60 protein-coding genes and 1 pseudogene (1 of these 61 cut by a window edge) are annotated in these 55,659 nt (G+C 65.1%); 41 read left to right on the forward strand and 20 right to left on the reverse strand.

The annotated features are described in order from the left end of the window. Nucleotides 1-20 precede the first annotated feature (20 nt). The gene (locus M9955_16355; protein ID MCO5083216.1) at nt 21-284 is read right to left on the reverse strand and encodes a hypothetical protein; all 264 of its coding nucleotides are present in this window, start codon (nt 282-284) and stop codon (nt 21-23) included. A 3-nt stretch (nt 285-287) separates the two neighbouring features. Beyond that, entirely contained in the window at nt 288-572 is a 285-nt protein-coding gene (locus tag M9955_16360; GenBank protein ID MCO5083217.1) for a hypothetical protein, read from the reverse strand. A 315-nt stretch (nt 573-887) separates the two neighbouring features. Here M9955_16360 and M9955_16365 point away from each other — a divergent pair, with 315 nt between their 5' ends. The 4 genes from M9955_16365 (at nt 888) to M9955_16380 (ending at nt 4,059) form a co-directional block, all read left to right on the forward strand. After that, entirely contained in the window at nt 888-1,346 is a 459-nt protein-coding gene (locus tag M9955_16365; GenBank protein MCO5083218.1) for an RT0821/Lpp0805 family surface protein, read from the forward strand. Nucleotides 1,347-1,553: 207 nt separating this feature from the next. After that, nucleotides 1,554-2,480 (forward strand): J domain-containing protein, encoded by a 927-nt coding sequence (locus tag M9955_16370; GenBank protein MCO5083219.1) that lies wholly within the window; start codon nt 1,554-1,556, stop codon nt 2,478-2,480. A gap of 119 nt (nt 2,481-2,599) precedes the next feature. Continuing rightward, nucleotides 2,600-3,418, forward strand: coding sequence for an enoyl-ACP reductase FabI (fabI, locus tag M9955_16375; protein ID MCO5083220.1), 819 nt, complete (start codon nt 2,600-2,602; stop codon nt 3,416-3,418). A gap of 53 nt (nt 3,419-3,471) precedes the next feature. Next, a complete protein-coding gene (locus M9955_16380) occupies nt 3,472-4,059 on the forward strand; it encodes a histidine phosphatase family protein (GenBank protein ID MCO5083221.1) in 588 nt (195 codons plus the stop codon). A gap of 23 nt (nt 4,060-4,082) precedes the next feature. On the opposite strand, the gene M9955_16385 is transcribed toward M9955_16380, so the two are convergent. Then, on the reverse strand, nt 4,083-4,340 hold the full coding sequence (locus M9955_16385) for a DUF1344 domain-containing protein (GenBank protein ID MCO5083222.1): 258 nt from the start codon (nt 4,338-4,340) through the stop codon (nt 4,083-4,085). Nucleotides 4,341-4,551: 211 nt separating this feature from the next. On the opposite strand from M9955_16385, the gene aroC reads away from it, so the two are divergent. The 13 genes from aroC (at nt 4,552) to M9955_16450 (ending at nt 16,373) form a co-directional block, all read left to right on the forward strand. Then, nucleotides 4,552-5,646 carry a chorismate synthase gene (gene aroC / locus M9955_16390; GenBank protein MCO5083223.1) on the forward strand — a complete coding sequence of 365 codons (1,095 nt, stop codon included), beginning with the start codon at nt 4,552-4,554 and terminating at the stop codon, nt 5,644-5,646. 121 nt (nt 5,647-5,767) lie between these two features. Continuing rightward, nucleotides 5,768-6,862: a 3,4-dihydroxy-2-butanone-4-phosphate synthase gene (gene ribB, locus M9955_16395; protein ID MCO5083224.1), complete on the forward strand. Its 1,095-nt coding sequence runs from the start codon at nt 5,768-5,770 to the stop codon at nt 6,860-6,862. 98 nt (nt 6,863-6,960) lie between these two features. After that, nucleotides 6,961-7,941, forward strand: coding sequence for a hypothetical protein (locus M9955_16400; protein ID MCO5083225.1), 981 nt, complete (start codon nt 6,961-6,963; stop codon nt 7,939-7,941). A 91-nt stretch (nt 7,942-8,032) separates the two neighbouring features. Beyond that, entirely contained in the window at nt 8,033-8,959 is a 927-nt protein-coding gene (locus M9955_16405) for a histone deacetylase family protein (protein ID MCO5083226.1), read from the forward strand. A gap of 3 nt (nt 8,960-8,962) precedes the next feature. Further along, nucleotides 8,963-9,214 carry an exodeoxyribonuclease VII small subunit gene (locus tag M9955_16410; GenBank protein ID MCO5083227.1) on the forward strand — a complete coding sequence of 84 codons (252 nt, stop codon included), beginning with the start codon at nt 8,963-8,965 and terminating at the stop codon, nt 9,212-9,214. A gap of 86 nt (nt 9,215-9,300) precedes the next feature. Continuing rightward, nucleotides 9,301-9,546 carry a type II toxin-antitoxin system prevent-host-death family antitoxin gene (locus M9955_16415; protein MCO5083228.1) on the forward strand — a complete coding sequence of 82 codons (246 nt, stop codon included), beginning with the start codon at nt 9,301-9,303 and terminating at the stop codon, nt 9,544-9,546. Beyond that, nucleotides 9,543-9,935, forward strand: coding sequence for a type II toxin-antitoxin system VapC family toxin (locus tag M9955_16420; GenBank protein ID MCO5083229.1), 393 nt, complete (start codon nt 9,543-9,545; stop codon nt 9,933-9,935). The genes M9955_16415 and M9955_16420 overlap by 4 nt, the downstream gene beginning before the upstream one ends. 16 nt (nt 9,936-9,951) lie before the next feature. Further along, a complete protein-coding gene (locus M9955_16425) occupies nt 9,952-10,872 on the forward strand; it encodes a pirin family protein (GenBank protein MCO5083230.1) in 921 nt (306 codons plus the stop codon). Between the two features lie 145 nt (nt 10,873-11,017). Beyond that, complete coding sequence (dxs, locus tag M9955_16430) at nt 11,018-12,931, forward strand: 1-deoxy-D-xylulose-5-phosphate synthase (protein MCO5083231.1); 1,914 nt, start codon at nt 11,018-11,020, stop codon at nt 12,929-12,931. 218 nt (nt 12,932-13,149) lie between these two features. Beyond that, on the forward strand, nt 13,150-13,446 hold the full coding sequence (locus tag M9955_16435) for a hypothetical protein (GenBank protein MCO5083232.1): 297 nt from the start codon (nt 13,150-13,152) through the stop codon (nt 13,444-13,446). Nucleotides 13,447-13,630: 184 nt separating this feature from the next. Then, the gene (locus M9955_16440) at nt 13,631-14,392 is read left to right on the forward strand and encodes a TlyA family RNA methyltransferase (GenBank protein ID MCO5083233.1); all 762 of its coding nucleotides are present in this window, start codon (nt 13,631-13,633) and stop codon (nt 14,390-14,392) included. Continuing rightward, the gene (locus M9955_16445) at nt 14,389-15,630 is read left to right on the forward strand and encodes a class I SAM-dependent RNA methyltransferase (protein ID MCO5083234.1); all 1,242 of its coding nucleotides are present in this window, start codon (nt 14,389-14,391) and stop codon (nt 15,628-15,630) included. Before M9955_16440 ends, M9955_16445 begins: the two co-directional genes overlap by 4 nt. A 95-nt stretch (nt 15,631-15,725) precedes the next feature. After that, on the forward strand, nt 15,726-16,373 hold the full coding sequence (locus tag M9955_16450; GenBank protein MCO5083235.1) for a glutathione S-transferase family protein: 648 nt from the start codon (nt 15,726-15,728) through the stop codon (nt 16,371-16,373). Between the two features lie 6 nt (nt 16,374-16,379). Here M9955_16450 and M9955_16455 read toward each other — a convergent pair whose 3' ends face one another. Beyond that, entirely contained in the window at nt 16,380-17,018 is a 639-nt protein-coding gene (locus tag M9955_16455; GenBank protein MCO5083236.1) for a VOC family protein, read from the reverse strand. 138 nt (nt 17,019-17,156) lie between these two features. On the opposite strand from M9955_16455, the gene M9955_16460 reads away from it, so the two are divergent. The 3 genes from M9955_16460 (at nt 17,157) to M9955_16470 (ending at nt 18,556) form a co-directional block, all read left to right on the forward strand. Continuing rightward, entirely contained in the window at nt 17,157-17,528 is a 372-nt protein-coding gene (locus M9955_16460; protein ID MCO5083237.1) for an MbcA/ParS/Xre antitoxin family protein, read from the forward strand. Beyond that, entirely contained in the window at nt 17,521-18,033 is a 513-nt protein-coding gene (locus M9955_16465; GenBank protein ID MCO5083238.1) for an RES domain-containing protein, read from the forward strand. Before M9955_16460 ends, M9955_16465 begins: the two co-directional genes overlap by 8 nt. Before the next feature lie 94 nt (nt 18,034-18,127). Next, nucleotides 18,128-18,556: a VOC family protein gene (locus M9955_16470; GenBank protein MCO5083239.1), complete on the forward strand. Its 429-nt coding sequence runs from the start codon at nt 18,128-18,130 to the stop codon at nt 18,554-18,556. A gap of 6 nt (nt 18,557-18,562) precedes the next feature. Here M9955_16470 and tldD read toward each other — a convergent pair whose 3' ends face one another. Both tldD and M9955_16480 read right to left on the reverse strand, forming a co-directional pair. After that, entirely contained in the window at nt 18,563-19,975 is a 1,413-nt protein-coding gene (tldD, locus tag M9955_16475; protein MCO5083240.1) for a metalloprotease TldD, read from the reverse strand. 112 nt (nt 19,976-20,087) lie between these two features. Further along, complete coding sequence (locus M9955_16480; protein ID MCO5083241.1) at nt 20,088-20,603, reverse strand: invasion associated locus B family protein; 516 nt, start codon at nt 20,601-20,603, stop codon at nt 20,088-20,090. A 399-nt stretch (nt 20,604-21,002) separates the two neighbouring features. Here M9955_16480 and coxB point away from each other — a divergent pair, with 399 nt between their 5' ends. The 13 genes from coxB (at nt 21,003) to rnhA (ending at nt 30,729) form a co-directional block, all read left to right on the forward strand. Then, nucleotides 21,003-21,890: a cytochrome c oxidase subunit II gene (coxB, locus tag M9955_16485; protein ID MCO5083242.1), complete on the forward strand. Its 888-nt coding sequence runs from the start codon at nt 21,003-21,005 to the stop codon at nt 21,888-21,890. 15 nt (nt 21,891-21,905) lie between these two features. Next, nucleotides 21,906-23,573 (forward strand): cytochrome c oxidase subunit I, encoded by a 1,668-nt coding sequence (ctaD, locus tag M9955_16490; GenBank protein MCO5083243.1) that lies wholly within the window; start codon nt 21,906-21,908, stop codon nt 23,571-23,573. A gap of 71 nt (nt 23,574-23,644) precedes the next feature. Continuing rightward, nucleotides 23,645-24,589, forward strand: coding sequence for a heme o synthase (locus M9955_16495; GenBank protein MCO5083244.1), 945 nt, complete (start codon nt 23,645-23,647; stop codon nt 24,587-24,589). Next, the gene (locus M9955_16500) at nt 24,586-24,750 is read left to right on the forward strand and encodes a hypothetical protein (protein MCO5083245.1); all 165 of its coding nucleotides are present in this window, start codon (nt 24,586-24,588) and stop codon (nt 24,748-24,750) included. The genes M9955_16495 and M9955_16500 overlap by 4 nt, the downstream gene beginning before the upstream one ends. Nucleotides 24,751-24,756: 6 nt before the next feature. Further along, on the forward strand, nt 24,757-25,386 hold the full coding sequence (locus M9955_16505; GenBank protein ID MCO5083246.1) for a cytochrome c oxidase assembly protein: 630 nt from the start codon (nt 24,757-24,759) through the stop codon (nt 25,384-25,386). Between the two features lies 1 nt (nt 25,387). Continuing rightward, nucleotides 25,388-26,269, forward strand: coding sequence for a cytochrome c oxidase subunit 3 (locus M9955_16510; protein MCO5083247.1), 882 nt, complete (start codon nt 25,388-25,390; stop codon nt 26,267-26,269). Nucleotides 26,270-26,333: 64 nt separating this feature from the next. Then, complete coding sequence (locus M9955_16515) at nt 26,334-26,726, forward strand: DUF983 domain-containing protein (protein ID MCO5083248.1); 393 nt, start codon at nt 26,334-26,336, stop codon at nt 26,724-26,726. Continuing rightward, a complete protein-coding gene (locus M9955_16520) occupies nt 26,716-27,462 on the forward strand; it encodes an SURF1 family protein (protein ID MCO5083249.1) in 747 nt (248 codons plus the stop codon). Before M9955_16515 ends, M9955_16520 begins: the two co-directional genes overlap by 11 nt. Further along, nucleotides 27,389-27,811: a type II toxin-antitoxin system RelE/ParE family toxin gene (locus M9955_16525; protein ID MCO5083250.1), complete on the forward strand. Its 423-nt coding sequence runs from the start codon at nt 27,389-27,391 to the stop codon at nt 27,809-27,811. The genes M9955_16520 and M9955_16525 overlap by 74 nt, the downstream gene beginning before the upstream one ends. Before the next feature lie 4 nt (nt 27,812-27,815). After that, nucleotides 27,816-28,130 carry a transcriptional regulator gene (locus M9955_16530; protein MCO5083251.1) on the forward strand — a complete coding sequence of 105 codons (315 nt, stop codon included), beginning with the start codon at nt 27,816-27,818 and terminating at the stop codon, nt 28,128-28,130. 72 nt (nt 28,131-28,202) lie between these two features. Continuing rightward, the gene (gene ispH / locus M9955_16535; GenBank protein ID MCO5083252.1) at nt 28,203-29,213 is read left to right on the forward strand and encodes a 4-hydroxy-3-methylbut-2-enyl diphosphate reductase; all 1,011 of its coding nucleotides are present in this window, start codon (nt 28,203-28,205) and stop codon (nt 29,211-29,213) included. After that, a complete protein-coding gene (locus M9955_16540; protein ID MCO5083253.1) occupies nt 29,213-30,190 on the forward strand; it encodes a homoserine kinase in 978 nt (325 codons plus the stop codon). The genes ispH and M9955_16540 overlap by 1 nt, the downstream gene beginning before the upstream one ends. After that, complete coding sequence (gene rnhA / locus M9955_16545; protein ID MCO5083254.1) at nt 30,187-30,729, forward strand: ribonuclease HI; 543 nt, start codon at nt 30,187-30,189, stop codon at nt 30,727-30,729. Before M9955_16540 ends, rnhA begins: the two co-directional genes overlap by 4 nt. A 98-nt stretch (nt 30,730-30,827) precedes the next feature. On the opposite strand, the gene M9955_16550 is transcribed toward rnhA, so the two are convergent. The 3 genes from M9955_16550 to M9955_16560 all read right to left on the reverse strand — a co-directional run bounded on the left by M9955_16550 (nt 30,828) and on the right by M9955_16560 (nt 32,837). Then, on the reverse strand, nt 30,828-31,313 hold the full coding sequence (locus tag M9955_16550; protein MCO5083255.1) for a DUF2938 domain-containing protein: 486 nt from the start codon (nt 31,311-31,313) through the stop codon (nt 30,828-30,830). Between the two features lie 131 nt (nt 31,314-31,444). Next, nucleotides 31,445-31,927: a peroxiredoxin gene (locus tag M9955_16555; protein MCO5083256.1), complete on the reverse strand. Its 483-nt coding sequence runs from the start codon at nt 31,925-31,927 to the stop codon at nt 31,445-31,447. Nucleotides 31,928-32,033: 106 nt separating this feature from the next. After that, complete coding sequence (locus M9955_16560) at nt 32,034-32,837, reverse strand: hypothetical protein (GenBank protein MCO5083257.1); 804 nt, start codon at nt 32,835-32,837, stop codon at nt 32,034-32,036. Nucleotides 32,838-32,990: 153 nt separating this feature from the next. Here M9955_16560 and M9955_16565 point away from each other — a divergent pair, with 153 nt between their 5' ends. Further along, on the forward strand, nt 32,991-33,599 hold the full coding sequence (locus M9955_16565; protein ID MCO5083258.1) for a YqgE/AlgH family protein: 609 nt from the start codon (nt 32,991-32,993) through the stop codon (nt 33,597-33,599). Between the two features lie 21 nt (nt 33,600-33,620). Here the strand turns inward: M9955_16565 and M9955_16570 are convergent, their stop codons facing one another. The 4 genes from M9955_16570 to thrC are packed head-to-tail and all read right to left on the reverse strand — an operon-like array spanning nt 33,621 to nt 39,833. After that, nucleotides 33,621-36,470, reverse strand: a complete 2,850-nt coding sequence (locus M9955_16570) for an EAL domain-containing protein (GenBank protein MCO5083259.1) — start codon at nt 36,468-36,470, stop codon at nt 33,621-33,623. 52 nt (nt 36,471-36,522) lie between these two features. After that, nucleotides 36,523-37,110, reverse strand: coding sequence for a GNAT family N-acetyltransferase (locus tag M9955_16575; protein ID MCO5083260.1), 588 nt, complete (start codon nt 37,108-37,110; stop codon nt 36,523-36,525). 22 nt (nt 37,111-37,132) lie between these two features. After that, nucleotides 37,133-38,425, reverse strand: a complete 1,293-nt coding sequence (locus tag M9955_16580; GenBank protein ID MCO5083261.1) for an insulinase family protein — start codon at nt 38,423-38,425, stop codon at nt 37,133-37,135. 13 nt (nt 38,426-38,438) lie between these two features. After that, nucleotides 38,439-39,833 (reverse strand): threonine synthase, encoded by a 1,395-nt coding sequence (gene thrC, locus M9955_16585; GenBank protein MCO5083262.1) that lies wholly within the window; start codon nt 39,831-39,833, stop codon nt 38,439-38,441. Between the two features lie 137 nt (nt 39,834-39,970). Between thrC and M9955_16590 the strand changes: the two genes are divergently transcribed. Beyond that, nucleotides 39,971-40,546 (forward strand): hypothetical protein, encoded by a 576-nt coding sequence (locus M9955_16590; protein MCO5083263.1) that lies wholly within the window; start codon nt 39,971-39,973, stop codon nt 40,544-40,546. Between the two features lie 41 nt (nt 40,547-40,587). On the opposite strand, the gene M9955_16595 is transcribed toward M9955_16590, so the two are convergent. Continuing rightward, the gene (locus M9955_16595; GenBank protein MCO5083264.1) at nt 40,588-41,277 is read right to left on the reverse strand and encodes an HAD family phosphatase; all 690 of its coding nucleotides are present in this window, start codon (nt 41,275-41,277) and stop codon (nt 40,588-40,590) included. Between the two features lie 186 nt (nt 41,278-41,463). Here M9955_16595 and M9955_16600 point away from each other — a divergent pair, with 186 nt between their 5' ends. Further along, entirely contained in the window at nt 41,464-42,597 is a 1,134-nt protein-coding gene (locus tag M9955_16600; protein MCO5083265.1) for a site-specific DNA-methyltransferase, read from the forward strand. 145 nt (nt 42,598-42,742) lie between these two features. On the opposite strand, the gene M9955_16605 is transcribed toward M9955_16600, so the two are convergent. From M9955_16605 to M9955_16620, 4 genes are read right to left on the reverse strand one after another with little or no spacing between them, the layout of a single operon-like run. Then, nucleotides 42,743-43,144, reverse strand: coding sequence for a nuclear transport factor 2 family protein (locus M9955_16605; protein MCO5083266.1), 402 nt, complete (start codon nt 43,142-43,144; stop codon nt 42,743-42,745). Then, nucleotides 43,141-43,752: an HAD family phosphatase gene (locus M9955_16610; protein MCO5083267.1), complete on the reverse strand. Its 612-nt coding sequence runs from the start codon at nt 43,750-43,752 to the stop codon at nt 43,141-43,143. The genes M9955_16605 and M9955_16610 overlap by 4 nt, the downstream gene beginning before the upstream one ends. Next, nucleotides 43,752-44,843, reverse strand: a complete 1,092-nt coding sequence (gene mutY / locus M9955_16615; GenBank protein MCO5083268.1) for an A/G-specific adenine glycosylase — start codon at nt 44,841-44,843, stop codon at nt 43,752-43,754. The genes M9955_16610 and mutY overlap by 1 nt, the downstream gene beginning before the upstream one ends. A gap of 19 nt (nt 44,844-44,862) precedes the next feature. Next, nucleotides 44,863-45,054 carry a hypothetical protein gene (locus tag M9955_16620; GenBank protein MCO5083269.1) on the reverse strand — a complete coding sequence of 64 codons (192 nt, stop codon included), beginning with the start codon at nt 45,052-45,054 and terminating at the stop codon, nt 44,863-44,865. A gap of 661 nt (nt 45,055-45,715) precedes the next feature. Here M9955_16620 and M9955_16625 point away from each other — a divergent pair. The 4 genes and pseudogenes from M9955_16625 to M9955_16640 all read left to right on the forward strand — a co-directional run bounded on the left by M9955_16625 (nt 45,716) and on the right by M9955_16640 (nt 51,887). Further along, a complete protein-coding gene (locus tag M9955_16625; GenBank protein MCO5083270.1) occupies nt 45,716-46,219 on the forward strand; it encodes a DciA family protein in 504 nt (167 codons plus the stop codon). Nucleotides 46,220-46,351: 132 nt separating this feature from the next. Further along, nucleotides 46,352-47,074, forward strand: a complete 723-nt coding sequence (locus tag M9955_16630; GenBank protein MCO5083271.1) for a DsbA family protein — start codon at nt 46,352-46,354, stop codon at nt 47,072-47,074. Nucleotides 47,075-47,152: 78 nt separating this feature from the next. Continuing rightward, nucleotides 47,153-50,610 (forward strand): annotated as a pseudogene (smc, locus tag M9955_16635) (chromosome segregation protein SMC). Nucleotides 50,611-50,687: 77 nt separating this feature from the next. Further along, on the forward strand, nt 50,688-51,887 hold the full coding sequence (locus tag M9955_16640) for a trypsin-like peptidase domain-containing protein (GenBank protein MCO5083272.1): 1,200 nt from the start codon (nt 50,688-50,690) through the stop codon (nt 51,885-51,887). 16 nt (nt 51,888-51,903) lie between these two features. Here the strand turns inward: M9955_16640 and cls are convergent, their stop codons facing one another. Continuing rightward, nucleotides 51,904-53,349, reverse strand: coding sequence for a cardiolipin synthase (cls, locus tag M9955_16645; GenBank protein MCO5083273.1), 1,446 nt, complete (start codon nt 53,347-53,349; stop codon nt 51,904-51,906). A gap of 115 nt (nt 53,350-53,464) precedes the next feature. Beyond that, a complete protein-coding gene (locus M9955_16650) occupies nt 53,465-53,809 on the reverse strand; it encodes a VOC family protein (protein MCO5083274.1) in 345 nt (114 codons plus the stop codon). 180 nt (nt 53,810-53,989) lie between these two features. Here M9955_16650 and ppdK point away from each other — a divergent pair, with 180 nt between their 5' ends. Further along, nucleotides 53,990-55,659, forward strand: the 5' portion of a protein-coding gene (ppdK, locus tag M9955_16655; protein ID MCO5083275.1) for a pyruvate, phosphate dikinase. It continues 1,009 nt past the right edge of the window; the window shows 1,670 of its 2,679 coding nt (coding positions 1-1,670); the start codon lies at nt 53,990-53,992; the stop codon falls past the right edge of the window.

The following is a 55,659-nucleotide window of genomic DNA, read 5'->3' on the forward strand; positions in this document are numbered from 1 at the left end:
ACAGAGGCCGGGCGCGTCGCTCATTCGTACATCTCCAATATCTGTTCGGCCGTCAGGGGCGACGGTATCCAAGCGACCAACTCGAATTCCTCATCTGTGTCGTACCGCGCCCAATAGGGCTCGCTGCCCTCTTCAAGATCAGCGCCTGTGCGCCAGCGGATGAGATCGCACCGACCATACGCATCGCGGCCGACGATCGCCGCGCCGTCCCTCGGAGCAGTGAATGCCGGATGGACAACCGGGGAGGCCCGGAAAAGCTCGGCATAGTCTGGTCGGCTCATCATGCATCAATCCCGTCCAAGCCTGCCCACCAGAACCTTGTTGCCGGAGCGGTTGCCGCATCGACACACCAGCTTGCCTCCGATGTTGTGCAGATAATGATTGCCGATGCGCGCGGCGACCTTCTTCTGGTCCAGCCATGCTGTATGGCCGCACTTGCCGCACCTTGCCCCAAGAACCTCCCACTCGCGGAGGGTGTTGAGCGTGTCCATGACGCTGGAGTTGGGTACGAAAACCTCATGGCGCGCGGGCTTTATGGGCGCTACGAGATCGATGCCGCGCGGGTGTCTCACTGCGGCCTCCCGCCGGGCAAAGCTTCGCCGTCCGTCGCCAATGCAGGCTCGGCCATGCTGTTTCTCCTGTTCAGATGGCCTCAAGCATGCCGTGCCGGCTTGACGCGGTCAAGGGATTTGTTCCCATTCCGTTCTAACGTAAGGGAGGCGATCCGGAAGGGCAGGTTTCCAGAAACCTTGGAACACCGCGAGAACCTGTCGCGGAAACCGGTTGCGTAAGCCTTTGAAATTATGAATTCTGTCAGTCACCGGTTGTTAAGGAAGAGTCGCTCATATCTTACGCTCGCAAGCTTCTTTGGCCGGGGAGATTGCCCATTGCTGCGTAACACGCAAGCGTCCGGCGCGATTGCGCCAGGCGCGCCATGGACGAGCGCCATGAAGCGGCTGGCGGTTTTGTGCTGCCTGATGCCGCTGGGTGCGTGCGCGTCGGGTCTCGACATGTCGAAGGTCGGGGTGGACGACACGCTGAAGACAAACGCGATCGGCTCGCAATCCGTGCCGGACCAGACTCGCGTGGCCGATTCCGTCACCATCCGCAACGCAGTTTCCGCCGCCGACATCGAGGCGCTGAGCGGCACGCCGCTGGCCTGGGCGAACCCCGGCACGGGGTCGCGCGGCACGATCACCGGCGTTTCGGAGACGAAGGCCGCCGGCATGCTCTGCCGCAATTTCACCGCCACCCGCGAGGCCTATGACGGCGTGGCGCTCTACAGGGGCGAGACCTGCCTCGGCGATCAGGGCGCATGGCACATGCGGAAGTTCGGGCCGTTGTGAGGCGCGATCTCGGTTCCGCGCTCCTTTGAGGAGAGGTGGCCCCCACGGGTCCGGCCTTCGGCCGGCCCGAGAACAGGCTCCGGGCCGCAGAGGGGTTGGATAGACGCCGTGCAAAGCGTCTAAACCTCTCCCGCCGATCTGGAATTTCTTCCTACGACACCGCATATAGAGACCGACGAGAATCTACCCCTTTCGACAGGTATTTGAATGCGCGATCCCTACGAAGTGCTGGGTGTTGCGAAGTCGGCGAGCGCCAAGGACATCAAGTCGGCGTACCGCAAGCTCGCGAAGAAGTTCCACCCGGATCAGAATCCCAACGACCCGACGGCCAAGGACCGCTTTGCCGCCGTCAACCAGGCCTATGAGATCGTCGGCGACGAAAAGCAGCGCGCCGCCTTCGATCGCGGCGAGATCGGAGCCGACGGCAAGCCCCGTTTCCAGGGCTTTGAAGGCGCGGCTGGCGGCGATCCTTTCGGCGGTTTCCGGCGCCAGCAGGGGCCGGGCGGCGCGCATTTCGAGTTTCGCACCGGCGGCCGTCCCTCCGGCGATCCGTTCGACGGTACGACCGACATCTTCAGCCAGATCTTCGGGGACGCCTTTGCCGAGGCGCAGGGCGCGCCGCGTGGCCGTACGCGCGTCGTGCGCGGCGACGACCTGCAGGCGACCCTCGACGTGACGCTGGAGGAGGCCGCGACCGCGGCCAAGGTCACGGCGATGATGCCCGACAGCCGCAAGATCGCGGTGAAGCTGCCCGCCTATGTCGAGGACGGCCAGACGATCCGCCTCAAGGGGCAGGGCGAGCAGATCGCCAATGGCGAGCCCGGCGACGCGCTGGTCAGGATTCGCATCCGCAAGCATCCCCGCTACCGGATCGAAGGCCGCGACCTGCATGTCGACGTGCCGGTTCCGCTGAAGGACGCGGTGCTGGGCGCGAAGGTGGCGGTCGAGACGCCCGCCGGGAAACTCGCGGTTAACGTGCCGGCATGGTCCAGTTCCGACAAGGTGCTGCGCCTGAAGGGCAGGGGGCTGCCGGAGAAGGCCGGCGGCCACGCGGACCTCTATGCCCATGTGCGCGTCATGCTGCCGGAAGGCGGCGATGCCGAGCTCGAAGCGCTAATGAAGAAGCGGAACTGACCGGCCGTCGGACGCCTCCGTCGCTAAATCGATTGTTGAGCCGTTTGCCTGACAGCTTGAAACCCGGCTGTTGACTATGCGATAGGGCGGACCGAGCAAAACAGGCGGAGAAGAGCGACATGGCGGGTGGAAACGGCCTGATGGCCGGCAAGCGCGGCATCATACTGGGCGTCGCGAACAACCGCTCCATCGCGTGGGGCATCGCCAAGGCCTGCGCCGATCAGGGCGCCGAGCTCGCCTTCACCTATCAGGGCGACGCGCTGAAGAAGCGCGTCGAGCCTCTGGCCGAGGAGATCGGCGCCTTCGTCGCCGGCCACTGCGACGTCACCGACGGCGCCACCATCGACGCGGTATTCGCCGAGATCGAGAAGAAGTGGGGCAGGCTGGATTTCCTCGTCCACGCCATCGGCTTTTCCGACAAGGACGAGCTGACCGGCCGCTATGTCGACACCAGCCACGACAACTTCCTCAAGACGATGGACATTTCGGTCTACTCCTTCACGGCGGTCGCGCAGCGCGCCGAAAAGCTGATGACCGAGGGCGGCTCGCTGCTCACCATGACCTATTACGGCGCCGAGAAGGTGATGCCGAACTACAACGTCATGGGCGTCGCCAAGGCGGCGCTGGAGGCGAGCGTCAAATATCTGGCCGTCGACCTCGGCCCGAAGAACATCCGCGTCAACGCCATTTCGGCGGGCCCGATCAAGACGCTTGCCGCCTCCGGCATCGGCGATTTCCGCTACATCCTCAAATGGAACGAATACAACGCCCCGCTGCGGCGCACGGTCTCCATCGAGGAAGTCGGCGATTCGGCGCTCTATTTCCTGTCGCATCTGTCGCGCGGCACGACCGGCGAGGTCCATCACGTCGATTCCGGCTACCATGTGGTCGGCATGAAGGCCGTTGACGCGCCGGACATTTCGGTGGTCAAGGACTGACGTTCCCCACCATGTGCCGTTGACGGCGAGGAGCCTGCAAAATGTCCCCGCCAATATCACCACTTGTCTATTTCGTCCGTCATGGCGAGACCGACTGGAACGCCGAGGGCCGTCTTCAGGGACAGGCCGATACCGACATCAGCGACCTCGGGCGGCAGCAGGCGACGCGCAACGGCGAACTCCTGCGCGATCTGATCGCAGAGCCGGAAACCTTCGATTTCGTTGCAAGCCCGCTGCGACGTACGCGCGAGACGATGGAGCGCATCCGCCGCGCCATGGGCCTCGATCCCTTGGCGTACCGCACCGACGATCGCCTGAAAGAGCTGCATTTCGGCGACTGGCAGGGCTTCACCTATGCCGAGCTCGAGCAAAGCGATCCGGGCTCGGGCGTCCGCCGCTCAAGGGACAAGTGGAATTTCGTGCCCCCCGGCGCGCATGCCGAGAGCTACCAGATACTTCTGGAGCGGGTGCGGCCGTTTGTGGAGGGCATTCGCTCGCCAAGCGTCTGCGTCACGCATGGCGGCATCATCCGCGTTCTGTTCCGGCTGATCGAGGGCGTGCCGGAACGGGCGTGCGCCCGACTCTCGGTGCCGCAGGACAAGGTTCTCAAATTCGAGAATGGCAGCCTGACCTGGCTTTAGGCAGGCCGCGCGGCGGGTGCAGCCTACTGCGCCGCTTCCGAAACGTTCATGTCGGTGATGAGGCGCTCGCCACCCACTTCGTCATAGGCCAGCAGGATGTCCATGCCCTCCTTGAGCGAATCGACGTCGAACTCGCCGGGCAGCTTGTACTTCTTGCCGTCATCCAGCGTGATCGTGGAATTGTCCTTGTCGATCGACTTGATCAGCCCCTCGGTTTCGGCGGCGAATGCAGCGCTCGAAAAAAGCAGGGCGGCGGCGATGACGCCGAATACGGTACGCATGTGAGAACCTCTTGAGTGGGGTCTTGGGCGGGCTCGCTGCCTGAGCGTGGCTGACTAACACGCTGAATGTGTCAAAACTAAAACGCCTTGGATAGGGGCGGTTGCGTCAATGCCCGCTCTTCACAGGGCCTGATCGCCGCTCCTGCGTTTGACCCGCGGAAAAAACGCCCATAGAAGGCGCGAGGCGGCCATCCGGCCGAGGGACTTTTCCATGTCGCACAACACGTTCGGTCATCTGTTTCGCGTGACCACATGGGGCGAGAGCCATGGCCCGGCGCTGGGCTGCGTGGTCGACGGCTGCCCGCCCGGCATCCGCTTCACGCGCGCCGGGATCCAGGCCGAACTTGACAGGCGCCGACCCGGCCAGTCGCGCTTCGTCACCCAGCGTCGCGAGCCCGACGAGGTGGAAATCCTCTCCGGCGTGCTGGAGGAGGAAGGCGAAACGCTGGTCACCACCGGTACGCCGGTCTCCATGATGATCCGCAATGTCGACCAGCGCTCGAAGGATTATGGCGAGATCGCGCGGCAATACCGGCCGGGGCATGCTGACTACGCCTATGACGTGAAATACGGCATCCGCGATTATCGCGGCGGCGGCCGCTCCTCGGCCCGCGAGACTGCGGCGCGCGTGGCGGCCGGCGCGCTGGCGCGCAAGGTCGTGCCGGGACTGGTCGTGCGCGGCGCGCTGGTCTCGATGGGCGAGAAATCTATCGACCGGTCGAACTGGGACTGGGATTTCATCGGCGACGCCGAAAACCCCTTCTTCACGCCGGACCGCGCTTCCGTGCCGATCTTCGCCGATTATCTCGACGGCGTCCGCAAGAACGGCTCGTCCGTCGGCGCGGTGATCGAGATCGTTGCCGAGGGCGTACCGGCGGGCCTCGGCGCGCCGATCTACGCGAAGCTCGACCAGGACATCGCATCCGGCCTGATGTCGATCAACGCCGTGAAGGGCGTCGAGATCGGCAACGGCTTCCAGGCGGCGCGCATCACCGGCGAGGAAAACGCCGACGAGATGCGCATGGGCAATGACGGCAAGCCGATCTTCCTGTCGAACCATGCCGGCGGCATTCTGGGCGGCATCTCGACCGGCCAGCCCGTGGTCGCGCGTTTCGCGGTGAAGCCGACCTCGTCCATCCTCACCCCGCGCCAGTCCATCGATCGCGACGGCAACAATGTCGAGGTGCGCACCAGGGGCCGTCACGACCCTTGCGTCGGCATCCGCGCCGTGCCGATCGGCGAGGCCATGGTTGCCTGCGCCATTGCCGATCATTATCTGCGGCATCGGGGACAAACCGGCCGGTGATCGGTGAACTGTGGGCAGTGAACAGATTAGAGTGTTTGATATGATGAAAGTATGCGCGCCGGGTTTTTGTGGAATGCCGGATTTGACCGTTCACCGTTCACTGTTCACGGCTCACTGAACCATGCCTTACGATCAGAAGCATGTCGTCGAAGCCATCCGCGCTTTCGAGCGCGGCGAGATTGTCGTCGTCACCGACGATGACGGCCGGGAGAACGAGGGGGACCTGATCGTCGCCGCCGTGCACTGCACGCCCGAGAAGATGGCCTTCATCGTGCGCCATACTTCCGGCATCGTCTGCACGCCGATGACGCGCGAGGACGCCAAGCGTCTGAACCTCGGGCCGATGGTGTCGGACAATGATTCCGCTCATACGACCGCCTTCACGGTCAGCGTCGATTTCAAGCACGGCACCACCACCGGCATCTCGGCCGAGGACCGGACGCTCACCGTCCGCAACCTCGCCAACGGCAATGCCGGCGCTTCCGATTTCGCCCGCCCCGGCCACATCTTCCCGCTGATCGCCCGCGAGGGCGGCGTGCTCATGCGCTCCGGCCACACCGAGGCCGCCGTCGACCTCTGCAAGCTCGCGAGTCTGCCGCCGGTCGGCGTCATCTGCGAGCTGGTCAACGACGACGGCACGGTGACGCGCGGGCCGCAGGTCGCCGCCTTTGCGGAAAAGCACGGGCTGAAGCAGGTGTCCGTCGCCGACCTGATCGCCTATCGCCAACGGCAGGAAACGCTGGTCGAGCGCGTCGATACGTTCGAGATCGACACGCCGGGCGGCAAGGCAAAGGCCTTCACCTACACGCTGCCATGGGACACCATGCAGCATCTCGCCATCGTCTTCGGCGACATTCGTGATGGACAGGACGTGCCCGTCCGCCTGCATCCCGAAGACGTGGTGGCGGATGTGTTCGGCACGTCGGAGCGTCTGCGCGAGGTGATGCGGCGTATGGGGGAGGCCAGGCGCGGCGTCATCGTCTATCTGCGCGAGGGCTCCGTCGGCGTCGGCAGCCGCGGACGCAACCGTCCGGCCCATGGCGAGGAGCACGTGGAGGCGCGCAACCGCGAGAGCGAATGGCGCGTTATCGGCCTCGGGGCGCAGATCCTGAAGGATCTCGGCATCAGTTCGATCAACCTTATCGCCTCGCGCGAACGCCACTATGTCGGCCTCGAAGGCTTCGGCATCCGCATCGCGAAAACGGAGATCCAGTAGCGCCTGTCCGGCGACCGACACTACCGGCCCTCCGCCGCCGGTGATTGACAAGGCCGACCGATGCGGTCAGCTTCGCCGGGACAGCGAGGGGCGCCGCGATGTGGGATTTCGAGATCGGCCGCACCGTCGGCATAGTGGTGCGGACTTGGCCTTACGTGCTGCTCCGCCTCATAATCTATTCCGCCATCACGCTGGCCTACATCATCGTCAGCGGAACCGGCGCCGGCATTGGCTGGGGCGCCGGGCATGTCTTCGATGACGCCGGTGGGCCGGTCGGCCTTGCTTTCTGGGGCGGCATAGTCGGCTTCAGCCTTGTCTCGATCGTGCTCTACTGGGTCCGCGAATACATGCTCTATCTCGTCAAGGCGGGGCACATCGCGGTGATGGTCCATCTGATCGAGGGGCGCGACATTCCGGGCGGGCAGGGGCAGCTTGCCTACGGACGCGGCATCGTGACGGAGCGTTTCGCCGAGGCCAACGTCCTTTTCGCGCTCGACCAGCTCATCAAAGGAGTGCTTGCCGCCATCACCGGCCTGCTCGGCGGCATCGCCGCCTTCATCCCCATTCCGGGGCTCGACGGGTTGATCCGGATCGTCAACGCCGTCATCCGCATGTCGGTGACCTATGTCGACGAGATCATTCTCGGCTACAACATTCGTGTCGGCAGCACCACGCCGTTCGAGACCGGGCGCCGGGGCCTCGTGCTCTACGCACAGAACGGCACGACCATGGTGAAGAACGCCGCCTGGCTCACGGCCCTGATCTGGGTGGTAGGCGGCGCGATGTTCCTGATGTTCCTCGTTCCGGCGGGCTGGATCGTCTACACCATGCCCGGCCAGCCGGCGGGCTGGGTTTTCGTCTTCGCCATCGTGCTTGCCTGGGGTTTCGTCTCCGCCTTCATCGAGCCCTTCGCCATCGCCGCCCTGATGCAGGTCTATTTCCGTACCATAGAGGGGCAGGTGCCCGATGCCGAATGGGACAGCCGGCTCGAAAGCGCCTCGCGGAAATTCCGCGACCTGAAGGACCGGGCGCAGGAAGAATTGCGCGGCGCTTTCGGCAGGCCGTCGACGGCGAACTGAAGGGGATTTCTCCATCCGCGGGCTGTTGATCTCGGGGCTTTCGCACCTGCGAACATAGCCAAGCGGCCATGATCCGCCTATATGCGGGGCCATGGTCACCAGACTCTATCATCATCCCATCTTCCTCGAGCACATCACGCCGCCGGGACATCCGGAGCGGCCGGACCGGCTGAAGGCGATCGAGCGGGTGCTGGACGACGAAGCCTTTGTCGCGCTCGACCGCAAGCTGGCGCCGACCGGCGACGAGGCGGCCGTCCTGCTCGCCCATCCGCAGGAGTTTCTGGAGCGGGTGCGCGCCACCATTCCCGAGACGGGCATCGCCCGCATCGACTCCGACACGACGGCCAGCCCGAAAAGCTGGGACGCCGCGCTGCATGCCATCGGCGCAGCCAACGCCGCCGTGGACGACGTCTTTTCGGGCGCAGCCGACAATGTGTTCGTCGCCGCGCGTCCGCCGGGTCACCACGCGGAAAAGGCGACAGCCATGGGCTTCTGCCTCTTCAACACGGCGGCGATCGCCGCCCGCCATGCCCAGCGCCGGCACGGCGCGGAGCGCGTCGCCATCGTCGACTGGGACGTGCATCACGGCAACGGCACGCAGGATATTTTCTGGGACGATCCCACGGTGCTCTACTGCTCGACGCACCAGATGCCGCTCTATCCGGGCACGGGCGCCACGAGCGAGACGGGCGCCGGCAATATCGTCAACGCGCCGCTCGCGCCCGATACCGGCAGCGATCTCTTCCGCGACGCCTTCCTCTCGCGCGTGCTGCCGCGCATCGACGCCTTCCGGCCGGACCTGATCATCATCTCGGCCGGCTTCGACGCGCACCATCGCGACCCGCTGGCCTCGATCAACCTCACCGAGGACGATTTCGACTGGGCCACGGGCCAGTTGATGGAATGCGCCGGCCGTCTTTCCGGAAACCGTCTGGTCAGCCTGCTCGAAGGCGGCTACGACCTGCAGGGACTTTCGTTTTCCGTCGCGGCCCATGTCGGCCGCCTGATGAGGGGGTGAGCCATGAGCGAAGCGGCGAACGACGACATCAAGGCGATGAGCTTCGAGAAGGCGCTCGACGCGCTGGAGAAGATCGTCGACGATCTGGAGCGCGGCGACGTGCCGCTCGACCAGTCCATCCGCATCTACGAGCGCGGCGAGGCGCTGAAGGCGCATTGCGACCGCCTGTTGAAGGCCGCCGAGGACAAGGTTGAAAAGATTCGCCTTTCCCGCGACGGTAAGCCGGTCGGCACGGAGCCGCTCGACGGCGCTTGAGGCTGGGCCGCCTCTGCCAAAGGATTGAAACGAGCGCCCTATCTGCCTATACTTAGCTAGATCTAGCTAAGGAATTTCCAATGGGTATGGTGAACATGCTCGAAGCCAAGACCACGCTGTCCAAGCTAGTCGAGGCGGTGGAGAGCGGAGCCGAAGAGGAAATCATTATCGCGCGCAACGGCAAGCCGGCGGCGCGGCTGGTGCCGATTGCCGAGCCGAAGAAGAAGCGCCAGTTGGGGCTGCTCGCAGGTAAATATCCGCCTATGGATTTTGAGGCCTTTCAGGCCATGGATGCCGAGATAGAAGCCATGTTTCTCGGCGAGGAAGAGTGAGACTCCTCCTCGATACCCATATCGCGATTTGGACGCTGACCGAGCCGAAGCGCATTCCTGAGCTTCTAATGGAAATGATAAGCGATGCGGAGAACATCGTTGCCGTATCGGTCGTCGCCATATGGGAAATTGCAATAAAGCATCGATTGAGGCGTCCCGACAGTCCGCCGTTTTCCGGATATGAGGCGATCGGGCATTTCGAAACTGCCGGCTTCAATCTTCTCAGTGTCACGCCTGCCCACGCCGCCTTCGTCGAGCGGCTGCCAATGCTGCATGGTGATCCGTTTGATCGGCTGATGCTGGCTCAGGCGATACTCGAGAACATGCAGTTCGTGACTTATGATCGCCACCTCTCGCGCTATGATGTCGGCATACTGACATGGCCCTGATGAGGAGCGTCCATCCATGAGCTTCTTTCCGGCACGCGATCCCGAACCCGGCGACGCCTTCTCCTGCGATGCGCTGGAACTCATGGTGATCGCCAACGCCAAGGACATTGAGGGCTTTCCCGTTCGCCGCGCCCTGCCGACGGCCAAGCGCCGGCTGGTTGGGCCGTTCATCTTCTTCGACCGCATGGGGCCGGCGATCCTGCGCGCCGATCAGGCCCTCGACGTGCGCCCGCACCCGCATATCGGGCTCGCCACCGTCACCTATCTTTTCGACGGCAGGATCCGGCACCGCGATTCGCTCGGCACCGAGATGGTGATCGAGCCCGGCGACGTGAACCTGATGACGGCCGGGCGGGGGATCGTCCATTCCGAGCGTTCGCCGGAGGAATTGCGCGGCCACCCGCTCTCTATCTCCGGCCTGCAGACATGGATCGCCCTGCCGGACGCCAGGGAGGAAATGGCACCCGCTTTTGAGCACACGATGCGGCGCGACCTGCCGGAATTTGCCGACGGCGGCGCCAGCGGCCGCGTCGTCATGGGCGGCTTCCAGGGTCTCGCCTCACCCGTGACGGGCTATTCCGACACGCTCTACGCGGACATCCGGCTCGAAGCGGGCGCCAGCATCGACATTCCGGCCGATGCCGAGGAACGCGCCATCTACGTTCTCGAAGGCAACGTCGTCATTGCCGGCGACCGCTTTCCCTCCGACCGGCTGCTCGTCTTCCGCCCCGGCGACCAGATCGTGGTGTCGTCGGAGCATGGCGCGCATTTCATGCTGTTCGGCGGCGCCTCGCTCGGTTCGAAACGCTATATCTGGTGGAACTTCGTGTCTTCCTCCAGGGAGCGCATCGAGCAGGCCAAGGAAGAATGGAAGACCGGCAAGTTCGACATCGTGCCGGGCGACGAGGAAGAATTCGTGCCCCTGCCTGCGGGCTGAGGCGTTCACAAGATATCCTCGCTGAGAGAAATTTGCTGGCTATTTGCGCGCGATAGCCCCGAGCGCGTCACTGCTGCACATTTACATTCAGGAACATGCCCTCTATTTCGGATTCAGTTTCTCAACACGGACCATCAGCCGGATCGTGAGTTCCACCGTCGAAACACCGCTGCTCGACCGGGTACGCATCCCGGCGGACCTGCGTGCGCTCAAGGAAAGCGAGCTGCCGCAGCTCGCCGCCGAACTGCGCGCCGAGATGATCGACGCGGTGTCGCAGACCGGCGGCCACCTCGGCGCCGGCCTCGGCGTCATCGAGCTGACCGTGGCGCTGCATTACGTCTTCGATACGCCGGCCGACCGGCTGATCTGGGACGTCGGCCATCAGGCCTATCCGCACAAGATCCTCACCGGCCGCCGCGACCGCATCCGCACGCTCAGGCAGGAGGGCGGGCTTTCCGGCTTCACCAGGCGCGCCGAGAGCGAATACGATCCGTTCGGCGCGGCGCATTCCTCGACCTCGATCTCGGCCGGCCTCGGCATGGCCGTGGCGCGAGACCTCAAGGGCGGCGCCAACAACGTCATCGCGGTGATCGGCGACGGCGCCATGTCGGCGGGCATGGCCTATGAGGCGATGAACAATGCCGGCGCGCTGGACGCCCGGATGATCGTCATCCTCAACGACAACGACATGTCGATCGCGCCGCCGACCGGGGCGATGAGCGCCTATCTCGCGCGGCTGGCTTCCGGCCCCGCCTATCTCGGCCTGCGCGACATCGGCAAGAAGCTGACCTCCTATTTCGGCAAGCGGGCCGAGCGCGCCGTCTCCCGCGCCGTGGAGCATGCGCGCGGCTACGTCACCGGCGGCACCCTGTTCGAGGAGCTCGGCTTTTACCACATCGGCCCGATCGACGGTCACAATCTGGAGCACCTGATCCCGGTGCTGCGCAATGTGCGCGACCATGGCGACGGCCCGGTGCTGATCCACGTCGTCACCAAGAAGGGCAAGGGCTACGCGCCGGCCGAGGAGGCCAGCGACAAGTATCACGGCGTCAACAAGTTCGACGTCATCACCGGGGCGCAGGCCAAGGCGCCCGCCAATGCTCCGGCCTACACGAAAGTCTTCGCCGAAAGCCTGATCCAGGAGGCGCGCGGGGACGACAGGATCGTCGCCATAACGGCCGCCATGCCGTCCGGCACTGGTCTCGACCTGTTCGGCGAGGCATTCCCGTCCCGCATCTTCGATGTCGGCATCGCCGAGCAGCATGCCGTCACCTTTGCGGCCGGCCTCGCGACGGAGGGCCTAAGGCCCTTCTGCGCCATCTATTCGACTTTCCTGCAGCGCGCCTATGATCAGGTGGTCCACGACGTGGCCATCCAGAAACTGCCGGTGCGTTTTCCGATCGACCGCGCCGGCTTCGTCGGGGCCGATGGTCCGACCCATTGCGGCGCCTTCGACACGGCCTATCTCGCTTCGCTGCCGGGCTTCGTCGTCATGGCGGCTGCCGACGAGGCGGAACTGCGCCACATGGTGCGCACGGCGGCCGCCTACGATGCCGGTCCGATCGCCTTCCGCTATCCGCGTGGCAACGGCGTCGGCGTCGAGATGCCGGAACGCGGCCAGCTTCTGGAAATCGGCAAGGGCCGTGTGGTGCGCGAAGGCGCCAAGATCGCGCTTGTCTCGTTCGGCACGCGTCTCGCCGATTCGCTCCTCGCCGCCGAGGAACTGGGTGCGGCCGGTCTTTCCACCACTGTCGTCGATGCGCGTTTCGCCAAACCGCTGGACGAGGATCTGATCCGCCGCGTCGCCCGCTCGCACGAGGTGCTGATAACGGTCGAGGAGGGCTCGGTCGGCGGCTTCGGCAGCCAGGTGCTGCATTTCCTCGCCCGCGAGGGCCTGCTGGATCATGGGCTGAAAGTGCGGTCGCTGGTGCTGCCGGATGAGTTCACCGACCACGCCAAGCCGGAAAAGATGTATGCCGATGCGGGGCTGGACGCCGCCGGCATCGTGAAGACTGTGTTCGTGGCGCTGGGACAGGAAGTCAGGGCTGCCCGCGCCTGAGCGGCGACGACAGGTGGCGGTTGATACGAGTTTCGCCCTAATTGCGAATTTCCCATCTCCGTTCCAGCATCGCCAGACACCACCTGAATCACCTTCCCCGCTCTCGCCGATAACCACCTGTTTACGCTGCTCTTTCGTCCTTCGCTTACCGTTTCCCTTGGGCGTTTCTTAGCCTGCCTGCGCTAGAACCGCGCCACGGCAGGGAGACAACGACAACCATGAAGACCACGCTCGTTTGCGCGGCGGCGCTCGCCATGCTGACGGCTTCCGCGCAGGCGGAAGCCCGTTACGACCGCAAGCTCGAGGACGCCGTAAAGGCGCGGATCGCCGAGACGATCGGCGATATCCGGGGCAGCTTCGACTATGGCGCCGATGCGGAGTTCGTGCAGCCGGACCCTTTGACCACCGGCTCCGTTCCGGCGGTGCGACCGGAACGGAGAATTGATCGTGATGGGATTCGGCAGGGCCGCCTGACGCTCGCCGTGGACCGCAAGTTCGCGCGCCACGTCTTCTGACAAAACTTGCCTTCCCCGGCGGCTTTCGCCAATGAGTGTCTGAATCAAGAAACGCCAGGCCGAGGCGAAAATGATGATTTTGAGAACCGGAGCGGAGCGTACGTCTGGTACGTGAGCGCCGGAAGCGCAGAAATCGCCATTTGCAGACCGGCGTGGCGACTTCTGGATCAGACACTGAGAGCCGATGACCGCCTCCGGGAACGCCAGCCAGCGCCAGCGCCTTGACGAACTGCTCGTCAGCCGGGGCGATTTCGCCACCCGCTCGCGGGCGCGCGATGCCATTGAGCGCGGCACCGTCACGGTCGACGGGCGCGTCGCCGCCAAGCCGGGCCAGCCGGTCGCGCAAGACGCGGCGATCGTCATAGACGATCCGGCACAGCGCTACGTCTCCCGCGCCGCGCTAAAACTGATCGCCGGGCTCGACCGTTTCGGCTTCGATCCGGCCGGTTGCGAGGCGCTCGATATCGGCGCCTCGACGGGCGGCTTCACACAGGTGCTGCTGGAGCGCGGCGCGGCGCATGTGACGGCTGTCGATGTCGGCCACGGCCAGCTTGCGTCGGAACTCGCCGCCGATCCGCGCGTCACCGCGCTGGAAGGGCTGAATGCCCGCGATCTTGGCCTTGCGCATCTTCGCGCCGCGCCCGACTTCCTCGTCTCCGACGTCAGCTTCATTTCCCTGAAACTGGCGCTGCCGCCGGCGCTCGCGCTTGCCGCGCCGGGAGCGAAGGGGGTCTTTCTGGTAAAGCCGCAATTCGAGGCGGGGCGGGAGGCCATCGGCAAGGGCGGACTGCTGCGCGACCCGAATGACGCGCCGCGTGTCGCGGAGGATCTGCGCTTGTGGCTCGACGCCGTTTCCGGCTGGCGCGCGATCGGCCTCACCCCGTCACCCATCGAGGGCGGCGACGGCAACCGCGAATTTTTGCTGGCGGGAGTGAAGGACCAATGAGTTCACGCTTCCGCATCCATGGCCTCGGCGCGCAGGGCGACGGCGTCGCGCATACCGAGAGCGGTCCGGTCTTCATCCCCTTCACCCTGCCCGGCGAGGAGGTGACGGCGGCCCGCCAGAAGGAGAGGGCCGAACTGATCTCCGTGCTGGAGCCTTCGCCGGAGCGCATCGCGCCTGCCTGCCGGCATTTCACCGTGTGCGGCGGCTGCTCGCTCCAGCATATGGAGCGCGATGCCTATCTCGCCTGGAAGCGCGGCAAGGTGGTCGATGCGCTGAAATCGCGCGGCATCGACGCGCCCGTCGCCGACATCGTGCCCTGCGCGCCGGCCTCGCGACGCCGCGCCGTCTTCTCCGCCCGCCGCACCGAGCGCGGCGCGGTGCTCGGCTACAACCGCGCCTTCTCGCACGAGATTGTCGACATCGAGGAATGCCCGATCCTCGTTCTCGAGATCGAGACGAAGCTGCCACTCGTCCGCGACGTCGCGGCACGGGTCGCGCGCACGCGCCTGCCCTTCCACCTGACGGTGACGCGCACCGAATCCGGCCTCGACATCGCCGCGAGCGACAGCGGGCCGTTGACGGCGGCCGACCGCAGCGCGCTTACCGATTTCATCGTGCGGTCCGGCATCGCGCGGCTGACGGTCGACGGCGAGATCATCGTCGAGCCCAAAAAGCCGCTGGTCGATTTCAGCGGCGCCACCGTCACGCCGCCGCCCGGCGGTTTTTTGCAAGCGGTGCCGTCGGCCGAGAATGCCATGGCTGAACTTGTGATTGGCCATATCGGCAAGGCGAGAAAGGTTCTGGATCTTTTCGCCGGCTCTGGCACCTTTGCGCTGCGGCTCGCGAAATCCGCCGAGGTGCATGCGGTCGAGGGCGACGCCGCATCGCTCGCCGCGCTCGACCGCGGTTTTCGCATGGGAACCGGCCTGCGCCGCGTCACCACGGAAAAGCGCGATCTCTTCCGCCGACCGGTGACCTTCAAGGAACTCAACGCCTTCGACGGCCTCGTCTTCGACCCGCCCCGCGCGGGTGCGGAGGACCAGTCGAAGCAGATCGCGCGGTCGGACATCCCGAAAATCGCCGCCGTCTCCTGCAACCCAGTCACCCTGGCGCGCGACCTCGCGATCCTGATCGCCGGTGGCTACGCGCTGAAAAGCGTCACGCCGGTCGACCAGTTCTTGTGGTCGCCTCATGTGGAAGCCGTGGCGCTCTTGGAAAAGCCGAAGCGGCGGCGGTGAGGAATTTCCGACCTGACTGAAAAACGGTGCCGCATTGTCGGCCCGCGCGCCGGTCGCTCGTCCTCGGTGCGATACGCAGGAACCGGAGGATTTCGATGACGCCCACCATCACCGCCTTTGAACGCTCGCCCGATCGCGGGCGGGGACTGGCGCGCGATATGCGCGTCCGTTGGGCGCTTGAGGAAGTCGGCCAGCCTTATGACGTCCGCCTTGTTTCGTTCGAGGCCATGAAGGAACCGGCGCACCGCGCGGTGCAGCCCTTCGGACAGATTCCCAGCTATGAGGAAGGCGATCTCGTTCTCTTCGAATCGGGAGCGATCGTTCTCCACATCGCGCAGCGCCATGGCGGCCTGCTGCCGGAGGATGCGAATGCCCGGTCGCGCGCCATCATGTGGATGTTTGCCGCGCTCGACACCGTCGAGCCGCCGATTTTCGAGCGCACGCTGGCCATGATCCTGGAACGCGACGAACCGTGGCACGAGCAGCGCCTGCGGGGGCTCGAAGGCAGTATCCGGAAACGGCTCGACGGCCTATCCGCCCGCCTCGGCGATGCCGACTGGCTCGACGGCGCGTTCAGCGCGGGCGATCTCATGATGGTGACGGTGCTGCGCCGGCTGCACGGGTCCGGCATTCTGGAGGAATACCCGAACCTTGCCGCCTATGTCGCCCGTGGCCAAGCACGCCCCGCCTTCAAGCGCGCCTTCGACGCCCAACTGGCGGTGTTCGAGGCGGCGAGTGAATAGCCTCGATCATGCAAGCTCGCGCAAACCGGATGGGGTGTCGATGAGCGCTCGGTAGCGAACCGCCTGACCTCGGATGACTGTCGGGGGACGGTCTATCTTCAGCTCCCGATAGAAACTGTCGATTGCCGCCGGGTTCGGGTGTTCGAGCGTGAACGAGCGAAGCCGCGCGCCGAGATCGGGAAGCGAGGCGATATAGCTCGAATCGCCCCGGTGATCGATGATCGAAGGTGCCGCGCCATCCAGCGGCAGCGAGCCGTCGTCCGGTATGATGAAGGCGAAATCCGGGTTTGAGGGCGGCAAAGACACCTTCGAGCCGAAGACCGCAGCATGCTGCGAAAGAACCGCATCGATCACCTCGGTGTTCGCAACCCAGCCTCTCAAACGGCGGCCGCTCTCCCAGTCCGCCCGAATCTTCCTGACGTCATCAAGACCGAACCATCGCGACCGGCTGGGGTTCTTGCCCTCCGGATCAAGCGCCACGATCTCGAGGTAGGTGTTGTCGCCGAGTTGCAGCCGGTGATTGTGGGTGCCCATGTAGTCATGACACGTGCCGAAAGGGACGTCGAGGCCGAGGCTTTCGCGAACATGCCCAACGCCCTCCGCCAGCGTGGGAGCGATAACGGTCAGATGGTCGAGCTTCAACAAGGTGATGTCTCCGTTTGCAAGAATGTCCTATGCGTCTCGTGTCGCGACGTGCAAGCGTTCACCTGAGCCATTCATCCTTGAATTGACCCCGGATTGCGCATAGATTGACGCCACATGATCAATCTGTGTAAGGAGTTTATCATGGCTCTGGCTTTCGACATCCCCGCCTCGCGCTTCGGCGACGGCAAGGCGCCGTTCCTGTCCGCCCGTCGGGTGGCGGAACTGCTTGGCGTCACGCTGGGCGAGCTGGCGGCTCTCATCGGCGTCGCCCGCAACACGTTGGCGGCCAAGGCCGGCGCGCGCAAGGTCGATGCCGCGCTGAGTCCGGTCGTGCGCATCCTCGCCATGGCCGGCGAGATGGCCGGCGGCGACGAGCGCGCCGCCATCTGGTTCAAGCATCAGCCGCTGCCGGGCTGGGCGGGCAAGACCGCCTACGATCTCGTGCAGGAGGGCAAGGCCGACAAGGTGCTCGCCTATCTGGAGGCCGTGCGCTCCGGCGTCTATGCCTGACGGAGCCGCGCGCCACACGCTGTGGCGGGCTTTCGTGCCCCGCTGGGCCCATATGCCGCTGTCGGGGGAGGGCGCGGCGCGGTTCGGCGGCCGCTGGAACCCGGTCGGCGCGCCGACCATCTATGCGGCCTTCGAGCTGTCCACCGCCTGGGCCGAATACAACCAGTCCTTCGTCCAGCATCCGGCGCTGATCGCGCAGCTCGAACTGACCGGTGCGCGGCTTGCCGACCTCACGGAGGACGACAGTCTTGCGCGTTTCGGCGCGTCGTCCGACATCCATCGATGCGAATGGCGCGACATGGTCGACCGCGGGCTCGTACCGCCGACCTACGAGTTGCGCGAGCGGCTGCTGGCGGATGGCTGGCATGGCGTCATCTACCCGTCCTGGATGTCGCCGGGCGGCACCTGCGCCGCGCTATGGCGCTGGAACGGGGAGGGCGCGCCCCGGCTGGAGGCCATCGATCCCGACCACCGCCTGCCGAAGACGCCGGCTTCGTGGCTGTGAGGCGTCATCGGTCTGACAGGAGAGAATTGCGGTTCCATTGACTTGGCCGGTCGCCCGCATAGCTTCCGTTGCAAACAAGACTGTGGAGCGACCGATGGAAACCCAGGAACTGCATCGCGGCCGGCTGATCGATCACCTCCAGCTCGTCGTGCGCGATCTCGCGGCCAGCCGGCGTTTTTATGAGGCCGTGCTGGCGGTTGTCGGCGTGCCGATCGGCGGCAGCGCCGACACCTACTTCTGGGCGGACGAACTCTTCGTTTCCAGCGCGGACAGCGAAGCGGCCCTCGGGAAACTGACCGGCCGCCACCATCTGGCGTTCCAGGCGAAGGACACGGCGACGGTGGATGCCTTCCACAAGGCCGGCCTCGCGGCAGGCGGCAAGGACAACGGCGCTCCGGGCGAGCGGCCCTACCATCCGGGATATTATGCGGCGTTCCTGCTCGATCCGGACGGCAACAACATCGAAGCCGTGTACCATGGCGAAGCCCGCCGCAGCGCGGATTCCGTGAAGATCACCTTCTGAGAAACGTCACGCCCGCGTCCCGCCGACCGTCATCTGGTTCATTCTCAGATGCGGCTGGCCCACGCCGACCGGCACGCCCTGGCCGGCCTTGCCGCAAGTGCCGATGCCCGGATCGAGCTTCATGTCGTTACCGATCATGCTGACGCGGTGCATGGCGTCCGGTCCGTTGCCGATCAGCATGGCGCCCTTGATCGGCTGCGTCACCTTGCCGTTCTCGATCATGTAGGCCTCGGTGCAGCCGAACACGAATTTTCCGCTGGTGATGTCCACCTGCCCCCCGCCGAAGGAGACGGCATAGATCCCCTTGTCCACCGAGGCGATGATCTCTTCCGGCGTCATGTCGCCACCGGTCATGTAGGTGTTGGTCATGCGCGGCATGGGCTGATGGGCATAGCCCTCGCGCCGCCCGTTGCCCGTGGCCGCCATGCCCATCAGGCGCGCGTTCTGCCGGTCCTGCATGTAGCCGACGAGCTTGCCGTCCTCGATGAGCACGTTGCGGGCCGAGGGCGTGCCTTCGTCGTCAACGGTGATCGAGCCGCGCCGCTCGGGAATGGTGCCGTCGTCGACCACCGTCACGCCTTTCGCCGCGACCTGCGAGCCGAGCAGGCCGGCGAAGGCCGATGTCTTCTTGCGGTTGAAGTCGCCCTCCAGCCCGTGGCCGACCGCCTCGTGCAGCATGATGCCCGGCCAGCCGGCGGACAGCACGATGTCGAAGGTGCCGGCGGGGGCGGGGATCGCCGCGAGGTTGACCAGCGCCTGCCGCAGCGCCTCGTCGGTGACGAAGTGCCAGTTTTCCTCGGTCAGGAACTCGCCAAAGCTTTTGCGTCCGCCCATGCCGTAGGAGCCGGTCTCCTGCCGGTCGCCGTCGCCGACGACCACGGAGACGTTCATGCGCACCAGCGGGCGGATGTCGCTGACCGTCTGGCCGTCGCCACGCAGGATCTCGACATGCTGCCACGATGCGGCGAGCGACGCCGTCACCTGCCTGACGCGCGGATCCTTGTTGCGCACATAGGCGTCGATCTCCTGCAAGAGTTTCGCCTTGGCCTCGAAGGAGGGCGAAGCGATCGGGTTCTCGTCGCGGTAGAGATGCGTGTTGGTGCGTGCCGGCGCGTCTGCCAGCGTGCCGGAATAGCCGCCCTTTACCGCCGAGACGGCATCGGCCGCGCGAAGGAGCGCTGCTTCCGACAATTCGCTGGAATGGGCGTAGCCGATCGCCTCGCCGGCAACGGCGCGCAGGCCAAAGCCCTGATCGGTGTTGAAGTTCGCCGTCTTCAGCCGGCCATTGTCGAACATCAGCGCTTCCGCTTCGCTGTATTCGAGAAAGAGCTCCCCGTCATCCGTGCCCGCGATCGTGTCGGCCACGATCTGCTTCAGGCGGCTTTCGGAGATGTCGAATTGCTGGATGAGGGGAGTCATGCTGGAGCCTCGTCGGTATTTGCCCGCGTCATGTAGGGCGTGGACCGACGGCGCGCAATTAAGCGGCGTCAGTGCGGGGACATTTGCCCGGAATCGCTATCGTCGAGGCGGATCACTTCGGCAGGGCGGCAAAGCCCTCGCCAAAACCCTTGAGGTCGACCGGGATGCCGATACCTTCCTCCGGCGTCTGGAAGACGATGAAGGTCGCCGCCTTGCCGGTGGAGAGCGTATCGATCAGCGGCTTTTCCAGGATCACCTCGGCATAGCAGCCGTCCTGGAAGCAGCGCACGAAGTAGGCGCGGCCGATATCCTTGCCGTCGACGTTCAGCCCGAGGCCGTTGGGCAGCAGCACGCCGAGTGGCGCCAGCACGCGGAGAATCTCGGCCTTGTTGTCGGCGGTGCGCAGCACGACGACGGAAAGGCCGATCTCCGGCCGGTCGTCGGCGACGACGTTCTGCATCATCGCGCATTGCTCGGCGGTCGCGCCTGCCGGCGTGTCGCAGATGATCGACCACGCGCCATGGGTGGAGCGCACCTTGCCGGTCTGCTGCGCTCCCGCCTGCGCGGGCAACAGAGCGGAAGCGGCAAGGGCAGCCGCCAGAAACCGTTTCGAAAATCCCAAGCCCATCGAGGTCCTCAGTGAAGTCGTTCCTCAGCGAATCACGGCAATCAGTGCCGCAAACTAGCAGTAGACGCGAGGGGGTGCTGCCCAAACAGCCAATGTCGCATTTTTTCGTGATCATCGTCGCGAAATTTGCCGGAATTGCGACTTCCGTCGCCTCCGTGCGGCCTTTGACGGCTTTGCGCCGGCTTCGGAGCAGGACTGTGGCGTGCGTTCCCGCATCCATTTCGCCCGGTTGGAGCCTCGCGCGCAAAAATGCCGCACAGGGCCTGGGCCTCCTTCCTTGCGATAGATCAAAGAGTATGGTTTGAACGCGCCTCAGGGCGGGGATTCCATCTTCCGCCGGATTGGCGTTGGGGTACCCAAAACCTCCAGCCGGAGAGCATACGGGAGACGACGAGGGCGATGAGAAAACTTCTTGCGGGCGGCGCGGTCGTCGCCACTTTCCTGCAGACTGCGGCAGCCCTCGCGGACCAGCCCCATCCCTGGCAGTGGCGCTTTCAGGAGCCGGCCACGAAGATCATGGCCGAGATCGAGTGGTTCGAGGTCTATACCCTCTGGTTCATCATCCCGATCACGCTGCTCGTTCTGGTCCTGCTGGCCTACTGCATCGTCAAGTTCCGCGCGAGCGCCAATCCTGTGCCGTCGCGCACCAGCCACAATTCGCTGATCGAGGTCATCTGGACCGTCGGGCCGGTGCTGATCCTGCTCGCCATCGCGTTCCCCTCCTTCCAGCTCCTCAGCGCCCAGTACAATCCGCCGGAAGAAGCCAAGATCACCGTCAAGGCGACCGGCAACCAGTGGAACTGGGACTACGAATACCAGACCGAGGAGCCGCTTTCCTTCAACTCGGCGATCCTCGCGGACGCCGACCGCGCCGGTCTCGGCAAGGAGGACCGCGCCGTCTATCCGCGTCTTCTGGCGGTCGACAACGAGCTGGTCGTGCCGGTCAACACGCAGGTGCGCGTTCTGGTCACCGCCGCCGATGTCATGCACGCCTTCGCCATGCCGGCCTTCGGCGTGAAGGTCGACGCCGTGCCGGGCCGTATCAACGAGACCTGGTTTAATGCGGAGAAGGAAGGCCTCTACTACGGCCAGTGCTCCGAACTCTGCGGCAAGGACCACGCTTTTATGCCGATCGCGATCCGTGTCGTCAGCCAGCAGCAGTACGACACATGGTTCGCCGCGGCGAAGGCCGACCTGCCGGGCGCGAACAAGGCGCTGATGGCCGCGGTCGAAGGAACAAGCAAACTCGCGGATGCCGGCAGCCTGCTGCCGAAGACCGCAGAATAGCCAACGGAGCGGAACATGGCAGGCGCTGCAGCTCACGAGCACGAACACCACGGGCACGACCATCACGAGCACAAGCCCACCGGCTGGGTGCGCTGGGTCTATTCGACCAACCACAAGGACATCGGGACGCTCTACCTGATCTTCGCCATCTGCGCGGGCATCATAGGCGGCTTCCTCTCCGTGATGATGCGCTGGGAGCTGGCCGAGCCGGGCATCCAGATCTTCCACGGCCTCGCGTCGATGGTCTACGGTGTCGAGGGCGACGCCGCGCTCGATGCCGGCAAGCAGATGTTCAACGTCTTCACGACAGCGCATGCGCTGGTCATGATCTTCTTCATGGTCATGCCGGCGCTGATCGGCGGCTTCGCCAACTGGATGGTGCCGATCATGATCGGCGCACCGGACATGGCATTCCCGCGCATGAACAACATCTCCTTCTGGCTGCTGCCGCCGGCTTTCTTCCTCCTGCTGCTGTCGCTTTTCATGCCCGGCCCGACCGGCGCGTGGGGTGTGGGCGGCGGCTGGACGCTCTATCCGCCGCTTTCGACGCAGTCGCCCGGACCGGCGGTCGACCTCGCCATCCTGGCGCTGCACATTGCGGGCGCTTCGTCGATCCTCGGCGCCATCAACTTCATCACCACCATCTTCAACATGCGCGCTCCGGGCATGACGCTGCACAAGATGCCGCTCTTCGCCTGGTCGGTGCTGATCACCGCCTTCCTGCTGCTCTTGTCGCTGCCGGTTCTGGCGGGCGCCATCACCATGCTGCTGACCGACCGCAACTTCGGCACCGCCTTCTTCAATCCCGAGTTCGGCGGCGACCCGATCCTGTTCCAGCACCTTTTCTGGTTCTTCGGTCATCCTGAAGTGTACATCCTGATCCTGCCGGGCTTCGGCATCATCAGCCACATCGTCGCGACCTTCTCGCGCAAGCCGGTGTTCGGCTATCTCGGCATGGCCTACGCCATGGTCGCGATCGGCGCCGTCGGCTTCGTCGTCTGGGCGCATCACATGTACACGTCAGGCATCTCGGTCGACGCGCAGCGCTACTTCGTCTTCGCGACGATGGTCATCGCGGTGCCGACGGGCGTGAAGATCTTCTCGTGGATCGCCACCATGTGGGGCGGATCGATCTCCATGCGCACGCCGATGCTGTGGGCGATCGGCTTCATCTTCCTGTTCACCGTCGGCGGCGTGACGGGCGTGCAACTCGCCAATGCCGGCCTCGACCGCTCGCTCCACGACACCTACTACGTGGTGGCGCACTTCCACTACGTGCTGTCGCTCGGCGCGGTCTTCGCCATCTTCGCGGCCTGGTACTACTGGTTCCCGAAGATGTTCGGCTACATGTACTCGCCGCTGATCGCCCGCACCCACTTCTGGGTCACCTTCATCGGCGTGAACCTGATCTTCTTCCCGCAGCATTTCCTGGGTCTGGCCGGCATGCCGCGCCGCTACATCGACTATCCGGATGCGTATGCGGGCTGGAACCTGGTCTCGTCCTACGGGTCCTACCTGTCCTTCGCCGCCGTCTTCATCTTCCTCTACGGTATCTTCGAGGCCTTCTCGAAGAAGCGGGTGGCGGGTGCCAATCCGTGGGGCGAGGGTGCGACGACGCTGGAGTGGCAGCTGCCTTCGCCGCCGCCCTATCACCAGTGGGAACAGCTGCCGCGCATCAAGTAGGCGGCGGCATAGAAACAGGAGCTGCCGCCCGGCGGCGGCTCCGGCCAAACGGACGATCGGATTTCTGACGCATGGCCCTTGTCGAGGACAAGCAGTATGAGGAAGCAGGCTATCGCCTCTCGGAGGCGACGGCCGGCGACTTCATCCAGCTTCTGAAGCCGCGGGTGATGTCGCTCGTCGTCTTCACCGCTTTCGTCGGTCTCGCGGCCGCGCCGGCCGCGGTCAATCCGTTTGTCGCGGTCGTCGCCATCTGCTGCATCGCGGTCGGCGCGGGCGCCTCCGGCGCGCTCAACATGTGGTACGACGCCGGCATCGACGCGGTGATGACGCGTACGTGCACCCGGCCCATTCCGTCGGGCCGCGTCCAGCCGCGCGAGGCGCTGGCCTTCGGGCTCGTGCTGTCGGCGCTTTCGGTGATGACGCTCGGCGTCTTCGTCAACTGGCTGTCGGCGGCGCTGCTCGCCTTCACCATTTTCTTCTACGCCGTCGTCTACACCATGTGGCTGAAGCGCTGGACGCCGCAGAACATCGTCATCGGCGGCGCCGCCGGCGCGTTCCCGCCTGTCATCGGCTGGGCTGCCGTGACGGGCGACGTCAGCCTGGAAAGCGTCATCCTCTTCGCCATCATATTCCTGTGGACGCCGCCGCATTTTTGGGCGCTGGCGCTCTTCAAGTCGGACGACTACGAGCGCGCCGGCATTCCGATGATGCCCAACGTGGCGGGCGAGGCGTCCACGCGCCGGCAGATCTTCGCCTATGCGCTGGTGGTGGCGGTCGTCGGCGTGCTGCCTTGGCTTCTGGGCTACACCAGCGCCGGCTACGGCATCGTCGCCGCCGCGCTCGGGGCCGGTTTCGTCTGGTACTCGTGGAAGGTGTTGCTGATGCCGGACGGCGATCGCCTCATGCGTCCGGCGAAGGTGCTTTTCGCCTATTCGCTTCTTTATCTCTTCGGCATCTTCGCCGCCTATCTGGCCGATTCGATGTTCGGGAAGATCTTTTCCATGGGGGTCGCGTGATCGCCGTGGATATCGAAACGGTCAAGCAGACGGACGCGCAGAAGAAGGCGCAGCGCAGCCGCTCCATCGCGATCGCTGTGGCGCTCGCGGTCTTCGTCGTCATGGTCTATGTCGTGAGCATCGTGAAGCTCGGCTCGCACATCTTCGACAGGGCGATGTGAGCCGCCATGAGCCAGCCCGCCAACGCCGCCGATCCGAAGACCCGCAACGCCAATCGCGTGGTCGCGATGACCTGCGTCGGCGTCTTCTTCGGGATGATCGGCGTTTCCTATGCCGCCGTCCCCCTCTACACCATGTTCTGCCAGCTCACCGGCTATGGCGGCACGACCCAGAGGGTGGAGCAGTATTCCGATCGCATCCTCGATCAGGAGATCACTGTCCGCTTCGACGCGAATACGTCGGGCGCGCTGCCCTGGGACTTCCAGCCGGAGCAGCGCGACATCAGGATCAGGATCGGCGAGACGGCGCAGATCGCCTACAAGGCGAAGAACCTGTTCGACGCGCCGACCAGCGGCAAGGCGACGTTCAACGTTACGCCGGAACTGGCCGGCGCCTATTTCAACAAGGTCGAATGCTTCTGCTTCACCGACACGACGCTGAAGCCCGGCGAGACGCTGGACATGCCCGTCGTCTTCTACGTCGACCCGGACATCGTCGACGTTCCGGAACTGAAGCACGTCGGCACGATCACACTGTCCTACACATTCTTCCCGACCGAGGGTGAAAAGCCCGTTGCCGCCGCGCCCGCGGCCGTGCAAGGAGGGGATGCAACCAAGGCCGAGAATACCGGGGGCTGACATGGCAGACGCACACGCCAAGCATCACGACTACCACATCATCGATCCGAGCCCCTGGCCCTTCATCGGTTCCGTCGGAGCCCTGGTCACCGCGCTCGGCGGCGTTGCCTACATGCAGTACCTCAAGGGCAACGAGTTCCACCCGTTCGGCTTCAACATCGCCGGCCCGTGGATCTTCCTCGTCGGCCTGCTCATCGTTCTCTACACCATGTTCGGCTGGTGGTCTGACACGATCAAGGAAGGCCATGAGGGTCACCACACGCGCGTCGTGTCGCTGCACCTGCGCTACGGCATGATCATGTTCATCGCCTCCGAGGTGATGTTCTTCGTAGCCTGGTTCTGGGCCTTCTTCGACGCCAGCCTGTTTCCGGGCGAAGTGCATCAGGTCGCCCGGGCGGCCTATACGGGCGGCGTCTGGCCGCCGAAGGACATCGAGGTTCTCGACCCCTTCCATCTGCCGCTCTACAACACCATCATCCTGCTGCTCTCCGGCACGACGGTCACCTGGGCGCATCATGCGCTGCTGCACAACGACCGCAAGGGCCTCGTCTGGGGCCTCGCGCTGACGGTTGCGCTGGGCGTGCTCTTCTCCTTCGTGCAGGTCTACGAATACATGCACGCGCCGTTCACCTTCCACGACTCGATCTACGGCGCGACCTTCTTCATGGCGACCGGCTTCCACGGCTTCCACGTCTTCATCGGCACCGTCTTCCTGCTGGTATGCCTGATCAGGGCCATGGCCGGCGACTTCACGCCGAAGCAGCATTTCGGCTTCGAGGCGGCGGCCTGGTACTGGCACTTCGTCGACGTCGTCTGGCTGTTCCTTTTCGCCGCCATCTATGTGTGGGCGTCGGCGGGTGCGACAATCGCCGCGGGTCACTGAGTCGATTCTCGTCTAGAATGGGAGGCGGCTGCTGTCTGGCGGCCGCCTTTTCCTTTGGAGTGGTTTGATGGAAGACAGGGCGCATTGGCCTCCGGTGGACCCGATCGGGGCGGGGCTGAAGGGCCGCTGTCCACGCTGCGGCGAGGGCCGGCTCTTCTCGGGCTTCCTCAACGTGTCGGAGCGCTGCGGCGTCTGCGGCCTCGATTACAAGTTCGCGGATGCGGGCGACGGCCCGGCGATCTTCGTCATGCTCATCATGGGATTCGTCGTGGTCGGGCTCGCCCTGTGGTTCGAGGTCAGCTACGAGCCGCCGCTCTGGCTGCACTTCGTGCTCTGGCTGCCGCTGGCGGTGGTTCTGTGTCTGGTCCCGCTGCGTCTGGCCAAGGGCGTGCTGATCACCCTTCAGTATGCGAACCAGGCGGCGGAGGGGCGCCTGGACAAGCCAGATGGCAACTGAGGCGGAGCGCGAGCAGACGCCGCTCGGCTGGCCGGCCTATGCGCTGGCGCTCGCTGCCCTTGCCGTGCTGATCGCCCTCGGCACATGGCAAGTCCAGCGGCTGGGCTGGAAAGAGGACCTGCTGGCCACCATCGAGGCGCGGCGCACCTCTGCCCCTCTCGACCTCGCCGAGGTCGAGCAGCTTTTTTCCGTGAGCCGCGACGTCGACTATCAGGCGATGCGCGTGACGGGCGAGTTCCTCCACGACAAGGAGCAGTATTTTTTCGCGACGTGGAAGGGCGATACCGGCTTCTATGTCTATACGCCGCTGCGGCTGGCGGACGGCCGCTTCATCTTCGTCAATCGCGGTTTCGTGCCCTATGAGCTGAAGGACCCTGCCAAGAGGCCGCTCGAAGTGCTCGGGCCTGTCACCGTCACCGGTCTCGCCCGCAATCCGCTCGAGGGAAAGCCGTCCTTCATGGTTCCCGACAACGACCTCGGAAAGAACATCTTCTACTGGAAGGACATGGGCGCGATGGCGGCCAATGCCGGCCTCGATCCGTCATTGCTCGTGCCGTTCTTCATCGACGCGGATGCCAGCCCCAATCCGGGCGGCTTGCCGCAGGGCGGCGTGACCCTGATCGACTTGCCCAACAATCATCTTCAGTATGCGCTGACCTGGTATGGGCTGGCGGCGGCGCTGGTCGCCGTGTTCGGCTCCTTCGCATGGCGTCGCGCACGAAGCGCCAAGCCTTGAAATATGGTGCCGTACAAGTTACCTTTATAATGTGCGGATCGTCGAATATCTAACCGTTGAAGGCAGGAGCCCGTTTGCGGATTGGTTCGCCGATTTGAATCCTCAAGCCGCTGCGAAAGTGACTTCCACGCTCCTGAGGATCGAACTTGGCAACCTTGCAAGCCTTAAGTCGATTGGCGGCGGAATCCTGGAATCGCGAATTGATTGGGGGCCGGGATATCGAATCTATCTGGCACGGGAGGGAGGGGATCTCGTGATCTTGCTGACTGGCGGCACCAAGCGACGACAACAGCAGGATATAGAGACGGCGAGGGCAAACTGGAAAGACTACAAATTGCGAAGGGAATGACGGGATGCCGCTGACTCGGAATTTTAGGACCACGGTCAAGGAACGGGCCGCCGCAGACCCCGCGTTTCGAGCGGCATTGCTAACCGAGGCCGTCGAATTGCTGCTTGACGGTGATGTCGAGACTGGAAAGCGTGTGCTGCGCGATTACATCAACGCGACGGTCGGGTTTGAAAAGCTGGCGGCGGAAGTGGGCAGACCGGCCAAAAGCCTCATGCGGATGTTCGGACCGAACGGCAATCCGACCGCCGCGAGCCTGTTTGCCGTGATCAGCCACCTCCAGAAGGCGACGGGGATCAATCTGGTCGTAGCGGCGGCGTAGCCCCAAACTTACAAGTTCCTTGACATCCGGGGTCGCCGCCCGCATGTCGGCGATGCATCACGCACTGGTTCCATGCTGCAACTCACCCCCAAACCACCCCTCACGATCAGGCTCTGCCAGCCGCGCGGCTTCTGCGCGGGCGTGGATCGCGCCATCCAGATCGTCGTTCTGGCGCTGAAGAAATACGGCGCCCCGGTCTATGTGCGCCACGAGATCGTCCACAATCGCTATGTGGTGGAGGGTTTGCAGAAGCTCGGCGCGGTCTTCATCGAGGAACTGCACGAGATTCCCGCCGAGCACCGGCAGTCGCCCGTCGTCTTCTCCGCCCATGGCGTGCCGAAGTCCGTCCCGGCCGATGCGGAAGCGCGCCACCTCTTCTATCTCGATGCGACCTGTCCGCTCGTCTCCAAGGTGCACAAGCAGGCGATGCGCCATCAGCGCCTCGGCCGCCATGTGCTTCTGATCGGCCATGCCGGCCATCCGGAGGTGATCGGCACGATGGGCCAGCTTCCCGAGGGCGCCGTCACTCTGGTCGAGACGGAGGCGGAAGCGCAGGCCTTCGCGCCGCCCGCCGATGCGCCCCTCGGCTTCGTCACGCAGACGACCCTGTCGGTCGAGGATACGGCCGGCATCATCCGCGCGCTGGAGGAGCGTTTTCCCGACATGCACGCGCCGGCTGCCGAATCCATCTGCTACGCCACCACCAACCGCCAGGAGGCGGTGAAGGAGACGGCGCCGGGCGCCGATCTTTTCCTCATCGTCGGCGCGCCGAATTCGTCCAACTCGCGCCGTCTGGTCGAGGTGGCGGAGAGGGCCGGCGCGAAGATGTCGCTGCTCGTGCAACGGGCGTCCGACATTCCGTGGGAGCAGGTGTCAACCATCCGCACGCTCGGCCTGTCAGCCGGCGCGTCCGCGCCGGAGATCATCGTGGACGAGATCATCGATGCCTTCCGCGAGCGCTTCGACGTCTCGGTCGAGCTTGCCGTGACGGCCACGGAGACCGAGGATTTCCCGGTCATGCGCGTCCTGCGCGATGTCGAACTCACCACCGCCGACATGGCTTTTGTGAACGGGAATCGCTGATGGCGGTCTACACGGACATAGGCGAGATCGAGCTCGGCGATTTCCTGCGGCAGTATGACGTGGGCGACCTGCTCTCCTACAAGGGCATCGCCGAAGGGGTGGAGAATTCCAACTTCCTGCTTCATGCATCGAGCGGTGCCTATATCCTGACGCTCTACGAGAAGCGGGTGAATCCTGCCGATCTGCCCTTCTTCCTTGGCCTGATGCAGCATCTGAACGAGAAGGGCGTGAGCTGTCCGCTGCCGGTGGCGCGGCGCGACGGCGCCGTGATCGGCAAGCTGGCGGGGCGTCCGGCGGCGATCGTTACCTTTCTGGAAGGCATGTGGATGCGCAAGCCGACCGTCGCTCATTGCCGGGAGGTCGGCGTCGCGCTGGCGCGCATGCATCTCGCCGGCATGGACTTCCCGCTCGATCGCGCCAACGCGCTCTCTGTGTCCGGCTGGCGGCCGCTGTGGGAGAAGGCGCGCGACCGTGCCGACGAGGTCGAGACCGGCCTCGTCGCCGAGGCGGAAGCCGATCTTGCGCTGCTCGAGGCGAATTGGCCGGCGGACCTGCCCCGCGGCGTCATCCACGCCGACCTCTTCCCCGACAATGTGTTCTTTCTCGGCAGCGAACTGTCCGGCCTGATCGACTTCTATTTCGCCTGCACCGATACTCTCGCCTATGATGTGGCCATCTGCCTGAACGCCTGGTGTTTTGAGAAGGACCATTCCTTCAATCTGACCAAGGGAATGGCATTGCTCGACGGCTACACTTCGGTGCGGCCGCTTTCGGCGGTCGAGGCTGCGGCGCTGCCGGTGCTGTCGCATGGCGCGGCGATGCGCTTCATGCTGACCCGCCTCTACGACTGGATCAACACGCCGGCCGGAAGCCTTGTCGTGAAGAAGGACCCGCTCGAATATGTCCGTCGCATGCGTTTCCACCGGAAGGTGACGTCGTCCGCGGAATACGGGCTGCGCGAGAGGGCCGTCGCGTGAAGCGCGTGGATATCTTCACCGACGGCGCGTGCTCGGGCAATCCCGGCCCGGGCGGCTGGGGCGCCATCCTGCGCTTCAACGGCGCGAGCAAGGAATTGTCCGGCGGCGAGGCGAACACCACTAACAACCGCATGGAGCTGATGGCGGCGATCCAGGCGCTGTCGGCGCTGAAGGAGCCGGTCGAGGTCGATCTCTACACCGACAGCAACTACGTCAAGGACGGCATCGGCAGCTGGATCGAGGGCTGGAAGCGCAATGGCTGGAAGACCGCGTCGAAGCAGCCGGTGAAGAATGCCGAGCTGTGGCAGGCGCTGGACGAGGCGCGCAAGCGCCACAAGGTCAACTGGCACTGGGTGAAAGGCCATGACGGCCATGTCGAGAACGAGCGCGCCGACGAGCTGGCGCGCATGGGCATGGCGCCGTTCAAGCCGGCGCGTGCTAAGCCTGAAGCCCAGCCGACGGTAAAGCCCCGGACACCGGCCTCCGGCAAACCCGCATCCGCGTCAAAAAAGCCGCGCCGATCCTCGCAGAGCTATTAAAGCATGTCGCCCGAAAGTGGGAACCGGTTCGGGACAACGACATGCGAAAAACAAGAACTTAAAGCGTGTCACCTGATTCCGGTTCAAGGCGACACGCTTTAGAGCCCGCGCAGCAGCAGGGCCGTGCCGAAAAGCCCGATGGCGAAGACGGTGTGGCCGACGATGTTCAGCGCCCGCACCTTCACGGGATTGGGCGTGCGCGACGCGAACCAGCCGGCGCCCGTTCCCGGCTGGAGCAGGAGCCATGCGGCGAGCACCGTCACCATGCCCAGCACGAAGGCCGGCAGGAAGGTCGGGCTTGCCAGCCAGCCGGCGCCGGTGCAGGCGACGAGAATCCAGCCATAGACGACGCCGACCGCGTAGTGGAAGATCCATCCGATGGCTCGTTCGCCCGCGACCGGAGCCGCGTCGGCGATGTTGTCGTGAAAGACCTTGCCACGCTGCAGATGCGCCACCCAGCGGCCGACCATGCCCCAGTTCGGCCGCGCCTGTCCGAACACCTTGTTGAGCACGATGGCCCAGATGTCGAGAAGCGCGGTGGCCCCGGCGCCGATGGCGACGGATTTCCAGATGATGTCGAACATGTCCCCCTGCCACGTAAAACAAGCAGATAGAACAATCCCGCGATTCGGAGAAAAGCGGAAATGCTCTATGTCCCGACCGGAAACCGCCGCGCCGTCAGGCGAAGCGGCGACCGGCCAACCGCTTCCGGCGATCAGAGCTGCGTCAGTATGTGCGCCGCGCCGGATACGTCGACGCCCGGCTTGTCCTCGACATTGACGGCCGCCACCTTGCCGTCCTCGGCGATCAGCGAGAAGCGTTTGGAGCGCACGCCCATGCCATGCGCGGAAAGGTCGGTGTCCAGCCCGGCCTTCCTGACGAAATCCCCGTTGCCGTCCGCGAGGAACAGCAGCTTGTCCTCGCCGCCGGTGAAGCGCGCCCATGCCGCCATCACGTGATGGTCGTTGGTGGCGAGCACGGCGATCGTGTCCACGCCGCGCGCCAGCAGCGCGTCGTAGTTCTCGAGGTAGCCCGGCAGGTGGTTGTTGCTGCAGGTGGGCGTGAAGGCGCCGGGCACGCCGAACATCACCACCTTCTTGCCGGCGAAGATGTCGGCAGTGGTGAGGTCCTTCGCGCCGTCCGGCGTGATCGTCTTGAAAGTCGCGTCCGGCAGTTTCTCGCCCGCAGCAATGGTCATGTCGTCCTCGTCTCTCGTGGTTTCCAGGCCGAGTTAGAGATGTTGGGGCCGCGCTGCAAGAGCAGGAATGCGTGTGACGCGAATTGCCGTCCGCCGGAGCACGAACTCAGGGATAGGGCAGGAAGCCTTGCACCGCGCCGGCCTGCGTCACCAGCGTGTATGGCAGCCCCTTACCGTCCGGCCTGGGCGCCGGCCGGTCGATGACAGGAACGCTGAAGGTCGCCGCGTCGTCGGAGCCCGTTCTTTCCGGCATGCCGAGCGTATAGCCGTCGACGCCCGCGACGAACAGCTCCACGCCGTCCGCCTTGCCGGGGAACCGCGCGGTCACCTGCACCGCATCTGCTTCCGATGATACGGCCGCGACGCCGAAATTCGGCTGCGCATCCTGCGGCAGCATGGCGAACGCATCGTCCACGATCATCGCATCGTCGGGATTGTTCGGGTCGCTTGTCGGGTCAAGCGTCAGCTCGGCCTGCACCGGAACGCAGATCGTCTCGCAGGCGCCGATGAAAACCAGCGCGCCGATCGTCACCGGCTCTGCCGGCTCGGCGAGCCGGAAGCTGACGGGAAAAGCGACGGAATGCTTGTAGCCGTTCCATGGCCCGGACTCGTCGTCGAACCGCATCGGCGCGGGAAAGGCGAGCTCGGCCAAGGCTACGTTGCTGCTGCCCGACACGTCGATGCTGGGCGGCACGCCGGAGCCTCCGGGGTCGCGCCAATAGGTCTTCCAGCCGCGCTTGAGGTCGATCTGCAGCACGCCCCTGAGCAGGCCGCTTGCGTCCGGCGCTCCCTTGGTGACGATGCGCATGCGCACGCCTTCTGCCTTGTGCCATGCGCTGGAAGAGGCGAGCGCGCCGGACGTGCAGGCGAACAGGAGCGCGACGGTGGAGAGGATCGACAGGCGCATCATTCTTTTATGCAGCTTGCTCCGGTTTTGCGCGCGTTCGCCGCATCATATTCGCGTGAGGTGGACAAAGACTTTCTCATCGGCAGGAGCGGACGAAACGAAGTTTCCTCCCGCACCGCCTTCAAACCTGCCTTAAAACACGTTACGTTTGGATTTATGGATTTGTTGCGGCGAAAAAGCGCTGCAGGCGCGCAGGGATTCCTGGACGACCACTTCCTCATCGCCATGCCGGGCATGCAGGATGACAGGTTCGCGCGCACCGTGATCTACATCTGCGCCCACAGCACCGAGGGCGCCATGGGCCTGATCATCAACCAGGCGCAGAAGATGCGTTTTCCCGATCTCATCGTGCAACTCGGCATCATGAAGGAACACGAAACGATCCGCCTGCCGGCCACGGCGCGCGATTTCGTCGTGCGCAATGGCGGCCCGGTCGACCGCAGCCGCGGCTTCGTGCTCCATTCCGACGACTACCGCGTCGATTCCTCCCTGCCTGTGTCGGAGGAGATCTGCCTCACCGCGACGGTGGACATATTGCGCGCGATTTCCGCCGGGCGCGGCCCGCGTCATGCGCTCATGGCGCTGGGTTATGCCGGCTGGGGCGCCGGCCAGCTGGAAAGCGAGATCGCGGCGAATGGCTGGCTCACCTGCCGCGCCGACATGGACATGCTGTTCGACACCGACATCGACCGGAAATACGACCGCATCCTCGCCTCGATAGGCGTCGATCTCGCGCATCTCAGCGTGACCGCCGGCCACGCCTGAGCGGTTCTCCCGCCATCGCCGTCACGCCTGTGCTGGCTGATAGTGATCCTTCAGGAGCTTCAGCGCCGCGTCCGCCGACACGGGCACGCCGAACATGAAGCTCTGCGCGTATTCGCAGCCCATCTGCCTGAGTTCCAGCGCGTCGTTCTCGTCGGCGACGCCCTCGACGACGACCGAAAGCCCCAGTTCGTGCGCCATGTTGACCATGGAGCGGACAAGCACCGTGCGCTTCGGCGTCTTGTCGTCGAGAAAGCTCTTGTCGATCTTGATCGTGTCGAAGGGGAAGCGCGTCAGATAGGAAAGCGACGAGTAGCCAGTGCCGAAATCGTCGATGGAGAGGCCGATGCCGAGCTTCTTCAGCCGGTTGAGGACGTGCGTCGCCTGCTCCGGATTGTCCATGACCAGCGATTCCGTGAGTTCGAGACGGAAGCTGCGCGGGTTGAGGTTCGAGCGCGCGATGACCGATTTCACGTCGCTCACCAGATCGCGCCGAAGCAGCTGCCGGCTGGACAGGTTCACCGAGATGAAAAGCGGCGTGTCGATCGTCTGCTTCTGCCAGAGCGCGAGGTCTTCCGCCGCCTGCTGCATAGCGAAGAGGCCGAGCTGGACGATCAGGCCGCAGCTTTCGGCGACCGGAATGAAGTCCGACGGCGGGATCATGCCACGGCGCGGATGGTCCCAGCGCAGCAGCGCCTCGAAGCCGGCGACCGTGCGGTCCTCCAGCCTGACGATCGGCTGGTAGGCGAGCATGATCTCCTTGCGCTCGACGGCGCGGCGAAGATCGGATTCGAGCTGCAGCCGGTCGGTGCCGACGGTGCGGAACGCCGGCCGGAAAGGTTCGATGCGGTCGCCGCCGAAGCGCTTGGCCTGATGCATGGCGAGTTCGGCGTCCTTCACGAGGTCTTCGGCGCTCGCATTCGTCCCGGTCCAGCTTATGAGGCCGATGGAGGCGGTGAGCACGATCTCGCGTTTGGCGAAGGTGATCGGCGCCTGGATCGCCTTCTTCACCGCGTCCGCGACGCTGGCGATGCGCGCCGGGTCCTGTTCGGAAAGCAGCATCAGGGCGAACTGGTCACCGCCGAAGCGCGACAGGGAATCGCTCGGCTTCAGCAGCCGGTGCAGGCGGCGCGCGATGGTGAGCAGGATGGTGTCGCCGGCCGAAATGCCGAGCCCGTCATTCACCTGCTTGAAGCGGTCGACATCGATGACGAAGATGGTCGGCCGCACGGAATCTTCCGACTGCGCGATGGCGACCACCGCGTCCAGCCGGTTCATGAACAGCTCGCGGCTCGGCAGGCCGGTGAGATTGTCGTGCACGGCGTCGTGCAACAGCCGCTCCTCGGCCTTCTTCTGCTCGGTCACGTCGACCAGCGTGCCGACACAGCGGATCACCTCGCCGTCGGAGCCGATCACCGGACGGGCGCGCAGCGAGAACCAGTGGTAGTGTCCGTCCGCGCCGCGCAGGCGGAAGCTCTGCGCGACCTTGCCGCGCCGGTGTTCCAGCACGACGTCGAGCGTGGTGCGGAAGGTGTCGCGGTCATCGGCATGAAGCACGGGCAGCCAGTTGCGCGCCGGGCCGCCGAGGCTGTTCGGAGCAAGCCCGAGCTGCACGCTGACGTCGGGGCGGGTGACGACGCGGTCGCGCACCACGTCCCAGTCCCAGACCGTGTCGCCGGAGCCGACGACGGCAAGCGCCTGCCGTTCCAGATCGCTGAACAGCCCGTGGTTGAGCGCCCCGCCGGCGAAGGCGTGCTGCATCACCGTGAAGCCGATCAGAAGGATGATGAGGACGAGGCCGCCTCCGAGCGCCGGCTGCACGATGTCGTTGTCCAGCGCGCCGGTCACGGTCAGCCACGATCCGGCCACCCAGACCAGCACCATCATCCAGCTTGGTATCAGCATCACCGCGCGGTCGTAGCTGCGGATGCCGAGATAGACGATGAGCACCAGTCCGATGATCGCCGTGCCGGCGAAGGAGATGCGCGCCACGCCGGCCGCCACGGCCGGATCGATGGCCGCCACGCCGGCGATGGCCAGCAGTCCCAGCACCCAGATCAGCGCGCCGTAGCTGAAATGGCCATGCCATCGGTTGAGGTTGAGATAGGCGAACAGGAACACTACCAGCGTGCCGGCCAGCGCCACCTCCGTGCCGGCGCGCCATATCTGCTCGTTGCCGGGCGAGATCTCGATCACCTTGTTGAGGAAGCCGAAATCGACGCAGATATAGGCGAGCACGGCCCAGGCGAGCGCCGCCGTCGCCGGGAACATGGACGTTCCCTTGACCACGAACAGGATGGTCAGGAACAGCGCCAGCAGCCCCGAAATGCCGATGACGATGCCGCGATAGAGCGTGTAGGAATTGACCGTGTCCTTGTAGGATTCCGGGTCCCACAGATAGACCTGCGGCAGCTTGGGCGAGGCGAGTTCGGCCACGAACGTCACCACCGTGCCGGGATTCAGCGTCACCAGGAACACGTCGGAATCCGGGCTCGGCTGCCGGTCGAGCGCGAAACCCTCGCTGGGGGTGATCGCCGCGATGCGGTTGGCGCCGAGATCGGGCCAGATGACGCCGGAGCCGACGAGCCGGAAGTGCGGCGCCACGATCAGCCGGTCGAGTTGTTCGTCCGTCGTGTTGGCCAGCGCGAACACCGCCCAGTCGCCGCTCGATCGTTCGTCGTTCGCCTCGACCTCGATGCGACGCACGATGCCGTCCGGTCCGGGGGCGGTGGAAACCTGGAAATTCTCGCCCTGGTTCGTATAGATCTCGACCGCGCGGGACAGGTCGAGCGCCACGTCGTCGCGCGAAATCTTGATCGCCTCCACCGCCGACGCGCTCGACGCGAGAAAGACGAGCGCGACCAGCGTCAGCACGAACGACGCGAGGCTGCCGGGTGCGGCCCGCAGCGTCAAGAAAGAGCCTTCATCATTTCCCGCGCACATCCGTTGCGATCAGGGCGTAGAGATAATGGTCCTGCCAGACGCCGTTGATGCGCAGGTAGGAGCGGAGCAGTCCTTCGCGTTGAAATCCGGCTTTTTCAAGCACGCGGATCGACCGCCTGTTGTCTGGGATACAGGCCGCCTCGACGCGATGCAACCTCAGCGTCTGGAATGCGTGGCCGACCAGAAGCTGCAATCCTTCCAGCATCAGTCCCTTGCCGGCATAGCGCTCCCCGATCCAGTAGCCGATCTGGCCGCTCTGGGCGACGCCGTGCCGGATATTCCCCAGCGTGATGCCGCCGGCGAGTTTTCCACCGCTATTTTCGAAAAGGAAGAAGGGGAGCGCGCTGCCATGGGCGAAATCCTCGCGGTAGCGGCTGATGCGCGACCGCCATGTGGAACGGTCGAGCTCGTCGGGCGACCAGCGCGGCTCCCATGGTTCGAGGAAGGCCCGGCTTTCGGCGCGCAGCGCGGCCCATTCATGGTAGTCGCCACGCCCGGGGAGCCGCAGCGTCACCCGCGTTCCGACGAGGACCGGGCCCTCGCGGCGTTGGACAAAGGGAAGCGCGAGCATCGCCCTGTCCGATGGTTCGGAATCAGACCGCCAGCTTTTGCTCGCCGGCTGGAAGCCGCGGCAGAGTGGCCCGGATACGGTCGTAGGAGGCGAGCGCGCCGATCGGCCCGATCGCGGCGACGGTCGGCGTGGTGGAGAACAGGCGCGAGGAAAGGTCCGTCAGGCGCTCGACCGTCAGCTTCGACAGTCGGTCGACAAGCTCATCCTTCGGGATCGGACGGCCGAACAGCAAAAGCTGGCGGGCGATCTGCGAGGCGCGGCTGGCCGGGCTTTCGGCCGACATGACCAGTCCGGCGTGATATTGCGCGCGGGCGCGGTCGAGTTCCTCCTGCGAGATCATGTCGCCGGTCTTGCGCAACTCGTCGATGATGACCGGCACCAGCCTGGCGATGTCGTCCTCGCCGGTGGCGGCGTGGACGCCGAAGATGCCGGTGTCCGAAAATCCCCAGTGGAAGGCATAAACCGAGTAGCAGAGGCCACGCTTCTCGCGCACTTCCTGGAAGAGCCGCGAGGACATGCCGCCGCCGAGGATCATCGAGAGCACCTGCGAGGCGTAGAAGTCGCGCACATGATAGGCCCGGCCCTCGAAGCCGAGCACGACCTGCGCGTCCATCAGGTCGCGCTCCTCGCGGAAGTCGCCGCCGACATAGACTGCCGGCGCGGGCGCCTCATTGTCGGAGGTCGGGCGGAAGCCGCCCAGCCGCTTCTCCACCTCGCGCACGAAGGCGTCGTGCTGGATGTCGCCGGCCGCGACCGCGACCATCCGGTCTGCCCCGTATTGGCGCTCCATATAGCCGTGTAGCTGCCGCGACGTGAAGGACTTCACCGTCTCCGGCGTGCCGAGGATCGAGCGGCCGATCTGCTGGTTTCTGAAGGCGGTCTCGGTGAAGCGGTCGAAGACCACGTCGTCCGGCGTGTCGTGGGCCGCGCCGATCTCCTGCAGGATCACATGCTGCTCGCGCTCGAGCTCGACCGGATCGAATTTGGAGTCGGTCAGTATGTCGGACAGGATGTCGATCGCCAGCGGCACGTCTCGGCTGAGCACGCGCGAGAAGAACGAGGTCGTCTCGACGCTGGTCGCGGCGTTTATCTCGCCGCCGACATTCTCGATTTCCGAGGCGATCTTGAAGGCGCTGCGGCTGCTCGTGCCCTTGAACGCCATGTGTTCGAGCAGATGGGCGATGCCGTGCTCGTCGTCCCGCTCGTTGCGGGCGCCCGACTTCACCCACACGCCGAGGGCGACGGACTCTACGCTTGGAAGGGTTTCGGTGGCGACTGTCAGGCCGTTGGACAGACGGCTTACCTCAACACCCATATAGGACTTCTCCCTAGACCGTCGCCCGAGACAGGCGGCTGATGTGCTTCTCGACCGTATCGAGGTCCGAGGCGAGCACTGTGAACTTTTCGTGACGCTGCATCAAGTCCGACAGCCATTCCGGCAGTTGCGGGGTCACGCCGCAGGCGGCCCGCACCGCATCCGGGAATTTTGCCGGATGCGCCGTGCCGAGCACCACCATAGGCGCGGTTCCTGCTGCGTTTTCAGAGACATGGACGCCGGTCGCGGTGTGCGGATCGAGCAGGTATCCATTCGCCTTCAGCGTGTTCCTGATCGTCGCCGCCGTCTCGTCCATGGTCGAGCGGCCGGCGTCGAATTCGTCGCGGATCGCCTTGATGGCCGGTTCAGCGATACGGAAACCCGACGATTGTTTGAGATTTGCCATGTATCCGCGCACAGCCGCGCTGTCGCGTCCGGAAGCCTCGAACAGCAGTCGCTCGAAGTTGGACGAGATCTGGATGTCCATCGAGGGGGAGGTGGTCGCCACCACGCCGTTCATCCGGTATTCGCCGGTCGCCAGCGTGCGCGCGAGGATGTCGTTGTCATTGGTGGCGATGACCAGCCGTTCGATCGGCAGGCCCATGCGCTTGGCGGCGTAGCCGGCGAAGATGTCGCCGAAATTGCCGGTCGGCACGGTGAAGGAGACCGGCCGGTCCGGCGCGCCGAGCGACAGGGCGGAGGTGAAGTAATAGACGATCTGGGCCATGATACGGGCCCAGTTGATCGAGTTGACGCCCGACAGCGACAGCCGGTCGCGGAACCGGTGGTCGTTGAACATGTCCTTCACCAGCCCCTGGCAGTCGTCGAAATTGCCTTCGACGGCGAGCGCATGGACGTTCGCCGCGCCGTTCGTGGTCATCTGGCGCTGCTGCACCGGCGAGACGCGGCCATGCGGGAACAGGATGAAGATGTCGGTGCGGTCGCGGCCGGCGAAAGCCTCGATGGCCGCGCCGCCCGTGTCGCCCGAGGTCGCGCCCACGATCGTCGCGCGCTCGCCGCGTTCGGCGAGGATATGGTCCATCAGCCGCGCCAGAAGCTGCATGGCGACGTCCTTGAAGGCGAGCGTCGGGCCATGGAAAAGCTCCAGCACGAAGCGGTTCGGACCGATCTGCACCAGCGGGCAGACGGCCTCGTGACGGAAGGTCGCATAGGCTTCGCGCACGAGGCGCTCGAACGTCTCCGTCGCAATCTGGCCGCCGAGGAATGGCGTCAGCACCCGGATGGCGACGTCGGCATAGGAGAGGCCGCGCATGACGCGGATGTCGGCGGCGCTGAAATGCGGCCACTCTTTCGGCACGTAAAGCCCGCCGTCGCGCGCGAGTCCCGCCAGCACCGCATCGCTGAAACCGAGAACCGGGGCCTCGCCCCGCGTACTGACATAGTGCATCAAATGTCCCCTCATGCCTGCGTGGCAGATGAGCTGTGACCAAAGGGTGAAAATCGCGGTCGCTTCAGTCGCATTTTCGCCGCCCGGTTGCTATAGAGCGCGTTCGTTGCGAGGGGAAATCTCCGATTTTCGTGCCCATGAGATCCAGTTTGCTCGACCCGCGTGTTCTGCTGCTTCCGGCCTTTTCGGTCTTTATCCTTGCCGTCGCCGGGTGCCAATCGGGCGACAGCGCCAGGACGCTGGATGTCGCCGGCGATCAGAAGCCAGCCGAACAGAAGGTGACGGAGGCGGAACTCCGCGGCTTCTGCCCGCGCGTGACGCTGCGCGACGGCACCAGCTTCTTCAGCACCTACGCCAGGGGCGGTCAGGACGATCCGACGAAGGTCGTCTATCAGGCGTCGCTCAGCGACGTCTCGCGAACCTGTGTCACCGCCGACGGCATGCTGACGATGAAGGTCGCGGTCGCCGGCCGCGTCGTGCCGGGCCCTGCCTTCTCCCCGGGCACCATCACCATGCCGATCCGCATCGCGGTCACGCGGGGCAGCGAGGTGCTCTATTCTCAGCTCCACCAGCATCAGGTGACGGTGGCGGACGCTTCCTCGGCCGCGCTGTTCGTCTTCAACGATCCGAACGTGTCCTTCCCGCTGCCGCCGGATCGTGCCGTGCAGGTTTATGCCGGTTTCGACGACGGCCCGGCGAAAAAGCCGAAATGAGCCGGGCGCGGCCCGCCCGGCCGCCGCGCATCTTTCCATCGTCAGGCGTCTTCGGACCAGACCGCGAGCGCGTCTAGCAGGTTCCGGAGTTCTGCCCAGCGCCGGATCGTGGTCTCCGCACCGGCCTCGGTCAGCACATCGGCGTGGCCGGGATAGCTGTGTGATCCTCCCGTGAAGCCGATGACGCGCATGCCGGCGCCGCGCGCGCCGTGAATGCCGTGCACCGAATCCTCGATCACGAAGGTGCGCTTCGGATCGGCTCCGAACTTTTCTGCGGCGTGGAGGAACACGTCCGGAGCCGGTTTCGGCTTTGCCGTAGGCGTTTCCAGCGCCGAGAAGATGTTGTCGCCGAAGAGCGGCTTCAAGCCGACCTTGGTCAGCATCATGTTCACCCGCTCGCTGCTCGAATTGGAGCAGACGCATTTTTTCGCGGTGACGGACGCCACCGCCTCGCGCACGCCGTCGATCGCCTGCACGCTGCGCTTGAGTTCCCGCTCGACGGCCTTTTCCGCCTGATCGATCAGCGACGCCTGAAAGGGCATGCGCGCTTCGGTCTCGACCCGGATCAGTATGTCGCGGAAGGTGAGGCCGGCATAGGTCTCGGACACCTCGGCGGCAGTGATCGGATAGCCGGCCTTGGTGATGACGTCCGCCTCGATGCGCGCCGCGATGATCTCGGAATCGACGAGCACGCCGTCGCAATCGAAGATGACCAGATCGATGTCCTGCATGGAGAGAATGTTCCGGTGAGCGGGCGGTGCGCCCCTGCGACAAGGCGCGGCCCATACACCATCGCTCCCCGATCCGCAAATTTTCACGCTTCTCCGATGTTTCGGCGGGCTGCGGTTCACCGAATATTTACGCTGACGGGTAACCATAACGGCTCGTAAACAGTAACGCGTATCCGGGTTTTCTCCATGTCTGCCTTGCGTCGTGCCGAGGAGCGGCTTTCCGCGTCCTCCAGCCCCCAGTGGCTGGATGCCATCGTGAAAGGGGACTGCGTCTCCGCCCTCGAAAAGCTCCCGGAAAAATCGATCGACGTGGTCTTCGCCGACCCGCCCTACAATCTCCAGCTCGCGGGCGACCTGCACCGGCCGGACCAGTCGAAGGTCGATGCCGTCGACGATCATTGGGACCAGTTCGACAGCTTCGCCGCCTATGACGCCTTCACCCGCGCCTGGCTGTTGGCTGCGCGCCGCGTGCTGAAGCCGAACGGCACCATCTGGGTCATCGGCTCCTACCACAACATCTTCCGCGTCGGCGCGCTGATGCAGGATCTCGGCTTCTGGATTCTCAACGACGTGGTGTGGCGCAAGACCAACCCCATGCCGAATTTCCGCGGGCGTCGCTTCCAGAACGCGCACGAGACCATGATCTGGGCCTCCCGCGACCGCGACGCCAAGGGCTACACCTTCAACTACGACGCCATGAAGGCGGCCAACGACGACGTGCAGATGCGCTCCGACTGGCTGTTCCCGATCTGCACCGGCGCCGAGCGCCTGCGCGACAGGAACGGCGACAAGCTGCACCCGACGCAGAAGCCCGAGGCGCTGCTCGCCCGCGTCATGCTGGCGTCCTCGAAGCCCGGCGACGTGATCCTCGATCCCTTCTTCGGTTCCGGCACGACCGGCGCGGTCGCGAGGCGGCTCGGCCGCCACTTTGTCGGCGTCGAGCGTGAGCAGGCCTATATCGACGCGGCCAGCGAGCGCATCGCTGCCGTCCAGCCGCTCGGCACGTCCGTGCTCAATGTGATGGGCGGCAAGCGCGCCGAGCCCCGCGTCGCCTTCGTCAATCTTGTCGATTCCGGGCTGATCGCGCCAGGCACCACGCTCTATGACGCGCGCAAGCGCTGGGCGGCGAAGGTGCGCGCCGACGGCACGCTTGCAACGGATAGCTCTGCAGGCTCCATCCACCGGCTCGGCGCCGAGGTGCAGGGACTGGACGCGTGCAACGGCTGGACCTTCTGGCACTACGAGCGCAATGGCGGGCTGACCGCGATCGACGAGCTGCGCCGAATCGCCCGGCTGAGCATGGAACAGGCGGGAGCGTAGGGCAGGGCGCAGGGGACTGCGCCAGCGAGGGACGCTCCGCGAGCTTGGGTTCCTCTCCCCCACGCAGTGGGGGAGAGGTGTCACGCGCAGCGTGACGGAGAGGGGCGTCGCGTCGCCGAGGCGTGGGTCGCGAGCCCTTTTCTTCTCAAGCCTCGTTGGCCGGCGTCCGATCCCTTACGATCACCTTCTCGATGAAGCCGTTGCGATCGAGGAACACCGTTTCCTCGCCACTGCGCGCCAGTTTCACGCCGGTTTTGGCGCTGGTCGCGTTCAGTTTCCAGACCGAGCGCACGGCGCGGTCCGAGATCGCCTCTATCGTCTCGTCTGTTGCGACCTGATCGCCATATTCGGCGAAATAGGCGCGAAAGCCCGCCATGATCTTGTCGCGGCCTTCGAACACGCCGACGCCGTCCGATACATAGACCGCCGTCTCCGTGAGGAAGCGTTCGAGCGCCTTGAAGTCGAGGGCGTTCATCGCCGCGTGATAGCGCTCGACGATGTCGACAATGTCGGACGTGGCGGCGCGTTGCGCTGAAAGGTTACTCATACCTGTATTCCGTGATCGGCCAGCGCCGTCTTCAGAGCTGGCGGGTTGGTGAAGTGGATCGCCTGCCATCCGGCAGAGCGGGCTGCATCGACGTTCTTCGTATTGTCGTCGATGAAGAGGGTCGCATCCGGGGCGAGCGCGAAAGTGCTCGCGTGGAGCGCGTAGATCGCCGGGTCGGGCTTGATCAGCCTGACTTCCGCCGAAACGGTGACGCCGCGCGGCTCGTTCAGGAAGCCGAAACGCCGGCGAGCCTCGACAAAGGTGTCCGCCGCCCAGTTGGTCAGCATGGTCACGTCGCGCCCCTGCGCGATCAGTTCGCGCAGGATCGCCACCGAGTCGGCAATCTCGTAGGGCACCATTTCGTGCCAGTGGCGCCGGAAGTTGCGGATGTTCTCCGCATGCTCGGGATGCTCGGCGATGAGCAGCGCCTCGGCCTCCTCCCAGGTCCGGCCGCGATCCTGCTCGATGTTCCAGTCATGGGTGCAGATATTCTCGAAGAACCATCTGCGCTCCTCCGGGTCCGGAATGAAGCGGCTGAAGGGCAGGTTCGGATCGTAGTGGACCAGCACCATGCCGATGTCGAAGACGATATGCTTGATCTCTGCCATCAGTGTCTCCTGGCGGGAATCTTGCGGGTCGCGCCCGGAAGGGCCGCCTCGATAGCCTTTTTCATCACCGTGGGTAAAGCCTCGAAGGGCAGATCGGCCGGCGTCGACCACCACGCCTCAGGCATCCGTGCGCGGCCGTCCACCTCGGCGCGGAAGACGTCGAGCGTCAACGAGAAATGCGTGAAAACATGGACGATCTGGCCGGAAAAGCGCCAGTCGGCGGCAAAAGGAGCCGCCTCCGCGCCGGTCGCGCCGTCGAGCCGCGCCGTCCACGCCGTGCCCGGTATCTCGGCCATGCCGCCCAGCAGCCCTGTCTCGGCGCGCTTCCTCAAGAGCACGGCGCCGTCCGGCCGCACCGCCACGAAGGCCGCGCCGCGCCTCGCCGGCCTTTCCGCCTTGACGGCCTTGACCGGGAAGCGTTCCGGGTCGCCTTCGGCAAGGGCCGCGCAATCGGACTTTACGGGGCACATCATGCAGGCCGGCCGGCGGGGCGAGCAGATCGTCGCGCCGAGATCCATCATCGCCTGCGCGAAGTCGCCGGGACGGTCGGTCGGCACCAGCGCCTCGACCAGCCGCCTGATCTCCGGCTTCGCTTCCGCCACAGGACGCTCGATGGCGTAAAGCCGCGAAATCAACCGCTCGACATTGCCGTCCACCACGGTCGCCGGCCGGCCGAAGGCGATCGCCGCCACCGCTCCCGCCGTATAGGCGCCGATGCCGGGCAGGTCGCGCAATCCGGCTTCCGTATCCGGAAAGGCGCTGCCGAACGCGCCCGCCACCGTCTCGGCGCACTTCTTCAGGTTGCGCGCGCGGGAATAGTAGCCGAGCCCGGCCCACGCCTTCATCACGTCGTCCTGCGTCGCCGCCGCCAGCGCGCCGACATCCGGCCAGCGTTCCACGAAGGCGCGGAAATAGGGTTTCACAGCCTCGACCGTCGTCTGTTGCAGCATGATCTCCGACAGCCAGACGCGATAGGGATCGGGCCGCTCGCCCGCCGCGATGCGATCGGGCGGCACGCGCCACGGCAGGTCGCGGTGATGCCGGTCGTACCAGTCGAGCAGGCGCGCGGAGAGGAAAGGGGCAGTAGCCATTCCGCCGCAACTAGGTCTTTCAGGCCGCCGCTTCAACATCCATGTCCCAGCCGCTCGATAAGGCCTGCCCGAAGCAGGACCGCGACATCCGCATGCGCCCGCGATAGTCGCGCTCCAGCGCCTTCGCGAGCGCGCGAATGGAGGACGCGCCTGCCTTCTTCAAGGCGCGCAGCAGCATCCAGCGATTGAGCGTAAGCAGCCCGAACAGCATTCGGCATTCTCGAAGCCGATTGAAGCCGGCTCCACGAAGCGGTCGCCTGCGTCCAGTCTAGTAGCCATCTTCATGGCGTCTCCGAAGAAACCGCCGAACGTACCGGCATAAAGTTTGACCTCACTCATCGGCGGTCTCCTTTCACGTCGCTTCGGTGAGAGAGTGTCAGTTATCAAGTGTGAAGTTGACCCGAATGTAGGGGAGCCATTCACGCTTTACTTCGGCCCACAAGTCTATGGACGTTAACTGGCATTCTGTTTCATCTACGTCACCCTCGCCGGTTATGACCGTAAGGACCTCGCTGCTTTGCACGGGTATCAATCCACACCATGAGCCTGTCGCGGGGACTAGGGAATTCGCAGCAAAATCCAACTTGTGATCGACCAACCATAGCTCCCAGCCGAGAATTCTGATCCCGTCGATGCGGCATGACGCTAGGAAGGGGGATATGTCAGCCGGAACAAAACCCATTTCTCCATTGCCGGCTAGGAATGCCCGGGCTTTCACGTCTTTGGGAAGTGATGCTGGATACCTCATCATTGGAACGTATTTTGGGTGCGCGAAGGTTCGCAATGGTCCGCCACAAAATTTCAACTGGGATACTACCCGAAGCAGCAAGCCGAGCGGTTGGCACAGTTTGCACCGCGGGATATTAACCCATATGGCCAAATTCGCGCCTCGTCATCCGGTCGCCGTCAGCGATCTCGTCACCGACGTGCTCGATCCGGTGCTGCGCAAGCGCGCCGGCATTTCCGTCGGGCTGGTGCAGTCGTGGGAGGAGATCGTCGGCGCGCGGCTGGCGGCCACCTCTCGCCCGCTGAAGATACAGTGGCCGCGCCGCGCGGACGACGGCGATCCGTTCGAGCCGGCCACGCTGGTCGTTGCCTGCGAGGGGCTGGCCGCGCTGCATATCCAGCACGAGACGACGGAGATCATCGGCCGCGTCAATTCGTTCCTCGGCTTCAACGCGATCGGCCGCATCCGCATCGTCCAGAAGCCGGTGCACGCTGCCGGGCCGGCCCCGCGCCCGAAGCCCCGGACGATCACGGAAACGGAGGCCGCCGGGATCTCCGCGAAGGTGTCGCGGATCGAGGATGACGGCCTGCGTGAGGCGCTGGCGCGCCTCGGGCGTTCGATGCTCGGCGAAAAGGCGCGAAAAACCTGAGCAAATGCCTCATTCGTGAACGATATGCGTGCTTTGGCGATTGGATTGCCCGCGAGAATGCCGTAATTCGCGCGGCATCTCGCCTTTTCGCCCTCTCTCGGTACAAAATCCCATTCGCTTTCAGGTGATTCGATGATCCGTTCCATTTCGCGCAGGCAGTTGGTCGTCTCGCTGGCCGTCGTTTCCGTGGCGTCGCTGCTCGCGGCCTGCGGTGATTCCGACAAGGCGGAAACGCCGCCTTCCACCGAGACGCCGCCTGCCGAAACCAAACCCGCCGAGACTAAGCCCGTGAATGTGCCGCAGCCTGCCGGCACTGTCGACGTCGCCAGGCTGATGGAGCCCGGCGCGCTGCCGGAAAAATACCTCGGCAAGGAGGACGCGCCGGTCACCATCGTCGAATATGCCTCGATGACCTGTCCGCACTGCGCGCATTTCCATGAAACGACGCTGCCGGAGCTGAAGACGAAATATATCGACACCGGCAAGGTGCGGATGGTTTTCCGCGAATTTCCGTTCGATCCGCGCGCGGAAGCCGGCTTCATGCTGGCGCGGTGCTCCGACGACAACTACTTCCCGATGATCGACGTGCTTTTCAGGCAGCAGAACAGCTGGGCCGGCGTGGAGAATGCCAAGGAAGCGCTGCTGCAGATCTCGAAACTTGCCGGTTTTTCACAGCAGAAGTTCGAGGAATGCTTGACGAACCAGAAGCTTCTCGACGACATCAGGTCCGTGCGCACGCGCGGCGCGAACGAGTTCAAGGTGGATTCCACGCCGACCTTCTTCATCAACGGCAAGCAGTACAAGGGGGCCCTGTCGATTGCGGAAATGTCGGCGATCATCGACCCGCTGCTTTGACGCACCCGCGCTGATCGTTTCCGGCGTCGGCGCTTCCGTGCGCCGTTCGCCCTGTGCCGAAGGTCGGAGACCTCCCGCATGAGGTTTTCCCGCCTTCGCCTGCTGGGCTTCAAATCCTTCGTCGAGCCCGGCGAATTCGTCATCGAGCGCGGCCTGACGGGCATTGTCGGGCCGAATGGCTGCGGCAAGTCGAACCTTGTCGAGGCGCTGCGCTGGGTGATGGGCGAAAGCTCCTACAAGAACATGCGCGCGTCCGGCATGGACGACGTCATCTTCTCCGGCTCCGGCACGCGGCCCGCGCGCAACACCGCGGAAGTCACGCTCTTCCTCGACAACTCGGACCGCACCGCGCCCGCCGCCTTCAACGACGCCGACGAGTTGCAGGTGTCGCGCCGCATCGAGCGCGAGGCCGGCTCCGTCTACCGCATCAACGGCAAGGAAGCGCGCGCCAGGGACGTGCAGCTTCTTTTCGCCGACCAGTCGACCGGCGCGCGCTCGCCCTCGATGGTCGGGCAGGGGCGCATCGGCGAGCTGATCCAGGCGAAGCCGCAGGCCCGCCGCGCCCTGCTGGAGGAGGCCGCGGGCATTTCCGGTCTGCACACCCGCCGCCACGAGGCGGAACTGCGCCTGCGCGCCGCCGAGCAGAATCTTGGCCGGCTGGACGACGTCGTCGGCGAGTTGCAGGCCAGATCGAGAGCCTGAAACGGCAGGCGCGGCAGGCCTCGCGCTTCAAGAACCTGTCGGCCGACATCCGCAAGGCGGAAGCGATCCTGCTGCATCTGCGCTGGACGCAGGCCAAGGCGGCGGAAGCCGAGGCGCAGTCGGCGCTGTCGGCGGCCACCGCGCTGGTCGGGGACCGCGCGCAGAGCCAGATGAACGCCGCCAAGGATCAGGCGGTCGGCGCCCATCGCCTGCCGGAACTGCGCGATGCGGAGGCCGCCGCCGCCGCGGCGTTCCAGCGCCTGTCGATCGCCAAAGGGCAGATCGAGGAGGAGGCGAACCGCATCCGCAGCCGGCAGGCCGAGCTTGAGCGCCGGCTTGAGCAATTGCAGGCCGACATGGCCCGCGAGGACCAGATGCTGCGCGACAATGCCGACGTGCTGCAGCGTCTGCTGTCGGAGGAAGAGAGCCTGACGGCCGAACATGCCGGCGCGCCGGAGCGCGAGATCGCCGCCCGCGCCGCGCTGGAGGCGGCGGCGGCCGTGCTTGCCGCCAGCGAGGCCGCGCTCGCAAAGCTCACCTCGGAGCGGGCCGAGGCCGTCGCCAGCCGCACCCAGCTCGAACGCCAGATGCGCGACACCGCCGAGCGTCGCGATCGCGTCGGCAGGCAGCTTGCCGATGTCGACCGCGACCTTGGCGAGGTCGCGGCGCGCATTTCCGCGCTCGCCGATCCGGCCGAGAAGAAGCTTCTGGTCGATGCCGCCGAAAAGGCGCTGGCCGATGCGGAACTCGCCGCCGCTGCGGCTGAAAAGGCCGTCGGCGAGGCGCGCGCGGCCGAAACCGCCGCCCGCCCGCCCTTGCAGGAAGCGAGGGCGGCGCTTGCCAGCATCGAGACCGAGGCGCGCACGTTGGCGAAGCTGCTCAACGCGGCTTCCGGCGGGCTCTTTCCCTCCGTGCTGGAGCAGATTTCCGTCGATCGCGGCTTCGAGACCGCGCTGGGCGCCGCGCTCGGTGACGATCTCGACGTGCCGCTCGACCGCAGCGCGCCGGTACACTGGGGCGACACCGACGTCGCGCCCGGCGACCCCGCGCTGCCGGAAGGCGTCAAAAGCCTCGCAAGCGTGGTGCGCGCCCCGCGCCAGCTTGCCCGCCGTCTGGCGCAGATCGGCATTGTCGAGGCAGCTGACGGTCCACGCCTTCAGGCGCTGCTCGCGCCCGGCCAGCGGCTGGTGACGCGCGACGGCGCTCTCTGGCGGTGGGACGGCCTGACCGCCAGCGCCGACGCGCCCACCGCCGCCGCGCTCAGGCTGGCGCAGAAAAACCGGCTGGCCGAACTTGAGGTCGAGGCGCTTGCGGCGACGAAGTCGCTGCGCGCCGCCGAGGAGACGCTTGCCGCCACCGAGACCGCCGTGCGCCAGCGTGTCGAAACGGAAAAGGCGGCGCGGCAGGCATGGCGGGATGCGCAGAATGCGGTCGGCGCGGCCCGGGATGCGCTGGCGAAGGCCGAACGCGCGGCCGGCGAACTGGTGAGCCGGCGGTCCGCGCTGGACGAATCCCGCACCCGCCTCGCCGAAAGCCATGCGGAGGCGGTCGCCGCGCATGACGACGCAGCAAAACTCTTCGCTGCCGCTCCGGACGTGTCGGAGCTACAGGCAAGCCTCGATCGCGCTTCTGCCGCGGTCGCAGGCGATCGCGGCGCGCTGGCCGAGGCGCGGGCGGCACATGACGGCTTGAAGCGCGACACCGAGGCGCGGGAAAAGCGTCTCCGCCAGATCGCGGACGAGCGCCAGACCTGGGTTAAGCGGGCCGAGAACGCTGACCGCCAGATCGCCTCGCTTTCGGAGCGACGCGCCGAGGCGCAGGCCGAGCTACGGTCGCTGGAGGACATTCCCGACGAGATCGACGCGAAGCGCCGCGCTCTGCTCAGCCAGCTGAAGCAGGCGGAGGACCTTCGCAAGGAGGCGGCCGACCGGCTTCAGGAGGCCGAGACGCGGCAGGCCGCGCTCGACAAGGCCGCCACTGCCGCCATTCAGGCGCTGGCCGAATCCCGCGAGGGCAGGGTGCGTGCGGAGGAGCGGCTGACCGCCGCCGACGAGCGTCGCCGCGAGGTCGAGGCGCGCATTCAGGAGGCGTTGGCGATCCCGCCGCATCTCGTGATCCGCCAGACGGGGCTCGGGCCAGATGACCCGTTGCCGGACATGGCCGAGGTCGAGCGCCAGCTCGATCGGCTGAAGATCGAGCGCGAGCGGCTCGGCGCCGTTAATCTGCGCGCCGAGGAGGAGAAGCCGGAAATGTCGGAGCGGCTGGAGACCATCGTCTCGGAGCGCGAGGACGTGATCGAGGCGATCCGGAAGCTGAGGCAGGCGATCCAGAACCTCAATCGCGAGGGCCGCGACCGGCTGCTCGCCGCCTTCGATGTCGTGAACGGCCATTTCCAGCGCCTGTTCACGCATCTTTTCGGTGGAGGCACCGCCGAATTGCAGTTGATCGAGTCCGAGGACCCGCTGGAAGCCGGCCTCGAAATCCTCGCCCGTCCGCCCGGCAAGAAGCCGCAGACCATGACGCTGCTCTCCGGCGGCGAGCAGGCGCTGACGGCCATGGCGCTGATCTTCGCCGTCTTCCTCACCAATCCCGCGCCGATCTGCGTGCTGGACGAGGTGGACGCGCCGCTTGACGATCACAATGTCGAGCGCTTCTGCAACCTGATGGACGAGATGGCGCGCACGACCGAGACGCGCTTCGTCATCATCACCCACAACCCGATCACCATGAGCCGCATGGACCGCCTCTTCGGCGTCACCATGGCCGAGCAGGGCGTCAGCCAGCTCGTCTCGGTGGATTTGCAGACGGCGGAGCAGATGCGCGAGGCCGTTTGACAGCCGGCAAATTGTGAGAAGAATGGCGCTGGGCTTGAGGTTCAGCGGCTATGCCGCCCATATGGTGAGTGTGGCGGGTGATTGCGTTTCGATGGTTTGCCTTTATTGCCATTCATGCATTTTGCCTGATCGGCGCACAAGCGATCGCGCAAGAGCAGCCATCAGGGTCAGGGACTGGTTTTTACGTCACCTCCGACGGTTGGATCGTCACCAACGCGCACGTGGTTGAAAATTGCGCGCGCATCAAGGTTGTTGGCCGCGGTGAAGTTGCTGAATGGAAGATCGACGCCAAAAATGATCTCGCTACGCTGCAAAGCCCCGGTGCCACAACCGCTCCGATTCCAGTAAGAGGTGAACCTCGTCTCGGTGAGGATGTCGCTGCGTTGGGATATCCACTCGCGAGCATACTTTCTTCATCCATCAAAATCACAACCGGCAATATAAACTCGTTGCTTGGGATGGCGGACGATACGCGATATCTCCAGATATCTGCTCCGGTTCAGCCGGGAAACTCCGGCGGCCCTGTCGTCGACAGGAGTGGTCATCTTGTAGGTGTTGTGACGGCCGGTCTGAAGGCCGGAGCGTCCGGCGACTCTTCCGTACCGCCGCAAAACGTGAATTTTGCCATCAAAGCCAGTGTTTTGGAGATTTTTCTCCAAAGCAGAGGGATTGCCTTCCTCAAGGCCGACACGCTCGAAAACACGTTGACGACCGCAGATTTGGCGGAAAGGATCGCGCCCTCGGTCGTGCAATTGCTTTGCTACGCGGCAGAAAAATCGGCCACGGCGCCTCCGGTTCAAAGTGAAACGAGGCCGGTGGCCTTGGAGCCTTTCAAGCCGCTTCGACAACTGGATAACCGGGATGTAATCGGTTTTGACTATGCAACGCTTAAGGATGTGTCGGGACAGCAATGTCTCGATGCCTGCAAAAAAGACAGTCGCTGCTTGGCAGCCACCTACAACAAGCCGGCCAAATATTGTTTTCTGAAGAACGGCGCTGCGGTCACGGTGGTCAACCGTGACGCACTCGGGATAATTTCGGCCGATATAGCCGCAGGTATACTGGAAACCGGATTCGCTATCGCCTCCGATCGCGACAAGCCTGGAGGCGATTATATGCACCTCCGACAGTCGTCGTTCGTCGGCTGCTTTGTAGCGTGCGCACAAGACCAGCGCTGTCTTGCATTCAGCTATGTACGCAAGAACCATTCTTGTTGGTTGAAGGCGCGTGCTGGAGCGACAGTAAGGCGCACCGGTGTTGACCTCGGCGTCAAGTAAGCGCGTTCAACGGACTTCACAACACCGGCCCCAGCATCGCGATGGTGTTGTTCCACAATTGCCGGGGGGTGCTCCAGCGGATGACGGTCTGCTTGTGGATGCGGATGGAGTCGGCGATGTAGCTCTGCTGCCGCCGGCGAATCTGGCCCGTCAGGCCGACATCCAGCAGAAGGATGTTGTTCTCGGAATTGAGCTCGAAACTGCGGCGGTCGACATTGGCCGAGCCGATCAGCGTCAGTTCGCCATCGACGGTCATCGACTTGGTGTGCAGCAGGCCCGGCGTATATTCGTGGATGTTGACGCCGGCATCGAGCAGGTCGCGATAATAGCTGCGGCTGGCGGCCGCCACGATCCAGGAATCGTTGCGGCGCGGGAAGATGACGGTGGTTTCCACCCCGCGCCGCGCGCTGGCGCAAAGTGCTGCCTGTATCGGTTCGTCCGGTACGTAGTAGGGTGTCGTGATCACCAGTTCGCGCTTGGCCGCGTTCATCAGCGACACGAAGATTTCCGGCATCGAGGAATAGCGCACCGTCGCCCCGGTGCCGATGACCTGCGCCGTGAAGCCGTGGTCGGCGCGCTCAACGGGTTCGGCCATCAGCGCGCTGAGATCCTCCTGCACATGCGCCATCCAGTCGCTGGCGAAGAGGTGCTGGTTCTGCCGCACCACGGGTCCCTCGAAGCGCAGCATGATGTCGACCCATGGGGCGAAGCGGGCTTTTACCGCGAAAGCCGCGTCGGCGCAGTTCTGGCTGCCGCAATAGGTGATGGCATTGTCGATCACCACGATCTTGCGGTGGTTGCGCATGTCGATGCGGCCGCGGAACGGCCGCAGCAGCGGATTGCCGATCGGCAGCGCCACGGCGAGCCGGGCGCCAGCGTCGCCCATCGCCTTCCAGTGCGGCGAGCGGATGAGCGCGCGCGAACCGAGATCGTCCACCATCACGCGGCAGGTGACGCCCCGCGCCACCGCGCGTTTCACCGCCTCGACCATCTTGAGGCCGCTGGTGTCGGCGAGCCAGATGTAGAAGAGGAGATGCACGTGTTCCGTCGCCGCGTCGATATCAGCGATGATGGCGTCGATCGCGGCCTCCGAGTTTTCCAGGAGCACGGCGCTGTTGCCGTCCGTCGGCGCATAGCCGCTGATCGAGCGTCCGACCACGAACGGCACTGCATAGCGCTCGGGGACCGCCGCCTCGCCGATGTCGGCGCTGAGCTGCTCCATCGCCGGCAGACGCTGGAGAGCCTTGCGGAAGCGGGCGACGCGATGGCGGCCGATATTGGCTTCGCCGAACAGGAGGTAGGCGATGATGCCGACGGCCGGCACGATGATGATGACGATCACCCACGCCAGCCGCGACGCCGGCTCGCGATGCGGCCTGAGCAGCGAGCGCAGCACGAAGTATATCTGCAGGATGAGCAGAACCCCGAAGCTGAACCAGGCGGAATAGACGGACTCGTTCATGCGGCTGGTTGTCGGCTCCCCGGGTCGATAGCCGCAAGCTTACAGTCGTGTGCGGATCAATTGCAAAGCGTCAAAAGATGCCGCAGGTGCGGCGCGAGCCTTCCGTCGCGATGGGTCACTCTCCCCACACCGCCAGTTCGTTGCCCGCCGGGTCCCTGAAATGGAAGCGCCGCCCGCCGGGGAAGGAGAAGATCGGCCTGACGATCGCTCCGCCCGCATTTTCCACGGCTTCCAAGGTCTCCTCCAGCCGCTCCGAATAAAGCACCGGCAGCGGCGCCTTCGGCCCTTCCGAAGCGTCCGTGTGGAAGCCGCCTTCCAGCCCTTCGTCGAAGGCGGAGTAGGTCGGCCCGTAGTCGGTGAATGACCATGAGAATGCGGCGCTGTAGAACGATTTGACGCTGTCGAGCGTGCCGCCTGTCGCCGGCATTTCGAGATAGTCGAGCTTGCCCGTCTTGCGCATCGTCGCCTCCTGTGTTCTTGTTATGTTCTAGTCTGAATCGAAAGCTGAGACAAGCCGGCCAAGTGATTCTTTTCGCTAATCGATTTGAGCACGCCTCGCGTCTTCAAGCCGGTTGCCTTTTGCAGTGCACCAACATAACGGTCGCCCAGCGATGCAGCCTCTGAAGATGCGGGAGGATCGATGACGAAGTGGGTCTACACCTTCGGGGACGGCGCGGCCGAAGGGCGCGCGGGCGACCGGAACCTGCTCGGCGGCAAGGGCGCGAACCTTGCCGAGATGTGCAGCCTCGGCCTGCCGGTGCCGCCCGGCTTCACCATCACCACCGAGGTTTGCAACTATTTTTACGCCAATGGCCGCACCTATCCTTCGAGCTATGAAGCGGAAGTCGATGCCGCGCTGGGGCACATCGGCCGCCTGACCGGCAAGCGCTTCGGCGATCCCGAAAACCTGCTGCTCGTCTCCGTGCGTTCCGGCGCGCGCGCCTCCATGCCGGGCATGATGGACACGGTGCTCAATCTCGGCCTCAACGACGAGACGGTGGAGGCGCTGGCGCGCGAATCCGGCGACGCCCGCTTCGCCTATGACAGCTACCGCCGCTTCATCCAGATGTATTCCGACGTCGTCATGGGGCTCGACCATGAGGTCTTCGAGGAGATCCTGGAGGACGAGAAGGCGCGGCTCGGCCACGAACTCGACACCGAGCTTTCCGCCGCCGAGTGGCAGCAGGTCATCAGGCTCTACAAGGCGAAGGTCGAGGAGGAGTTGGGCGAGCCTTTCCCGCAGGACCCGCGCCGCCAGCTGTGGTCGGCCATCGGCGCGGTCTTCGCGAGCTGGATGACGCCGCGCGCCGTCACCTATCGCCGCCTCCACGACATTCCGGAAAGCTGGGGCACGGCCGTCAACGTGCAGGCCATGGTCTTCGGCAATATGGGCGAGACGTCGGCCACCGGCGTCGCCTTCACCCGCAACCCGTCGACCGGCGAGAAGGCGCTCTACGGCGAGTTCCTCGTCAACGCGCAGGGCGAGGACGTGGTGGCAGGCATCCGCACGCCGCAGAACATCACCGAGAAGGCGCGCATCGAGGCCGGCTCCGACAAGCCGTCGCTGCAGAAGCTGATGCCCGAGGCGTTCGCAGCCTTCGTCGACATTTCCGACCGGCTGGAGCGGCACTACCGCGACATGCAGGATCTGGAGTTTACGATCGAGCGCGGAAAACTCTGGATGCTGCAGACCCGCTCCGGCAAGCGCACCGCCAAGGCGGCGCTGAAGATCGCCGTCGAGATGGTCGGGGAGGGGCTGATCAAGCCCGAGGAGGCGGTGTCGCGCATCGACGCCGCCTCGCTTGACCAACTCCTGCATCCGACCATCGACCCGAAGGCGGAGCGCCATGTGATCGGCATGGGCCTGCCTGCCTCGCCCGGCGCGGCCACCGGCGAGATCGTGTTCTCCTCCGACGAGGCCGAGGAGGCGCGCGGGCAGGGTCGCAAGGTCATCCTCGTCCGCGTCGAGACGAGCCCGGAGGACATTCACGGCATGCACGCCGCCGAAGGCATCCTGACCACGCGCGGCGGCATGACCAGCCATGCGGCGGTTGTGGCGCGGGGCATGGGCAAGCCCTGCGTGTCGGGCGCGGGCGGCCTGCGCGTCGACATGAAGGCCGGCACGCTGATCGCCATGGGCGTGACCCTGAAGAAGGGCGAGATCGTCACCATAGACGGCGCGACGGGCCAGGTGCTGAAGGGCGCGGTGCCTATGCTCCAGCCGGAGCTTTCCGGCGATTTCGCCAAAATCATGGAGTGGGCCGACGGCGCGCGCCGCATGAAGGTGCGCACCAATGCCGAGACGCCCGC

It is taken from the genome of Rhizobiaceae bacterium, from assembly GCA_023953845.1.
Taxonomy (GTDB): domain Bacteria; phylum Pseudomonadota; class Alphaproteobacteria; order Rhizobiales; family Rhizobiaceae; genus Arvimicrobium.

What these genes read in the sequence shown, in the direction of transcription:
- M9955_16595 (MCO5083264.1), bottom strand. Translation starts at nt 41,277, where the DNA reads ATGCAGGACATCGATCTGGTCATCTTCGATTGCGACGGCGTGCTCGTC.
- M9955_16405 (MCO5083226.1), top strand. Translation starts at nt 8,033, where the DNA reads ATGGTCACCAGACTCTATCATCATCCCATCTTCCTCGAGCACATCACG.
- M9955_16650 (MCO5083274.1), bottom strand. Translation starts at nt 53,809, where the DNA reads ATGCGCAAGACGGGCAAGCTCGACTATCTCGAAATGCCGGCGACAGGC.
- M9955_16505 (MCO5083246.1), top strand. Translation starts at nt 24,757, where the DNA reads ATGAGCCAGCCCGCCAACGCCGCCGATCCGAAGACCCGCAACGCCAAT.
- M9955_16450 (MCO5083235.1), top strand. Translation starts at nt 15,726, where the DNA reads ATGACGCCCACCATCACCGCCTTTGAACGCTCGCCCGATCGCGGGCGG.
- ctaD (MCO5083243.1), top strand. Translation starts at nt 21,906, where the DNA reads ATGGCAGGCGCTGCAGCTCACGAGCACGAACACCACGGGCACGACCAT.
- aroC (MCO5083223.1), top strand. Translation starts at nt 4,552, where the DNA reads ATGTCGCACAACACGTTCGGTCATCTGTTTCGCGTGACCACATGGGGC.
- coxB (MCO5083242.1), top strand. Translation starts at nt 21,003, where the DNA reads ATGAGAAAACTTCTTGCGGGCGGCGCGGTCGTCGCCACTTTCCTGCAG.
- M9955_16510 (MCO5083247.1), top strand. Translation starts at nt 25,388, where the DNA reads ATGGCAGACGCACACGCCAAGCATCACGACTACCACATCATCGATCCG.
- M9955_16550 (MCO5083255.1), bottom strand. Translation starts at nt 31,313, where the DNA reads ATGTTCGACATCATCTGGAAATCCGTCGCCATCGGCGCCGGGGCCACC.
- fabI (MCO5083220.1), top strand. Translation starts at nt 2,600, where the DNA reads ATGGCGGGTGGAAACGGCCTGATGGCCGGCAAGCGCGGCATCATACTG.
- M9955_16385 (MCO5083222.1), bottom strand. Translation starts at nt 4,340, where the DNA reads ATGCGTACCGTATTCGGCGTCATCGCCGCCGCCCTGCTTTTTTCGAGC.
- M9955_16625 (MCO5083270.1), top strand. Translation starts at nt 45,716, where the DNA reads ATGGCCAAATTCGCGCCTCGTCATCCGGTCGCCGTCAGCGATCTCGTC.
- M9955_16600 (MCO5083265.1), top strand. Translation starts at nt 41,464, where the DNA reads ATGTCTGCCTTGCGTCGTGCCGAGGAGCGGCTTTCCGCGTCCTCCAGC.
- M9955_16565 (MCO5083258.1), top strand. Translation starts at nt 32,991, where the DNA reads ATGGATTTGTTGCGGCGAAAAAGCGCTGCAGGCGCGCAGGGATTCCTG.
- M9955_16605 (MCO5083266.1), bottom strand. Translation starts at nt 43,144, where the DNA reads ATGAGTAACCTTTCAGCGCAACGCGCCGCCACGTCCGACATTGTCGAC.
- M9955_16355 (MCO5083216.1), bottom strand. Translation starts at nt 284, where the DNA reads ATGATGAGCCGACCAGACTATGCCGAGCTTTTCCGGGCCTCCCCGGTT.
- M9955_16620 (MCO5083269.1), bottom strand. Translation starts at nt 45,054, where the DNA reads ATGCTGTTCGGGCTGCTTACGCTCAATCGCTGGATGCTGCTGCGCGCC.
- M9955_16580 (MCO5083261.1), bottom strand. Translation starts at nt 38,425, where the DNA reads ATGGGTGTTGAGGTAAGCCGTCTGTCCAACGGCCTGACAGTCGCCACC.
- M9955_16560 (MCO5083257.1), bottom strand. Translation starts at nt 32,837, where the DNA reads ATGATGCGCCTGTCGATCCTCTCCACCGTCGCGCTCCTGTTCGCCTGC.
- M9955_16400 (MCO5083225.1), top strand. Translation starts at nt 6,961, where the DNA reads ATGTGGGATTTCGAGATCGGCCGCACCGTCGGCATAGTGGTGCGGACT.
- M9955_16590 (MCO5083263.1), top strand. Translation starts at nt 39,971, where the DNA reads ATGAGATCCAGTTTGCTCGACCCGCGTGTTCTGCTGCTTCCGGCCTTT.
- M9955_16480 (MCO5083241.1), bottom strand. Translation starts at nt 20,603, where the DNA reads ATGGGCTTGGGATTTTCGAAACGGTTTCTGGCGGCTGCCCTTGCCGCT.
- M9955_16630 (MCO5083271.1), top strand. Translation starts at nt 46,352, where the DNA reads ATGATCCGTTCCATTTCGCGCAGGCAGTTGGTCGTCTCGCTGGCCGTC.
- M9955_16370 (MCO5083219.1), top strand. Translation starts at nt 1,554, where the DNA reads ATGCGCGATCCCTACGAAGTGCTGGGTGTTGCGAAGTCGGCGAGCGCC.
- cls (MCO5083273.1), bottom strand. Translation starts at nt 53,349, where the DNA reads ATGAACGAGTCCGTCTATTCCGCCTGGTTCAGCTTCGGGGTTCTGCTC.
- M9955_16445 (MCO5083234.1), top strand. Translation starts at nt 14,389, where the DNA reads ATGAGTTCACGCTTCCGCATCCATGGCCTCGGCGCGCAGGGCGACGGC.
- M9955_16470 (MCO5083239.1), top strand. Translation starts at nt 18,128, where the DNA reads ATGGAAACCCAGGAACTGCATCGCGGCCGGCTGATCGATCACCTCCAG.
- M9955_16555 (MCO5083256.1), bottom strand. Translation starts at nt 31,927, where the DNA reads ATGACCATTGCTGCGGGCGAGAAACTGCCGGACGCGACTTTCAAGACG.
- ribB (MCO5083224.1), top strand. Translation starts at nt 5,768, where the DNA reads ATGCCTTACGATCAGAAGCATGTCGTCGAAGCCATCCGCGCTTTCGAG.
- M9955_16435 (MCO5083232.1), top strand. Translation starts at nt 13,150, where the DNA reads ATGAAGACCACGCTCGTTTGCGCGGCGGCGCTCGCCATGCTGACGGCT.
- M9955_16465 (MCO5083238.1), top strand. Translation starts at nt 17,521, where the DNA reads ATGCCTGACGGAGCCGCGCGCCACACGCTGTGGCGGGCTTTCGTGCCC.
- mutY (MCO5083268.1), bottom strand. Translation starts at nt 44,843, where the DNA reads ATGGCTACTGCCCCTTTCCTCTCCGCGCGCCTGCTCGACTGGTACGAC.
- M9955_16525 (MCO5083250.1), top strand. Translation starts at nt 27,389, where the DNA reads ATGGGCTGGCGGCGGCGCTGGTCGCCGTGTTCGGCTCCTTCGCATGGC.
- ispH (MCO5083252.1), top strand. Translation starts at nt 28,203, where the DNA reads ATGCTGCAACTCACCCCCAAACCACCCCTCACGATCAGGCTCTGCCAG.
- M9955_16425 (MCO5083230.1), top strand. Translation starts at nt 9,952, where the DNA reads ATGAGCTTCTTTCCGGCACGCGATCCCGAACCCGGCGACGCCTTCTCC.
- M9955_16495 (MCO5083244.1), top strand. Translation starts at nt 23,645, where the DNA reads ATGGCCCTTGTCGAGGACAAGCAGTATGAGGAAGCAGGCTATCGCCTC.
- M9955_16530 (MCO5083251.1), top strand. Translation starts at nt 27,816, where the DNA reads ATGCCGCTGACTCGGAATTTTAGGACCACGGTCAAGGAACGGGCCGCC.
- M9955_16410 (MCO5083227.1), top strand. Translation starts at nt 8,963, where the DNA reads ATGAGCGAAGCGGCGAACGACGACATCAAGGCGATGAGCTTCGAGAAG.
- M9955_16440 (MCO5083233.1), top strand. Translation starts at nt 13,631, where the DNA reads ATGACCGCCTCCGGGAACGCCAGCCAGCGCCAGCGCCTTGACGAACTG.
- M9955_16540 (MCO5083253.1), top strand. Translation starts at nt 29,213, where the DNA reads ATGGCGGTCTACACGGACATAGGCGAGATCGAGCTCGGCGATTTCCTG.
- M9955_16610 (MCO5083267.1), bottom strand. Translation starts at nt 43,752, where the DNA reads ATGGCAGAGATCAAGCATATCGTCTTCGACATCGGCATGGTGCTGGTC.
- thrC (MCO5083262.1), bottom strand. Translation starts at nt 39,833, where the DNA reads ATGCACTATGTCAGTACGCGGGGCGAGGCCCCGGTTCTCGGTTTCAGC.
- M9955_16415 (MCO5083228.1), top strand. Translation starts at nt 9,301, where the DNA reads ATGGTGAACATGCTCGAAGCCAAGACCACGCTGTCCAAGCTAGTCGAG.
- M9955_16520 (MCO5083249.1), top strand. Translation starts at nt 26,716, where the DNA reads ATGGCAACTGAGGCGGAGCGCGAGCAGACGCCGCTCGGCTGGCCGGCC.
- M9955_16575 (MCO5083260.1), bottom strand. Translation starts at nt 37,110, where the DNA reads ATGCTCGCGCTTCCCTTTGTCCAACGCCGCGAGGGCCCGGTCCTCGTC.
- tldD (MCO5083240.1), bottom strand. Translation starts at nt 19,975, where the DNA reads ATGACTCCCCTCATCCAGCAATTCGACATCTCCGAAAGCCGCCTGAAG.